This is a genomic window from Dyella sp. SYSU CM1112, assembly GCF_058216415.1.
In genome coordinates, this window is sequence record NZ_JBZEGI010000007.1 from 115,344 (window position 1) to 173,014 (window position 57,671).

General features: G+C 60.7%; 52 protein-coding genes (1 of these 52 only partly in view). 36 read left to right on the top strand and 16 right to left on the bottom strand.

The annotated features are described in order from the left end of the window. From AC4HNJ_RS11955 to AC4HNJ_RS11995, 9 genes are all read left to right on the top strand, one after another. On the top strand, positions 1-737 hold the 3' end of the coding sequence (locus tag AC4HNJ_RS11955; RefSeq protein ID WP_490479805.1) for an alpha-glucosidase family protein. The gene continues 877 nt to the left of window position 1, outside the view; the window shows 737 of its 1,614 coding nt (coding positions 878-1,614); the start codon falls outside the window, past its left edge; the stop codon is at positions 735-737. A 300-nt stretch (positions 738-1,037) separates the two neighbouring features. Continuing rightward, positions 1,038-2,540, top strand: coding sequence for a hypothetical protein (locus AC4HNJ_RS11960; RefSeq protein WP_490479806.1), 1,503 nt, complete (start codon positions 1,038-1,040; stop codon positions 2,538-2,540). 241 nt (positions 2,541-2,781) lie between these two features. Beyond that, positions 2,782-3,576, top strand: coding sequence for a TOBE domain-containing protein (locus tag AC4HNJ_RS11965; RefSeq protein ID WP_490479807.1), 795 nt, complete (start codon positions 2,782-2,784; stop codon positions 3,574-3,576). 104 nt (positions 3,577-3,680) lie between these two features. Beyond that, complete coding sequence (locus AC4HNJ_RS11970; RefSeq protein WP_490479808.1) at positions 3,681-4,208, top strand: molybdopterin-dependent oxidoreductase; 528 nt, start codon at positions 3,681-3,683, stop codon at positions 4,206-4,208. Between the two features lie 54 nt (positions 4,209-4,262). Then, positions 4,263-5,597 carry a hypothetical protein gene (locus AC4HNJ_RS11975; protein ID WP_490479809.1) on the top strand — a complete coding sequence of 445 codons (1,335 nt, stop codon included), beginning with the start codon at positions 4,263-4,265 and terminating at the stop codon, positions 5,595-5,597. A 272-nt stretch (positions 5,598-5,869) separates the two neighbouring features. Continuing rightward, positions 5,870-6,088 (top strand): hypothetical protein, encoded by a 219-nt coding sequence (locus AC4HNJ_RS11980; RefSeq protein ID WP_490479810.1) that lies wholly within the window; start codon positions 5,870-5,872, stop codon positions 6,086-6,088. 54 nt (positions 6,089-6,142) lie between these two features. Then, the gene (uvrD, locus tag AC4HNJ_RS11985; protein WP_490479811.1) at positions 6,143-8,359 is read left to right on the top strand and encodes a DNA helicase II; all 2,217 of its coding nucleotides are present in this window, start codon (positions 6,143-6,145) and stop codon (positions 8,357-8,359) included. Positions 8,360-8,457: 98 nt separating this feature from the next. After that, entirely contained in the window at positions 8,458-9,036 is a 579-nt protein-coding gene (locus tag AC4HNJ_RS11990) for an FUSC family protein (protein WP_490479812.1), read from the top strand. 121 nt (positions 9,037-9,157) lie between these two features. After that, the gene (locus AC4HNJ_RS11995) at positions 9,158-9,496 is read left to right on the top strand and encodes a hypothetical protein (RefSeq protein WP_490479813.1); all 339 of its coding nucleotides are present in this window, start codon (positions 9,158-9,160) and stop codon (positions 9,494-9,496) included. 96 nt (positions 9,497-9,592) lie between these two features. Here AC4HNJ_RS11995 and AC4HNJ_RS12000 read toward each other — a convergent pair whose 3' ends face one another. From AC4HNJ_RS12000 to AC4HNJ_RS12020, 5 genes are read right to left on the bottom strand one after another with little or no spacing between them, the layout of a single operon-like run. Next, complete coding sequence (locus AC4HNJ_RS12000) at positions 9,593-10,627, bottom strand: DUF6708 domain-containing protein (protein ID WP_490479814.1); 1,035 nt, start codon at positions 10,625-10,627, stop codon at positions 9,593-9,595. Between the two features lie 2 nt (positions 10,628-10,629). Continuing rightward, positions 10,630-10,818, bottom strand: coding sequence for a hypothetical protein (locus AC4HNJ_RS12005; RefSeq protein ID WP_490479815.1), 189 nt, complete (start codon positions 10,816-10,818; stop codon positions 10,630-10,632). A gap of 5 nt (positions 10,819-10,823) precedes the next feature. Then, positions 10,824-11,873: a DUF6708 domain-containing protein gene (locus tag AC4HNJ_RS12010; RefSeq protein ID WP_490479816.1), complete on the bottom strand. Its 1,050-nt coding sequence runs from the start codon at positions 11,871-11,873 to the stop codon at positions 10,824-10,826. Positions 11,874-11,875: 2 nt separating this feature from the next. After that, a complete protein-coding gene (locus AC4HNJ_RS12015; protein WP_490479817.1) occupies positions 11,876-14,665 on the bottom strand; it encodes a T6SS effector BTH_I2691 family protein in 2,790 nt (929 codons plus the stop codon). Then, complete coding sequence (locus AC4HNJ_RS12020; RefSeq protein WP_490479818.1) at positions 14,662-14,790, bottom strand: hypothetical protein; 129 nt, start codon at positions 14,788-14,790, stop codon at positions 14,662-14,664. Before AC4HNJ_RS12020 ends, AC4HNJ_RS12015 begins: the two co-directional genes overlap by 4 nt. A gap of 563 nt (positions 14,791-15,353) precedes the next feature. Here AC4HNJ_RS12020 and kdpF point away from each other — a divergent pair. From kdpF to AC4HNJ_RS12060, 8 genes are all read left to right on the top strand, one after another. Next, positions 15,354-15,446, top strand: a complete 93-nt coding sequence (gene kdpF, locus AC4HNJ_RS12025) for a K(+)-transporting ATPase subunit F (RefSeq protein ID WP_115479695.1) — start codon at positions 15,354-15,356, stop codon at positions 15,444-15,446. Further along, on the top strand, positions 15,443-17,245 hold the full coding sequence (kdpA, locus tag AC4HNJ_RS12030) for a potassium-transporting ATPase subunit KdpA (RefSeq protein ID WP_490479819.1): 1,803 nt from the start codon (positions 15,443-15,445) through the stop codon (positions 17,243-17,245). Before kdpF ends, kdpA begins: the two co-directional genes overlap by 4 nt. Before the next feature lie 105 nt (positions 17,246-17,350). Further along, positions 17,351-19,423, top strand: coding sequence for a potassium-transporting ATPase subunit KdpB (kdpB, locus tag AC4HNJ_RS12035; protein ID WP_490479820.1), 2,073 nt, complete (start codon positions 17,351-17,353; stop codon positions 19,421-19,423). Between the two features lie 14 nt (positions 19,424-19,437). Next, a complete protein-coding gene (locus AC4HNJ_RS12040) occupies positions 19,438-19,641 on the top strand; it encodes a hypothetical protein (protein WP_490479821.1) in 204 nt (67 codons plus the stop codon). Positions 19,642-19,718: 77 nt separating this feature from the next. Then, a complete protein-coding gene (locus AC4HNJ_RS12045; RefSeq protein ID WP_490479822.1) occupies positions 19,719-21,455 on the top strand; it encodes an outer membrane beta-barrel protein in 1,737 nt (578 codons plus the stop codon). 68 nt (positions 21,456-21,523) lie between these two features. Continuing rightward, on the top strand, positions 21,524-22,105 hold the full coding sequence (gene kdpC, locus AC4HNJ_RS12050) for a potassium-transporting ATPase subunit KdpC (protein WP_490479823.1): 582 nt from the start codon (positions 21,524-21,526) through the stop codon (positions 22,103-22,105). 157 nt (positions 22,106-22,262) lie between these two features. Further along, positions 22,263-24,920 carry an ATP-binding protein gene (locus tag AC4HNJ_RS12055; RefSeq protein ID WP_490479824.1) on the top strand — a complete coding sequence of 886 codons (2,658 nt, stop codon included), beginning with the start codon at positions 22,263-22,265 and terminating at the stop codon, positions 24,918-24,920. A 13-nt stretch (positions 24,921-24,933) separates the two neighbouring features. Next, on the top strand, positions 24,934-25,632 hold the full coding sequence (locus tag AC4HNJ_RS12060) for a response regulator (RefSeq protein WP_490479825.1): 699 nt from the start codon (positions 24,934-24,936) through the stop codon (positions 25,630-25,632). A 130-nt stretch (positions 25,633-25,762) separates the two neighbouring features. Here the strand turns inward: AC4HNJ_RS12060 and AC4HNJ_RS12065 are convergent, their stop codons facing one another. From AC4HNJ_RS12065 to AC4HNJ_RS12075, 3 genes are read right to left on the bottom strand one after another with little or no spacing between them, the layout of a single operon-like run. Further along, the gene (locus AC4HNJ_RS12065) at positions 25,763-27,022 is read right to left on the bottom strand and encodes a heme biosynthesis protein HemY (protein WP_490479826.1); all 1,260 of its coding nucleotides are present in this window, start codon (positions 27,020-27,022) and stop codon (positions 25,763-25,765) included. After that, a complete protein-coding gene (locus AC4HNJ_RS12070; RefSeq protein ID WP_490479827.1) occupies positions 27,019-28,140 on the bottom strand; it encodes a uroporphyrinogen-III C-methyltransferase in 1,122 nt (373 codons plus the stop codon). The genes AC4HNJ_RS12065 and AC4HNJ_RS12070 overlap by 4 nt, the downstream gene beginning before the upstream one ends. 34 nt (positions 28,141-28,174) lie before the next feature. Beyond that, complete coding sequence (locus AC4HNJ_RS12075; protein ID WP_490479828.1) at positions 28,175-28,969, bottom strand: uroporphyrinogen-III synthase; 795 nt, start codon at positions 28,967-28,969, stop codon at positions 28,175-28,177. A 160-nt stretch (positions 28,970-29,129) separates the two neighbouring features. Between AC4HNJ_RS12075 and AC4HNJ_RS12080 the strand changes: the two genes are divergently transcribed. From AC4HNJ_RS12080 to AC4HNJ_RS12090, 3 genes are all read left to right on the top strand, one after another. Beyond that, positions 29,130-29,612: a YiiD C-terminal domain-containing protein gene (locus AC4HNJ_RS12080; RefSeq protein ID WP_490479829.1), complete on the top strand. Its 483-nt coding sequence runs from the start codon at positions 29,130-29,132 to the stop codon at positions 29,610-29,612. A gap of 26 nt (positions 29,613-29,638) precedes the next feature. Beyond that, entirely contained in the window at positions 29,639-30,076 is a 438-nt protein-coding gene (locus AC4HNJ_RS12085) for a hypothetical protein (RefSeq protein WP_490479830.1), read from the top strand. Between the two features lie 64 nt (positions 30,077-30,140). Continuing rightward, positions 30,141-30,584 carry a rhodanese-like domain-containing protein gene (locus tag AC4HNJ_RS12090; protein ID WP_490479831.1) on the top strand — a complete coding sequence of 148 codons (444 nt, stop codon included), beginning with the start codon at positions 30,141-30,143 and terminating at the stop codon, positions 30,582-30,584. A 139-nt stretch (positions 30,585-30,723) separates the two neighbouring features. On the opposite strand, the gene AC4HNJ_RS12095 is transcribed toward AC4HNJ_RS12090, so the two are convergent. Next, positions 30,724-31,803 carry a 2Fe-2S iron-sulfur cluster-binding protein gene (locus AC4HNJ_RS12095; protein ID WP_490479832.1) on the bottom strand — a complete coding sequence of 360 codons (1,080 nt, stop codon included), beginning with the start codon at positions 31,801-31,803 and terminating at the stop codon, positions 30,724-30,726. Between the two features lie 81 nt (positions 31,804-31,884). On the opposite strand from AC4HNJ_RS12095, the gene AC4HNJ_RS12100 reads away from it, so the two are divergent. The 4 genes from AC4HNJ_RS12100 (at position 31,885) to AC4HNJ_RS12115 (ending at position 35,311) form a co-directional block, all read left to right on the top strand. Next, positions 31,885-32,331 carry a hotdog fold thioesterase gene (locus AC4HNJ_RS12100; protein ID WP_490479833.1) on the top strand — a complete coding sequence of 149 codons (447 nt, stop codon included), beginning with the start codon at positions 31,885-31,887 and terminating at the stop codon, positions 32,329-32,331. A gap of 3 nt (positions 32,332-32,334) precedes the next feature. Beyond that, a complete protein-coding gene (locus tag AC4HNJ_RS12105; protein WP_490479834.1) occupies positions 32,335-33,282 on the top strand; it encodes a serine/threonine protein kinase in 948 nt (315 codons plus the stop codon). A 348-nt stretch (positions 33,283-33,630) separates the two neighbouring features. Beyond that, a complete protein-coding gene (locus AC4HNJ_RS12110) occupies positions 33,631-34,068 on the top strand; it encodes a hypothetical protein (protein ID WP_490479835.1) in 438 nt (145 codons plus the stop codon). A 70-nt stretch (positions 34,069-34,138) separates the two neighbouring features. Then, complete coding sequence (locus tag AC4HNJ_RS12115; protein ID WP_490479836.1) at positions 34,139-35,311, top strand: class I SAM-dependent rRNA methyltransferase; 1,173 nt, start codon at positions 34,139-34,141, stop codon at positions 35,309-35,311. Here AC4HNJ_RS12115 and AC4HNJ_RS12120 read toward each other — a convergent pair. Next, positions 35,283-35,930, bottom strand: coding sequence for a Pr6Pr family membrane protein (locus AC4HNJ_RS12120; protein ID WP_490479837.1), 648 nt, complete (start codon positions 35,928-35,930; stop codon positions 35,283-35,285). The genes AC4HNJ_RS12115 and AC4HNJ_RS12120 overlap by 29 nt on opposite strands. Before the next feature lie 133 nt (positions 35,931-36,063). Between AC4HNJ_RS12120 and rmuC the strand changes: the two genes are divergently transcribed. Continuing rightward, positions 36,064-37,422 carry a DNA recombination protein RmuC gene (rmuC, locus tag AC4HNJ_RS12125; RefSeq protein WP_490479838.1) on the top strand — a complete coding sequence of 453 codons (1,359 nt, stop codon included), beginning with the start codon at positions 36,064-36,066 and terminating at the stop codon, positions 37,420-37,422. A 49-nt stretch (positions 37,423-37,471) separates the two neighbouring features. Here the strand turns inward: rmuC and AC4HNJ_RS12130 are convergent, their stop codons facing one another. Then, complete coding sequence (locus AC4HNJ_RS12130; protein WP_490479839.1) at positions 37,472-38,290, bottom strand: shikimate 5-dehydrogenase; 819 nt, start codon at positions 38,288-38,290, stop codon at positions 37,472-37,474. 122 nt (positions 38,291-38,412) lie between these two features. Between AC4HNJ_RS12130 and folE the strand changes: the two genes are divergently transcribed. From folE to AC4HNJ_RS12185, 11 genes are all read left to right on the top strand, one after another. After that, positions 38,413-39,012 (top strand): GTP cyclohydrolase I FolE, encoded by a 600-nt coding sequence (gene folE / locus AC4HNJ_RS12135; protein WP_490479840.1) that lies wholly within the window; start codon positions 38,413-38,415, stop codon positions 39,010-39,012. Then, on the top strand, positions 39,012-39,338 hold the full coding sequence (locus AC4HNJ_RS12140) for an EF-hand domain-containing protein (RefSeq protein ID WP_490479841.1): 327 nt from the start codon (positions 39,012-39,014) through the stop codon (positions 39,336-39,338). The genes folE and AC4HNJ_RS12140 overlap by 1 nt, the downstream gene beginning before the upstream one ends. Positions 39,339-39,600: 262 nt before the next feature. Continuing rightward, positions 39,601-40,950: a TCR/Tet family MFS transporter gene (locus tag AC4HNJ_RS12145; protein WP_490479842.1), complete on the top strand. Its 1,350-nt coding sequence runs from the start codon at positions 39,601-39,603 to the stop codon at positions 40,948-40,950. Next, positions 40,947-41,453 (top strand): DUF1993 domain-containing protein, encoded by a 507-nt coding sequence (locus AC4HNJ_RS12150; RefSeq protein WP_490479843.1) that lies wholly within the window; start codon positions 40,947-40,949, stop codon positions 41,451-41,453. The genes AC4HNJ_RS12145 and AC4HNJ_RS12150 overlap by 4 nt, the downstream gene beginning before the upstream one ends. Before the next feature lie 159 nt (positions 41,454-41,612). Then, positions 41,613-42,266, top strand: a complete 654-nt coding sequence (locus AC4HNJ_RS12155) for a DsbA family oxidoreductase (protein WP_490479844.1) — start codon at positions 41,613-41,615, stop codon at positions 42,264-42,266. Positions 42,267-42,343: 77 nt separating this feature from the next. Beyond that, a complete protein-coding gene (locus tag AC4HNJ_RS12160) occupies positions 42,344-44,065 on the top strand; it encodes an NAD(P)/FAD-dependent oxidoreductase (protein WP_490479845.1) in 1,722 nt (573 codons plus the stop codon). Next, a complete protein-coding gene (gene dinG / locus AC4HNJ_RS12165) occupies positions 44,055-46,157 on the top strand; it encodes an ATP-dependent DNA helicase DinG (RefSeq protein ID WP_490479846.1) in 2,103 nt (700 codons plus the stop codon). The genes AC4HNJ_RS12160 and dinG overlap by 11 nt, the downstream gene beginning before the upstream one ends. After that, positions 46,154-46,726, top strand: coding sequence for a HutD/Ves family protein (locus AC4HNJ_RS12170; protein ID WP_490479847.1), 573 nt, complete (start codon positions 46,154-46,156; stop codon positions 46,724-46,726). The genes dinG and AC4HNJ_RS12170 overlap by 4 nt, the downstream gene beginning before the upstream one ends. A 31-nt stretch (positions 46,727-46,757) precedes the next feature. Next, entirely contained in the window at positions 46,758-47,390 is a 633-nt protein-coding gene (locus AC4HNJ_RS12175; RefSeq protein ID WP_490479848.1) for an NnrU family protein, read from the top strand. A 79-nt stretch (positions 47,391-47,469) separates the two neighbouring features. After that, positions 47,470-47,667, top strand: coding sequence for a hypothetical protein (locus tag AC4HNJ_RS12180; RefSeq protein ID WP_490479849.1), 198 nt, complete (start codon positions 47,470-47,472; stop codon positions 47,665-47,667). Between the two features lie 321 nt (positions 47,668-47,988). After that, positions 47,989-48,390, top strand: a complete 402-nt coding sequence (locus AC4HNJ_RS12185) for a YchJ family protein (RefSeq protein WP_490479850.1) — start codon at positions 47,989-47,991, stop codon at positions 48,388-48,390. On the opposite strand, the gene AC4HNJ_RS12190 is transcribed toward AC4HNJ_RS12185, so the two are convergent. From AC4HNJ_RS12190 to AC4HNJ_RS12210, 5 genes are all read right to left on the bottom strand, one after another. Next, on the bottom strand, positions 48,326-49,141 hold the full coding sequence (locus tag AC4HNJ_RS12190) for an NRDE family protein (protein ID WP_490479851.1): 816 nt from the start codon (positions 49,139-49,141) through the stop codon (positions 48,326-48,328). The two genes, AC4HNJ_RS12185 and AC4HNJ_RS12190, sit on opposite strands and share 65 nt — an antisense overlap. Before the next feature lie 26 nt (positions 49,142-49,167). Beyond that, positions 49,168-50,046 carry a methylglyoxal synthase gene (locus AC4HNJ_RS12195; protein ID WP_490479852.1) on the bottom strand — a complete coding sequence of 293 codons (879 nt, stop codon included), beginning with the start codon at positions 50,044-50,046 and terminating at the stop codon, positions 49,168-49,170. A 30-nt stretch (positions 50,047-50,076) separates the two neighbouring features. Further along, positions 50,077-51,306 (bottom strand): nucleoside recognition domain-containing protein, encoded by a 1,230-nt coding sequence (locus AC4HNJ_RS12200; RefSeq protein WP_490479853.1) that lies wholly within the window; start codon positions 51,304-51,306, stop codon positions 50,077-50,079. 180 nt (positions 51,307-51,486) lie between these two features. Further along, positions 51,487-54,372 carry a TonB-dependent receptor plug domain-containing protein gene (locus AC4HNJ_RS12205; protein WP_490479854.1) on the bottom strand — a complete coding sequence of 962 codons (2,886 nt, stop codon included), beginning with the start codon at positions 54,370-54,372 and terminating at the stop codon, positions 51,487-51,489. 404 nt (positions 54,373-54,776) lie between these two features. Further along, positions 54,777-57,530, bottom strand: coding sequence for a TonB-dependent receptor plug domain-containing protein (locus AC4HNJ_RS12210; RefSeq protein ID WP_490479855.1), 2,754 nt, complete (start codon positions 57,528-57,530; stop codon positions 54,777-54,779). Positions 57,531-57,671: the final 141 nt, after the last annotated feature.

The window sequence follows — 57,671 nt, forward strand, 5'->3', positions numbered from 1 at the left end:
ACAGCTTTGAGCTACTGAGTGCCGACTTTAGCGCCGCGTACATCCGCAAGACGGTGGAACAGCTGGAAGCGCAGGTCAATGAAGGTTGGCCGTGCTGGTCGATTTCCAACCATGACGTCGAACGGGTGCTGACCCGCTGGGGTAATGGCGACGTGTCGCCGCAGCTGGCGAATCTGCTGACTGCGATGGTGTGCTCGCTGCGCGGTTCAGTGTGCGTGTATCAGGGCGAGGAACTGGGCCTGACCGAGGCCGATGTTCCCTTCGAGTCGCTGCGCGATCCTTACGGCATTACGTTTTGGCCGAACTTCAAGGGTCGCGACGGATGCCGCACGCCGATGCCATGGGACGACAGCCTGCATGCAGGCTTCAGCAGCACGACGCCATGGCTCCCGATCGATCAGGCGCACCAGGCACTTGCCGTCGCTCATCAGGAAGCGGATTCGCTGTCGGTGCTGCACGGCTTTCGTCGCTTCATGCATTGGCGCGCCTCGCAGTCCGCACTGCGTTGCGGCGACATTCGTTTTCTTGCCACGCCCGAACCGGTGCTCGCCTTCGTGCGCAGCCACGCCGGTGAACAAGTGTTGGCGGTATTCAACCTCGGCAAGCAGGCCCAATCTATGGCGCTGCCGGGTTTCGAAGCCGCACAGCCATTGGAAGGGCATGGCCTGCAGCAAGGTACGCTGCACGGGGATGCGCTGGTGCTGCCCGGCCACGGCGTACTGTTTGCGCGCTGTTGATCCGTCGAACTGCCGGATACTCCGACCCGCCACTTTCGTCGCATCCAATTACTGAACATAAGCGTGAAGCGCGACTGCTAAACCCCCGGTCAGTCGCTCCTCAGCAGAGAAGCGGCTAAAATCCGATGGTTCTGGCTGGGCGCTCGCATCATTCCGTTTGGACGGCTTTCCTGGTGGCCACGCAAATCCTGGGATCCGGCATCGACGCGCTCTCCCCGTCCATGTACTGTGCACGCCCACGCGTGCAAGGCATGGTCATGGCGGCCGGCGCGGCCCCGACATCACCGAGGATCACAGGTTTTGAAGACAGCGAACGAGACGGCAGCACGACGCAATCCTGGCGTGAGCGGCATGAGCCTGTATGTACCCCAGCCCCGTATATCCCTGCGCGACTGGTGCGAATGGACAGGCAATTCCTGGGATAAGGTTCAGGCCGTCGTCGGCCGCAGTTTCCGCCGCCCCGCCCCTTATGAAGATGCTTACACCATGGCGGCAACGGCGGTACTTCGGCTGATCCGCAACTACAACATCGATCCGCGCCGCATCGGCCAGCTTGCGCTGGGTACCGAGAGCAGCAAGGACAACTCCGCGGGCGCGGTTATCGTGCGCGGCATGGTCGATCGCGAGCTGGTACGACAAGGACTGCCGCGCCTTTCCCGCCAGCTGGAAGTACCTGAATTCAAGCACGCCTGCCTCGGTGGCGTGTATGCGTTGAAGAGTGCATTGCGCTACGTCGCTTTCGACGGCCAGGACAAACAGGCGATCGTGGTGTGCAGCGATATCGCCGAATACGAACGCGGTTCCAGCGGCGAGCAGACCCAGGGCGCCGGTGCGGTGGCCATGCTGGTGGAAGCGGAGCCCAAGCTGTTCGAAGTGGATCTGGAACATGCCGGCAGTGCGTCGGATTATCGCGGCCCGGACTTCCGCAAGCCGTTCGCGCGCCATTTCGACCAGGATTACGGCCAGCGCGCGCGACGCGCGCACGATTTCCCCGTCTTCAGCGGCAAATATTCCACCTTCGCCTATCTCGACGAAGTCGGCCAGGCGACCGATGCGATGATCGAACGGCTGGGCGTATCCGATCTCGATTTCCTAAATGGCGCGGACGGGCTGTTCTTCCATCGTCCGTATCACATGATGCCGCTGCAGGCGCTGGCCTTCATTTACGCCCGCGCGCTGGCCCGCGCGCCGCAGCCGAACGCGGCATTCGTGGCGCTGTGCGAACAAGCCGGCGTGGCGCCCGAGGGTGTGATCGAGGAATGCCGCAGTGAGCCGGACCTGTTCGGCGATTTCGTGCGCCTTGGAGGGCATGCCGACGCCGCGCAAGATGCACATCCGCTCACCAACAAGCTGTCCGGCATCGTGCGCAAGAGCCCTGCTTTCCAGGAGCTGCTGGCCACGCGTGTGAACCTCGGTACGGATTGGGCCATGGAATTGGGCAATCTTTACACCGCCGCATTGCCGGCCTGGATTGCCGCGGGTTTCGAGCAGGCGCTGGAGCAGAATGTCGATTGGACCGACGCCAAGCTGTACGCCATCGGCTATGGCAGCGGGGATGCCTCGGAGGCCATTCCCCTGCGCGTGGCGCCGGCATGGCGCGAAGCTGCCGCCAAGATCGGTTTCCGCAAGGCGCTGGCCGCATCGTCCGATCTGTCCCGCGAGCAGTACGAAGCGCTGCACGATGGCCACAAGGTGGAGCTGGACTGCCCACCGCGCGACCAGTTCATCATTTCCCGCACCGGCAGCACCTATGAAGCGGCCTTCCAGGATCTGGGCGTCGATTACTACGACTTCGTGCAGTAATGCCGAATGCTGCAGCTATCCCGAAAAAGCTGCAGCCATTCACGCGGCACTCTACCGCCCCTGGCAACACCTGGGGCGGTGATCGATAACCATCCCAGCGTCACGTCATCGATCTTCGCCGGGTAACGGTACGCATGATCGACGCGCGCATCATCCGCATGTGATGCCTGCCTCCCTTTGGCTAGGGCCTGTTTACACTAATGGCCCTAGACTCATCCCAGATCACTGCACGAGCGCCATGATGTTCAAGCTGAAAGGCATGCTTTCGTTGCAAGCCGGCGATCAGGCGCTCGGCGGAGCGGACCGTATCGCGCTCCTTGCCAAGATCGGCGAAACCGGATCCATCACTGCTGCTGCACGCGCCGTAGGAATGAGCTACAAAGGCGCCTGGGATGCCATCGACGCCATGAATAACATGGCCGACGAACCCCTGGTGATGCGCGTGACCGGCGGCAAAGGTGGCGGAGGCACGCAACTGACGGAGCGAGGAAAACGGCTGGTCGATGCGTTTGCTGCGCTGGAAGATGTGCATCGACGCTTCCTGGACCAGTTCGAAACCCTTGCCGAAGCGTCGGCCGATGATATCAAGCTGATCCGAGGGCTCATGTTTCGAACCAGTGCGCGCAATCAGCTTTCCGGACGCGTAGTGTCCATCCATAAGGGCAGCGTCAACGATACCGTCGAACTCGAACTCTCCGGCGGCGAGCACGTCGTTGCCGCGCTCACCTGCGAAAGCACCGAGAATCTGGGATTGAAGATCGGCACCGAAGCCCTCGCCCTGATCAAGGCATCGTCCGTACTGCTTGCCCTGCCCGACGAAAGCATGCGGCTCTCGGCCCGCAATCAATTCGCCGGCACCGTGGCCCGCATCACCTTGGGGCCGGTCAATGCGGATGTGCGCGTCCAGCTCAGCGGCGGCAACGTGATGTCGGCGGTCATTACGGCGGAAAGTGTTTCCAACCTGGGCCTGAAAGAGGGCACGGCGGTGCTGGCCGTCGTCAAGGCATCCAGCGTGATTCTCGGCACCAGCCGCTAATTCTCCTGCCCCTTGCCGTGAGCGCCGCGCGGCGCTGGCTTTCACGCCAAAGCGCCATATACTTATCTATATAGCGCTCTTCGGGCGCGACGTGGGCAATGTGAATGCTAGCCAGAAACAGGCACTTATCCAGCCTGGCAGTGCTTGCGCTGCTGTTTGCCGCGTGGCCGGCGCACGCCCGGACGTCCACGCCGGAACCCCAGACGCTGCGCATTGCCGTGGAAGGCCAACCACCGCTGCTGCTGAATCGCACGGCGCTCGCGGCGATGGCACGAACGAGCGTCGCCACACCGGCGATCCATCATGTGCCAGCCACCCAATGGCAAGGTGTGAGTCTGGAAGAACTGCTGCGCCGGGCCGGTGTCCGCACGGGCGAGCAGCTGCGCGGGGCGGCCATGACCACCGTCGTGCATGTCATTGCCGCCGACCACTATCAGGTCGTTTTCAGTCTCGGTGAACTCGATCCCCTGCTTGGTCATGAGCAAGTCGTGCTCGCCGACACCGAAGACGGCCACGCACTGAAGGGCGATGGCCCATTTCGGCTAGTGGTGCCCGGCGATCAACGCCCGGCCCGCTGGGTCCGCAACGTGATGGCTATCGAAGTCACTCGCCATCGTTCACCCACACCCTGACCCATTCACTGAGAACAGCGGATGCCACGCCATCCGCCACCGGGAGTACGCCGCATGAAAAAGCAATGGATGATGGCGGCCACGCTGTTGAGTCTGGCAGCTATCAGCAGCACCGCCTTCGCCGACGATGACTACGGCCTCGACAACATCTTCAGCGATGGCCATGTCGATGGCGATCTGCGCCTTTACAACTTCAACCGCTTCTACGACAGCAAGACCACGCCCAATGCCAGCGCGCTTTCGGCGGCTGCGCTGATCAACGCCCAGACGGGTACGTTCTTTGGCGGCTTCAGCATTGGCGGATCCTTTGCAACCGCCAACTCGTTCGGCACGCATTCGAACAATCCGGCCAAGATCGATACCTCGCTGGCCGGCCCGAACAATTCCATCGGCACGTTCAGCCAGGCCTATCTGCAATACAAAAACAGCTTTTTCCTGTTTCGCGGCGGCTATCAATACCTCGCCGACGATCCCTGGATGGGTAACAACGACTCGCGCGTCATCCCCTCTTCTTACAACGCGCTGCTGGTGCAGTTCACGCCAATCCAAGGCTGGAATCTGTTCGCCATTCGCGAGTACAGCTGGAAGAGCCGCACCTCCTACGGCATGTACCCGGATAACCTGTATTACCCCTCGAAATTCCAGGGTGATTCGATGTACGGCAACAACGGTTCGCTGCCGTTGAATACACCCTCCACTTCCGGCACCTGGGAGGGGGGCACCAGTTATGTGCACGGTGGCCTGAGCGCCCAAGTGCGGTACTACGATTTCATGCACTTCGCGCGCACCGGTTATGCGGTGGGCAGTTATGTGTTCAACACCGGCACCGGTTTCAATCCGGTCATCGGTGCGCAATACCTGGTGCAAAACGACGGTTCGGACAATCGCTTCACCCAGACCGACAGCAAACTGTTCGGCGTTCTCGGCGACCATGTAAAGAGCCAGGCAATCGGCGGCGATCTGGGTCTCGCGATTCCCAATGGCCGATTCGACATCTTCTACAACAAGCTCGCCCACGAAGATGGCGCAGTCGGGGGCGGCGCACTGATTTCGCCCTTCACGACAAACTACGGCACCGATCCGCTGTACACCACCTCCATGATCCGCGGCCTGGTCGAGGCAGGCCCCGGCCACGCATGGAAAGGCAAGTTCACCTACGACCTGTTCGACAAGAAACTGGAACTCACCGCCGCCTACGCGAAATACATCACCTATTACCGCGGCAACAGTCATGATCTCTATTTCGACGTGATCTATCACCTGGACGGCTATCTCAAAGGCCTGACCTTGCGCGATCGATGGGAGCTGTCCAACGGCGGCATCGGCAACCTCAATCCGAGCAACCGCACTTTCGTCTATAACCGCGTGATGATCGACTACAAGTTTTAGAACTCATTTCCGTTTGGCAACGAAAGGCATGAAACGGACGCCTTTTACCGGAAAGACCGTTGGCAAATACACACACGGTTTCAAGCAGCCCCTTGCGTTGCCGACGACATAATCATCTCCAAGGCAGGATCGATCACTTCCAGGGTTTCTTGCCAGGAAAAGCCGTAACGATGAAACCCAGTGTCAGGCACTTCACTCGCTTGACCGCCAGATGACTTCCTTCGCGCACGGCGCCCACCTATGATCACCGCTTCTTTATCGTGGAGCGGGACATGCGCGCCATTCTGATCATGGTGGGGCTTGTATTGCTGGTCGGCGGTCTGTGGGTGGTTTTCGGCCATGGCAGCTACAGCCAGACTGACACCGTCTTCCAGCTGGGCTCGGCAAAGCTCACCGCCACACACGACAAAGCCATCCCGTCGTGGGTGGGCATCGGCGGCATCGTGGTCGGCGCGCTGTTGGCCCTGGGCGGTTTGTTCTCGAAACGCTGACGCCCGAGAACGCATGAGGGGAACGTGCTTCCGCTCGGCGCTACAATGCGCCGGATGGATGTCTCTCATTTGATCGATTCGCTCAACGATGCGCAACGTGAAGCCGTTTGCGCGCCATCCGGGCATTACCTCGTACTCGCCGGCGCCGGTTCCGGCAAGACACGCGTACTCACCCATCGCATCGGCTGGCTGCATCAGGTCGATCACGTGCCGCCCTGGGCGATTCTCGCCGTCACGTTCACCAATAAAGCCGCCGGTGAAATGCGTGCGCGCCTGGACAACCTAATTCCAGGCGGCATCCAGGGCCTGACGGTCGGCACCTTTCACGGCATTGCGCATCGCCTGCTGCGCCGTCATTGGCGCGAAGCGGGATTGCCGGAAAGCTTCCAGATTCTCGATGCCGACGACCAGCAGCGGATGATCAAGCGCGTAGTGGCCGGACTGGGGCTGGATGAAGCACGCTTTCCGCCGCGTCAGGCCACCTGGCAGATCAATACATGGAAGGACGAGGGCAAGCGTCCTGAAAACATCGAGCATGGGCAACATCCCGTGACGCGCACCTTGGTACAGATCTACCAGGCTTATGAAGATGCCTGCCGGCGCGCCGGTCTGGTGGATTTCGCCGAACTGCTGTTGCGCGCGCACGAGCTTTGGCTGAAGCAGCCTGCCGTGCTGGACCACTATCAACAGCGCTGGCGCTATCTGCTGATCGACGAATTCCAGGATACCAATGCACTGCAGTATGCGTGGATCCGTGTGCTGGCCGGACAAAACGGCCAGGTCTTCGTGGTCGGCGACGACGACCAGGCCATCTATGGCTGGCGCGGTGCGAAAGTGGAAAACGTGCAGCAGTTCCTGCGCGATTTCCCCGGCGCGCGCACGATCAAGCTGGAACAGAACTACCGCTCCACCTCGACCATCCTGAAGGCCGCCAACAGCGTCATCGAGCGCAATGGAAACCGGCTGGGCAAACAGTTGTGGACGGCCGGCGAAGAAGGCGACCGCATCGCCGTGTACGCCGCGTACAACGAGCAGGACGAAGCGCGCTTCGTGATCGAACGCATCCGCGAATACATTGCCGAGCACGGTGATGCCAAAGACTGCGCGATCCTGTACCGCTCCAACGCACAATCGCGCAACTTCGAAGAACAGCTGATCCAGCACGATGTTCCCTATCGCGTGTACGGTGGCTTGCGCTTCTTCGAACGTGCGGAAATCAAGGATGCCTTGTCCTATCTGCGCCTCACCGCGAACCGCCACGACGACGCTGCTTTCGAGCGCACCGTGAATACACCGCCGCGCGGCATTGGCGACCGTACCTTGGATGTGCTGCGACGGCGTGCACGCAGCGAAAGCACGTCGATGTGGGAAGCCGCTTTGAGCGAGCTGTCGACAAGCACCGAACTGGCGGGCCGCGCGAAGAATGCGGTGAGAGGTTTCCTCACCATGATCGACGAGATGGCGCGCACATTTAATCCATCTCCCGCTCACGGTGAAGCGGGCGGCGTTACGGAAGCGCTGGCGCTTGCCGAACAGATCGACCACGCCATCACCCAATCCGGCCTGCGCGAGTTTTACGAGAAGGACAGCCGCGGCAACGCGGAATCACGCGTGGAAAACCTCGACGAACTGGTCAACGTAGCCAGCCGTTTCGAGCTCACGCCCGACGACATCGAGGCTGGCCTCAGTGAGTTGGCCGCCTTCCTTTCGCATGCAGCACTGGAAGCAGGCGAAGGCCAGGGCGAATCCTGGGACGACTGCGTGCAATTGATGACGCTGCATTCGGCCAAAGGCCTGGAATTTCCGCTGGTGTTCCTGGTGGGCGTGGAAGAGGGACTTTTTCCGAGCCAGCGCTCCATCGAAGACGAAGGACGCTTGGAAGAAGAACGAAGACTTGCCTACGTCGGCATCACGCGAGCGCGCGAACGCCTGGTCATCACGCATGCAGAATCGCGGCGCATGCACGGTAGCGAAATGCTGTCACGCCCGTCGCGCTTTCTGGGCGAAGTACCACCTTCGCTGATCGATGAAGTGCGCCCGCGCGTGCAGGTGAATCGCCCGCTGTACGCGGGGCGCTTCGCCGAACACACGCCGTCACTGCAAGAGGACTTGCCCGTGAAGCTCGGGCAACGCGTCAGCCACCCCAGCTTCGGCGAGGGCGTAGTCGTGAGCGCCGAAGGAAGCGGCGCGCACACACGGCTGCAAGTCAATTTCGAAAGCGCCGGTAGCAAATGGCTGGTAGCCGCCTACGCCAAACTCACACCGCTCTGAGCATGTTCTGATTAAATCGTCACCCCGGGCCAAAGCCGGGGCGACGGACCCGGCATGGACCAAGGAATCTACAAGAACCGGTTGAGGGTAATGCGCCGATGACAGAACACTCCATTCGCGATGGCCGACGTGAGCTTGGCTACCTCCATCGCCAACTGCAGGATATCTACCAGCGCTTACCGTGGAGCCATCGGCTCGTCAACGGTCTCTCGATGGCTGCGCAGGCACTGGCCGGCGCCAGCCTGGGATACGGCCTGGGCTTGTTGCTGCACACCCAGCAGGCCTTTTGGGGGGCGATCACCGCCATCGCCGTCACGCAGCAGAGCTACATGGATACGCGGAAATTATCGCGCGATCAGGTTATAGGCGCCGCCATCGGCGCCACCATCGCCATCATCGGTTCCTACATCGCCCAGGACAGCTACGCCGCCTACGCCACGACGATGGTCGTAGCGATCGTCCTGTGCTGGTGCTTCAACATCGGCAACGCCGGCAAGCTCAGCGCCACCACCGTCACCATCGTGATGCTGGTACCACACACCGGTCCGTTCTGGACCGTTGCCCTAACGCGCCTTGGCGAAGTCACCCTCGGCATCGGCAGCGCCCTGCTGGTGACAGGTGTGGCGCATAAGCTTGAAAAGCGCTGGCAAGGCGACACCGGCACGAACAACTCCTGATTCGGACTCACGCGGCCGAGCCGCCCACGACCTTCCAAAGCGTGAACGTAGTTTTTTACTGCGAAACCACAGCGCGGCAACGCCGGTCCATGAGATTCGGCCGTACCGCGTACCGACTGCCATGACTGAATCCGCCGAAAGCCAACAACGGCTCGACCACGACATCTGCGTTCACATCTTTACCGCTTCCGCCGCCATGGTCGGCGTCTGCCTGACAGTCATCGGCATCATCCGTGTCGTGATATCGCTGCGCCGGCCGGACATCTTCGGCGACGATCTGCTCGCCATCAACGCCATGATCTACCTTGCCGCCTGCCTCGTATCGTATTGGGCCTTGCGCACACGCAACCTGGGTCGAAATCATCGGCTGGAGCGCTGCGCCGACGTACTGTTCCTCGGCGCACTGGTACTGACAGCCATCAATGCAGCCTTTATTGCCTGGGCCGTCTCGGTCCGCTGACACCCGCGTCCACTGCCGCACAAGGCGGCGCGCTGAACCTGTTATTGCTTTCACCATCGTCAGCAATGATGTCGATGTTTATGTAATTCATTCCGTTCACCACGCATCGTTCCCAAGCGGCAGCTTGCCTTGCCGTTGCCGTTCCGCCTGCCAGCTACGCCGGGCCTTGGCCTTGGCGTGCTCCAGCAGGCCGGGCACGGTGGCGGCAAACTCGCCGCACGATTTAGGAATCGGCCACACATGGGGATCGTCCGCCGCCACCTGGCAGGTGGCTTCGATCTCAGGCGGAAACACCGGCGTGCGGCAGGTATGCAGCACCACCCAGCGCGTGAGGATGTAAAGCAGCACGAGCGGCGAGACCAGCACCTGGAAGAAGCGCGGCAGGCTACCGGCATAGTAAGTGCCCATGATGATGAGGCAGTTTTTGAAGGTCGGGGTTACGGATAAATCCACATAGCGATCCAGTGGATGCTCGGCCACTGCCTCCGGCCCTTCGTCCATATAGCGGCGGATGAATTCCCACATCTCCAGCAAGGCACGCAGGCGTTCCACCGGGATGCTATGGCCGAGCGCAAACGTATCCTTGACGATATCGCCGTCGAGAATCTGGCCGCGTATGTCCCGGTCGCCTGGCTTGGTGGTGCCGTAGCCGATATGGAAGAACACCTGGTCCCAGGGCACCGACAGCACGCCATTGCGTCCGTTGTGGCGGAACACATGCACCATGCGGGTTTTGCGATTGAAGCGGATCGGGTAATGGGTGTAGGTGAAATATTCTTTTAATAAAAGAAATCGAAATAATATAAAAGTCATTCCAAACATAAACGTCAACAAAGTAATGGCTGATGTTATATGAGATGAGTCGCTATATTCGAATGCCATAAATAGGAAGAAATACAGCGATACACCAATCAGGCCGATAATAACCACCGAAGCAAAGCACATGGGCATGCATCCCCGGTACGCAAAACGCCGGTCGATCCAGTCGATATAGGTGGAGTTGATCCGCACCAGCGACATATGCGGTTCGGGCTCGATGCCGGGCTGTCGTTCGCGCGGCAAGGCTTCATTCCGCTCCCGCTGCTTGAGTGGACGATTGATGAGGAAGGTCTGTATCCATCCGGTGTACACGATCAGCCTCCCTGTTCCAGCGCATGCAACTGCTGGGATTGCTCGATGATGTCGCGAAAGGGTTTGCGGGCGGTGCCGAAGTACAGCGATTTTTCCAGCCACGCTTGCACCGCATTGGGTTCGAGCCAGGCCACCACGCCGAGCACGATGGCCACGGCCAGGCTACCCATCACGAGAGGCACCGCGATCATGCCGTTCACCACGCATCGTTCCCAAGCGGCAGCTTGCCTTGCCGTTGCCGTTCCGCCTGCCAGCTACGCCGGGCCTTGGCCTGGGCGTGTTCCAACAGGCCGGGCACGGTGGCGGCAAACTCGCCGCACGAGCGGGGAATCGGCCACACATGGGGATCGTCCGCCGCCACCTGACAGGTGGCTTCGATCTCGGGTGGAAACACCGGCGTGCGGCAGGTGTGCAGCACCACCCAGCGTGTCAATGTGTAAAGCAGCACGAACGGCGAGACCAGCACCTGGAAGAAGCGCGGCAGGCCGCCGGCATAGTAGCTGCCCATGAACAGGAAGCAGTTCTTGAGCGTGGGCCGCACCGATAGTGCGACATACCGATCCAGCGGATGCTCGGCCACTGCCTCCGGCCCTTCGTCCATGTAGCGGCGGATGAATTCCCACATCTCCAGCAAGTCGCGTTTGCGTCCATTCGGTGCGGCGTGACCGAGTGCAAATGCATCCCTGACGATGTCACCCTCAAGCACTTCGCCGCGTATGTCCAGATCGTCCGGAACATTGGCAGATCGTTGGCGGAGATGCCCGATATGAAAGAACACCTGATCCCACGGCACCGACAGCACGCCATTGCGTCCGTTGTGGCGGAACACATGCACCATGCGGATTTTGCGGTTGAAGCGGATGGGGTAATGGGTGTAGGTGAAATATTCCTTGAGCAAAATAAACTTTAAAAATAGCGATATAAATCCAACTTCAAATATCGTGAACATAATAGTCCACCAAAAGTCCGGATCTGAACCAAGAACAAGAACGGTGCGCGGAAATAACCAATATAGATAAAACCAAGCCATGCCGAGTCCAATGACCGTTGCAAGACACATCGGCATACTTCCACGGAAGGCAAAACGCCGGTCGATCCAGTCGATATAGGTGGAGTTGATCCGGATTAGTGATAAATGTTGCCCAGGTTCGATGCCGGGCTGCCTTTCATGCGGCAGTGCCTCATCCCGCTCGTTTTGTGTGAGCGGACGGTTGATGCGAAAGGACGGTATGAATCCGGTAAACATGCTCAGCCTCCCTGTTCCAGTGCATGCAACTGCTGGGATTGCTCGATAATGTCGCGAAAGGGTTTGTGGGCGATGCCGAAGTACAGTGACTTCTCCAGCCACGTCTGTACGGCATTGGGTTCGAGCCACGCCACTACGCCGAGCACGATGGCCACGGCGATACCGGCGAGGCTCAACGCAGCGACGGCGGCATCAAGTTCAAGGATGAAGAAGATTGGTATGGCGGAGACCCCAATGCTTATAGAGCCTGCAGAAATGCTGAGATAGGCCAGTCCCTTGTGGTCATCCCGAAGCTCAAACCCCTCCCGTATCGCCATCGCGCCCGCCATGATCCCGCCCGCGGCACCGAACAACTTGCCGATGCCGGTAAACCAGTCGGACTGCTTGGTAAAATCAACGGCAAAAAAGTTGAACTGCTTGGCCAGCGGCGCCGCCCCCCACTCGGTCTGCTCCAGCACACGCCCCACCGTCGAGCCCGCACCGCCGATCACACCGGACAGGCCCGCGGCAAAATCCACGTCCTTTTCGAAGGCTTCGTCCGGCTTGGCCGTGAGCATGCCGTGATAGGCGTGGCTGAGCGTGCAGGCGGACAACAGCAGTTGCACCACGCCGAGTTTCGCGTCGAGGCTGGCCAGCGTGCCGAAGCTCTGCTGCAGGGCGTCGTCGATCTGTTCCGCCGTGAGCATGCCGCTGACGGCGGTGCGGCGTTCGGTCTTGGATAAGCCCGGCATCAACGCCTGGGCCTGGGCGGTGTCGAGCAGCACGACGCCGGTAAAGGGATACGCTTCGCCGCTATCGGGTAAGCGATCCAGCGCGGCGCGCACGCCGCTGCGGTAGCCGTTCGGGTCGCCGCCGGCGTAGTGGGCCACCAGGGCGGCCAGGGTGCGGGTGGCGTCCTGGCGGCGCCATTCACCGCGGATGGGGAGGATTTCCAGCGTCGGGTTTTCCGCTTTCGCCACCAGGCCCAGCACGCCCATGTGCAAGCGCGTGATGGGTAGCCTGGCGAAGCCGCGGTCGATGTGCTGGTTCAGGTGCTGGATCAGCGGACCGCCCAGCTGGTAGAGCACGTTCGCCAGCTTGCCGGGAAAGCGTTGCGGCAGTTCGCCATGGGCGCCGGCAACGATGAGGTCCTTGTAGGCGTCAAAGCACTGCTCGGCCAGTTCCGTCCACGAGAACGCCGACGCGGTGGCGTCGCCGTCCAGCGTGACGGCCGACCAGGCCTTGATCAGGGGATCGTGGTTGAGGGCGAGCGCACGCATCAGCCAGGCCTTGGTATCCCGCGGGTCGCGCTGGAGCTGTTCGGCCAGGTAGCGGAAGACGGCGCTGCGTCCGCTGGCCTGATGAATGAGCAGCGTGGCCAGGTCGAGGTAGGCTTCGCCGCTGAAGGCGTTCTGGGGATCGTAGTTGTGCGTGAGGTAGCGATGCAGCGCGTCGCTTTGCAGCCAGGCGAGGTAGGCCGCGTCCAGCGGCTGCAGGATCTGTTGGGCATAGTGATCGAACTGCTGCGCATAGACGCCGGGCGCGGTGCCCAGGCCCAGGTACTGCTCCCACGCGCCGGCCTGGAAGTGCGGGCGGTAGTGCTTGTCCCAGGCGTGCTCGGCAATGGCGTCCTGCCGGGCATCGATGGCGGCTTCGTCGGCACGCCGTACCTGGTTGAGCAACTGCTGGCCCTGGGGTGTCATGGACAGCACGCCCTGGCTGCTGGTGGCCAGCAGGCCCACATCCGCGTCGATCGTGTTCTGTTTTTGGGTAAGCACCGCCCCGTGGCCGATGGCTTTTTTCAGGCCGGCGATCCATTGCGCGGTTTCCATTTTCCATTTGCGCGACGCGTCATCGGTGAATTCGACACTGCGCTGGATGGCCAGTCCGTTGAGTTCCATGGCGAGGCCGGCCGGATCGGGCACGCCGGCGATGACCGGACGCCAGGGTTGGGCGGCACGGTACGCCCAGTCGGTGAATGCCTGGGTTTCTTCGCCGGTCACCCACAGGCGGTGCGGCGCGAAGGCCCAGGCGGCGGCGATCACCGGGCCGCTGTCAGCCACCGTGCCGAACGAGCCGGCCAACAGGTCCTGGATCATCGGCGAGAGCAGGCTCAGCGCTTGCTTACTGGTGGCATCGAGGCCATGGAAATCTTCCGGCTGCCAGCGCTTGTCCGGAAAGAAGCGCTTGACGAAGTCGCGCGTTTCCCGTTGCAGGGCGGCGGCGTCCGCCGCGAATTCCGCTACCTGATCCAGCGCCTCGAAGGTGGCCATGTTCGGCGGCAGGCCACCGTTGCGCCACCGCGCCAGATCGATGCGTTGCATGTGCGCCTGGCGGTAGTCGGGGGACGCATGCCGGTCGAACACGGCACGGGTCCAGCCGACGTCGCTGAAGCCCAGCCACACCGTGGTGGCGTGCGCGGCATCGCTGACGGTAAAGCAGCGTGCCAGGTAGGGATCGCTCTTGGCCCGGCAGATCGCGCCGAAGGTTTTCTTGCCCACGCGCGGGGGCACCTGGGCGTAGATGCTGAACTCGCACAGGTAGCCTTGTTCGTTGACGACGTACGCGCTCCATTCCTGGCGGTGTTCCTGGAAGACGTACAGGTAACCGGGACGCAGCAGGCGCAAGGTGTAGTGGGCGGTGTCGGGCGGCAGCGGGATGGCGGCGAGGTCGGCGCCGAAGCGGGGCGGCAAGGCGGGCGCGTGCCCGATGTCGGCACGTGCGACTGCATAGCGCACGGGCAGGATCGGCAGGCCGTGCTTGTCGCAGAAGGCGCAGGTGTCGGAGGGTGCGGAAGCGGTGGCGGTCGTCATGACTGGGTGTGCTGAGGGGCGAGTGGGTGCGCCAGTTGGCGCAGGCGTGTGTCGTCGAGATCGGCGCAGGCCGGGTGAGAAAAGCCATGCGAGGCAGCAGCAAGGATGTCCTGATGACCGGACATGTGAAGTTCCCTGTAGTGATGACGCGTGGAAGAAGGGGCGCGCGTCAGGCAAATGAGGCAGGGAACATAGGGCTTGCACGTGGGGGCGCAAAAGCCCGAACAGTCTCAAAGTAGCTTTCGCAGATGGATGAAGCCGGGTTTTGCTGCGCCAGCCTGAGGCCATCTGCCGTTTCGATGGCTTTTCTTCAATGGTCCACAACAAGCATGGCGTTCAAAAAGGCCATGGACGGCGTGGCAGTTTGAGGAACGCGGTTATTGCCCGAACTGCGCAAGCCCGCAGCGTAGTAATCCGTCGATAGACATTCGTTCGGGCTGCCGGCAAAAATTTACGCGTTTTATACGCGGACCCGCGTTTTTGCTACCCGCTTCTTATGCGCCGATACCTACAGTACGCAGCTGTAAGGCATTGAGCGACACTCATGGACGTTATCTATCTACTGTTCGGCTTTGTGTTGGCTGCGGCCACACTCGGCTTTCTGTTGCTCTGCGATCGCCTGGGGCCACGCAGTTGAGTGCGTGCAGCGATATCGCGACCACACATAGGCTCTAACGGAGCGAATCCCATGAACTTCTTCTACGGACTGGCTGCCGCCATCGCGGTGGCTTTGACGGTTTATTTGTGCGTGGCGCTATTGAAGCCGGAGTGGTTCGAATGACTGCCAACGATTTCATCCAGCTCGGTCTTTATCTGGTCGTGCTGCTGCTGATCATCAAGCCGCTCGGCCATTACATGGCGCATGTGTTTGCCGACGAGCCCAATCGCCTTACCCGTGCCGGCGCGGGAATCGAGCGGTTCTGCTATCGCATTTGCGGTATCGATCCCGAAGAAAACATGGGATGGAAGCGCTACGCGGTAGCCATGCTCATCTTCAATGTGTGCGGCATGCTGGCGGTTTATGCGTTCCAACGCCTGCAACAGTGGTTGCCGTTGAATCCGCAGCACTTTCCCGCCTTGCCGCCGGACTTGTCGATCAACACGGCGATCAGCTTCATCACCAATACGAACTGGCAGGCTTATTCCGGCGAGTCGACGATGAGCTATCTCACCCAGATGGCCGCGCTGACTGTGCAGAACTTCATGTCTGCGGCGATGGGTATTTCCGTGGCGATTGCGGTGATTCGCGGCTTTGTCCGTAAAACGGCAAGCGGCATCGGCAATTCCTGGGTCGACCTGACCCGCACCACGCTATACATCCTGCTGCCGATTTCCTTCGTGCTCGCGATGTTGCTGGTGTCGCAAGGCGTGATCCAGAATTTCAAGCCTTATGTAGACGTGCCGGTAGTGCAGACCAGCGCGTATGCCCAACCGGTGACGGATGCAGCCGGCAATCCGGTCAAGGATGCCGCGGGCAACCCTGAAACCAAGCCCGCCCCGCTCACGACGCAGACATTGCCGATGGGGCCGGCCGCTTCGCAGGTCGCGATCAAGATGCTCGGCACGAATGGCGGCGGCTTCTTCGGCGCGAACTCGGCGCACCCTTATGAAAACCCCACGCCGTTTTCCAATTTCCTGGAAATGCTAGCGATCTTTGCGATTCCTGGTGGTCTTTGCATCACCTTCGGCAAGATGGTGGGCGACCGCCGCCAAGGCTGGGCGATTCTCGCCACCATGCTGTTGATTTTTGTGCCGCTGACCATCGGCGTGACCGCCGCGGAGCAAGCCGGCAACCCGATCCTGCATGGCCTGCCGATCGACCAGCACGCATCGGTATTGCAGGCTGGCGGCAATATGGAAGGCAAGGAAACGCGGTTCGGCATTGTCTCCAGCAGTTTGTTCACGGCAATCACCACGGCGGCTTCCTGCGGCGCCGTGAACAATATGCATGACTCGCTCACCCCGCTCGGCGGCTTGGTACCGATGTGGCTGATCCAGTTGGGCGAAGTCATCTTCGGCGGCGTGGGTTCCGGTTTGTACGGCATGCTCGCCTTTGCCGTCGTCGCTGTATTTATCGCCGGGCTGATGGTCGGCCGCACGCCTGAGTACATCGGCAAGAAGATCGAAGCCTACGAGATGAAGATGGCCAGCCTGGCCGTGCTGATTCCGTGCGCGCTGGTGGTGATAGGCACGGCGATCGCCGTGATGACGCCTGCGGGCCGCGCCGCCGTCGGCAATCCCGGCGCACACGGCTTTAGCGAAATCCTGTATGCGGTGAGTTCGGCTTCCAATAACAACGGCAGCGCATTCGGCGGCCTTTCTCCCGACTCGCCGTTCTGGAATGTACTGCTGGCCGTATGCATGTTTCTTTCGCGCTACACCCTGGCTATTGCCATGCTCGCCTTGGCCGGATCGCTAGCGGCGAAAAAACACGTACCCGTTTCCGCCGGCACCTTGCCTACGCATACGCCGTTGTTCGTCACGCTGCTGGCGAGCGTGGTCATCGTTGTCGGTGCGCTTACGTTCCTGCCTACCTTGGCGCTCGGCCCCGTCGCCGAGTACCTGATGTCGGCGCATTGATGTCCATGTTCCGCGAAACGTACAACGGCCGCGGCCGCCCTCTCCCCTTCCTGTCGGGAAGAGCGGCATCCGCGGCACGGTTCCCCCATTAGGAAAACCGGATTCATGACTTCCCATACCCAAACCATCAGCACGTTCGATCGCACGCTGATCCTGAAAGCGGTTGGCGATGCATTCCGCAAATTGTCCCCGCGCCTGCAATTCCGCAATCCGGTGATGTTCGTGGTGTTCGTATGCAGCGTGCTCACCACGTTGCTATGGGTGCAGGCCATCACGGGTCACGGCGAGGCGCCTACCGCGTTTATTTTCTGGGTCAGCATCTGGTTGTGGTTCACCCTGCTGTTCGCCAACTTCGCCGAAGCGCTGGCCGAAGGCCGCGGCAAAGCGCAGGCAGCGGCGCTGCGCAGCACGCGCAAGGATGTCATCGCCAAGAAATTGGCCGAAGCCAAGCGCGACGCCACGATTACCTTTGTGCCTTCAAACGAGTTGCGCACCGGCCACTTTGTATTGGTGGAGGCGAACGAACAGATTCCTGGCGACGGCGAAGTCGTGGTCGGTGCCGCCAGCGTGGACGAAAGCGCCATCACGGGTGAATCCGCGCCGGTGATTCGCGAGTCGGGCGGCGATCGCAGTGCGGTGACCGGCGGTACGCGCGTGCTGTCGGACTGGCTGGTGATCAAGATCACGCAGAATCCGGGCGAGAGCTTCCTCGATCGCATGATCGCGATGGTGGAAGGCGCTTCGCGGCGCAAGACGCCGAACGAAATCGCACTGACTATTTTGCTCGCCAAGTTCACGCTGATCTTTTTGCTGGCTTGCGCCACCCTGCTGCCCTATTCCATCTACAGCGTGCAGGTTGCGGGCAAAGGCAGTCCGATCACCCTGACCGTGCTGATCGCGCTGCTGGTATGCCTGATCCCAACGACGATCGGCGCGCTGCTCTCCGCGATCGGCATTGCCGGCATGGACCGCATGATCCGCGCCAACGTCATCGCCACGTCCGGTCGCGCGGTAGAAGCGGCGGGCGATGTGGATGTGCTGCTGCTCGACAAGACCGGCACCATCACCCTCGGCAATCGTCAGGCGGTGGCCTTCCATCCGGCACCGGGCATTGAAGAGCGCACGCTGGCCGATACAGCACAGCTCGCTTCGCTGGCGGATGAAACACCGGAAGGGCGCAGCGTCGTCGTGTTGGCAAAAGAACGCTTCGGCTTGCGTGAGCGTGAGCTGGAAGCGCTGCATGCCGAGTTCGTGCCGTTTACCGCACAGACGCGCATGAGCGGCGTGGACATGGGGGAACGACGCATCCGCAAAGGTGCCGTCGATGCCGTGGACCGCTATCTCGACGGACTCGGCAGTCACCTGCCGCCAGCCGTCAAACGCATAGCCGAAGACATTGCACGACGCGGCGCCACGCCGTTGATCGTCACCGACGGCGACCGCGCGCTGGGCGTGATCGAACTGAAGGACATCGTGAAAGGCGGCATCAAGGAACGCTTCGCCGAACTGCGCCGCATGGGCATCAAGACCGTGATGGTGACCGGCGACAATCCGCTTACCGCTGCCGCCATCGCGGCCGAAGCAGGCGTGGACGACTTTCTCGCCGAAGCCACACCAGAAGCCAAATTGAAGCTGATCCGCAGCATGCAGGCAGAAAGCCGCCTAGTGGCAATGTGCGGCGACGGTACCAATGATGCTCCAGCCTTGGCACAAGCCGACGTAGCGGTCGCCATGAATACCGGTACGCAAGCAGCCAAGGAAGCCGGCAACATGGTGGATCTGGATTCCAATCCCACCAAGCTGATCGAAGTGGTGGAGATCGGCAAACAGATGCTGATCACGCGTGGTTCGCTGACGACGTTTTCCATCGCCAATGACGTGGCCAAGTACTTCGCCATCATTCCCGCTGCGTTCGCCACCACTTATCCCGCGCTCAATGCGCTGAACGTGATGAAACTCGCCACGCCGCAGAGCGCCATTCTGTCGGCGGTGATCTTCAACGCGCTCATCATCATTTTTCTCATTCCGCTCGCCCTGAAGGGCGTGAAGTATCGCCCGCTGGGCGCCGGCCAACTGTTGCGCCGGAATCTGCTGGTCTACGGCCTGGGCGGCATCGTGGTGCCGTTCATCGGCATCAAGCTCATTGACATGCTGCTCGTCCTGTTTGGTCTCGCCTGAGGAGGCGTAGCGCTATGCAAACCCTGACACTGTCTTTTTCGCTACCCGATGACAGCCACCCGCACATGCAATTGAGGGTTTCATCGAACGACTCCGACTGCGATGTGGTGATCGAACTGCCGGTGCATGGCCAGCCCAGGGAGCGCTCCGCGCAAGCGCCGGATACGCCGATGACGGCAGAAGACGAATACGTGCTCGGCGGCTACGCCGGCATTTGACGGTCGCGCCACGCGGTTTTCCATCAACCATTTCACTCAAAAGAAAGTCCGGCATTGCCGGAGTGCAAGGACAACTCATGCGATACAAGAACCCACTGGCCGCCGCTGTTTTGCTGGCAATGATTCCGACCGGGTATGCGATGGCAGCGACCACTGCCATGGACAGCATGGATATGGCGGCAGTGCCACCGTCGGCGCTTACCGCGCCGGCGGCGTCTTCGGCACCCGCTCACGGACCCAGCGGCGATTGTGACCCCTACAAGAATTTCGACTGCCTCAATGACTATCTGGGAACGGGTTTCTGGGGGCGCCTGACAAACTACTACAAGCTGGAGTGGGGCCAGGCAACGGCTCCCACGGACCCGAAGGCACCTGCATCGCGGCGGGCCGATTGGCCACCCGCCGCGCAGACAACGCCCCCGATGCCGTTTACCGAGTGGCCCTACGGCGGAGCCACATCACTCGGTGTGACGCGCCCGAATTCGGTCGACAGTCCGCTGATGACTGCACTTAGCAACACCACTTTCGGCGAATGGCTCACCAGGAACCATTTCCAGCTCTATGGTTGGGTCAATGGTGGCGGCAACTTAAGCACGAGTACGACGAAGCCTGGTGGCAATGCGCCGGCGGCGTATCTGTATACGCCCAATACATTGGAATTTGACCAGGCTGTGCTGTATCTGGACCGTTTCCCGGACACGGTGCAGACCGACCACATCGATTGGGGCATGCGCATTTCGGTGTTGTATGGCGAAAACTACCGTTACACCACGGCGTATGGGTTGGCCAGCTACCAATTGCTGAACGAAAACAAGGTCAATGGCTACGACTTCCCGATGGTGTATGGCGAAATCTACATTCCCTGGGTCGCCGACGGTCTGATACTGCGTTTGGGACGCTTCATTTCCATACCAGATATCGAAGCGCAGCTCGCGCCAAACAACTACATGTACACGCATTCGATGAGTTATTCATTCGATAACTACACCAACACGGGCCTGGAAGGTACCGTGGCTCTCAACAAGAACTGGACCGTGTTACTCGGCGTGACGGACGGTACCGAAGCATTTCCGACGCACTTGAATGAGACGTGGGACAACCCGTATCCCAACGTCCCGGGTACCGGCCCCGGCCAGGTTGGATACAACCCGCTCTATCCGAACAGGACCTTCAAGAAGGATCCGGGTGCCATGCCGTCGGTGTCGGCATGCATTCGCTATCTCACCGACGATGGCAAGACCGACTTCATGCCATGCGCGGATGCTATCAACTCGGGAACGTACGGTTATAACAACCTGCAGTGGTACGGCTTCACGTTCTACCATACGTTCAATGCGCATTGGCATGTTTCTTACGAGGCCTATGACCTTTACGAGAACCGCGTTCCCAACGCACTCAACAGCGATGTGCAAACCATCTATGCCAACGGAGGAGCGCCGTTCTCGTCACGCTTCATTCCGTACAACGCCCCCGACCTGGCCATCTGCCGCAATGCCACAGAGTTGACGTGCCGGGCCAGCACGCTGGCTACCGTTGCCTATCTCAACTTCAGCCCGGACCCGATGGACAACTTTTCGTTCCGGCCCGAGTACTACTGGGATAAGAATGGCCAGCGTACGGGCGTGGCAACTCGTTACGTGAACTTCGCGATTGGTTGGCAACACTGGTTCTCGCCGCAACTGGAGGTGCGGCCGGAAATCGCTACGTACCATTCTCTGGACGGCAAAGCATTCAACGGAAACTCCAACGCTGGCATTCCTCCGAACAAGTCCCACGAGACGATTCTGTCTGGCGACGTCATCTTTCATTTTTGAGCAGGGTTCCGTTTGAAAGACGGTGTTGATGGTTCGTTAGCTTTTTTGATTTCCCAACTGGTGATGTCATGAGCAGGTTGATTCGCAATGCAGTAACCATGTTGCTGGTGATGACGGCCATCACCGGCTTGGTTTATCCACTCGCCGTGACGGGCGTGGCACAGGTGCTGTTCCCGCATCAGGCCAACGGCAGTCTGATCGAACGCGACGGCAAGCCGATCGGCTCGGAGCTGATCGGCCAGTCCTTCGACGACCCCAGGTATTTCTGGGGTCGTCCTTCGGCCACCACGCCGCAGCCGTATAACGGCACGGCGTCGAACGGTTCCAATTTGGGCCCTTCCAACCCGGCGTTGCGCGATGCCGTGCAACAGCGCATCGATGCGCTGCGCAAAGCCGATCCGGGTAATGCCGCAACGGTGCCGGTGGATCTGGTGACGGCATCCGGCAGCGGGCTCGATCCGGACATCACTCCGGCAGCGGCGCAATACCAAGTGGCGCGTGTTGCACGCGCACGCCATCTGGACGTGGCGCAAGTGCAGCAACTGGTGGCGCACTATACGCAAGGCCGCCAGCTAGGTTTGCTGGGCGAGCCGCGGGTAAATGTGCTGGCCTTGAATCTGGCACTGGATAGGGTGCAGGCAAAGCTATGATCTTCTGCCTGCGAACCCTTCACGCCTCCTCTGTATTCGGGGGAGAGTTGGGGTAGGGTTGCGCGAGCTTGCCGCACAACCTGCACTTGCCGCAGGGTTGAAGATTTTATCCCACCCTCCCCTACTGCAAGCAGGAGAGGGCGCATAAGATGCCCTAATGACTGATACCTCCCGCGACGCCCGTGCCGACGCCTTGCTTGAAGTCGTGCAGGTAGACCTGCATCGGCGGCTGAAGATTTTCCTTGGCGCGGCGCCGGGCGTAGGCAAGACCTACGCCATGCTTTCCGCCGCGCGGGAGCTCAAGCGCCAAGGCGTCGACGTCGTCGTCGGCCTGGTGGAAACGCATGGCCGCGCCGAAACGAATGCCCTGCTCGAAGGCCTGGAAGTCGTGCCACGACGCGTGCTGAGCTATCAGGGACGCGAATTCACGGAATTCGACGTGGATGCAGCGATTGCACGGCAACCGGATATTCTGCTGGTCGACGAGCTGGCGCACCGCAACGTGCCGGGCAGCCGGCACGAACGGCGCTGGCAGGACATTGTTGAAGTGCTGGACGCGGGCATCGAGGTTTACACCACGCTCAACGTGCAGCATTTGGAAAGCCTCAACGATCAGGTCCGCCGCATCACTGGCGTCACGGTGCGCGAGACAGTGCCGGACGCTTTCCTCGATCGCGCGCGCGACATCGTGCTGGTCGACCTTCCACCCCGCGAGCTGATCGACCGCCTGCGCCAAGGCAAGGTGTATGTGCCGGAGACGGCGGCGGCTGCGCTCGACGCCTTTTTTTCGCCGACCAATCTCGCCGCCCTGCGCGAATTGGCGGTGGATACGGTCGCCGGACACGTCGATAGCGATCTGCGCGGACACATGCTGGCGCTCGGCGGCAAGATGCCGGTGCGCCGGCGCGTGATGGCCGCCATCGACGGTCATGCACAGAGCGAATACCTGGTACGTGTGGCGCGACGTATTGCGGAACGACGCGGTGCGCCGTGGAGCGTGGTCTTTGTCGATACCGGCACGCCACTGGACAATAGCCGGCGCGAACGCATCGATACGGCCATGCGTCTGGCACGGCGCCTCGGCGGCGATGCGATGGTATTGCGCGGCCATGCCATCGCCGACGAATTGCTGGTACATGCCGATCGCGAAGGCGTCGGCCAGATCATTCTGGGGCGCACGCGCGAGCGTTTCTTCGCCCGCATCGTTGGACGTTCGCTTACCCAGCAGTTGTTGCGCCGCGGCGCACATCTCGAGCTGACCATCATCGCGACACCGAGCGAACGCGTGCGCGCACGGCGTCGACTGCGCCTGACGCCCATGCACGGACGCCGGGATGAATACATCTATGCCACGGTCGTGACGGCATTGGCGATCGGCCTTGCGTTCGTCGCCGATCTCTATTTATCGGTAGCCAACCTCGCCCTGATTTTTCTGACTGCCGTGATGGTTGTGGCGGTACGTACACGCATGACCGTAGCCGTGTATACGGCACTGCTGTGTTTTATCGGCTACAACTTCTTCTTCACACCGCCACGCTACACGCTTGCCATATCCAACCCGGACGACGTGCTGGCAGTCACGCTGTTTCTGCTCGTCGCACTGATCTGCAGCCGACTCGCGACACGGCTTGCGAGCCAGGTTGAATCGCTGCGCGCCGCACACGAATATTCGCATGCATTGTTGACACTTGGACAGCGGCTATCTACCAGTACCGATGCGGGCGGCATTCGCGAAGTGGGTGCCGCTGCCTTGGCGCACGGGCTGCGCTGCGACGTCGCCATGCTTGCGCGTGACGTGGAACATCATCTGCAAATCGCCGCCAACAGTTCGCGCACGTTGACCCTGACCACCCAGGATTTTGCCGCCGCTGAATGGTGCGAGCAGCACGCGGAGCCGGCCGGCCGTTTTACCGACACGCTCAACGCTGCACGCTGCTGGGTGTTGCCGCTCGGCATGGAGGATCGCCGCCTCGGCGTCGCTGCACTGCGTTTCGAAAATGGCGGTGCGCCGGATATCGAACGGCGCAGCCTCGCTTTGGCCATGGTGCAGGATATCGGCCAGGCCCTGGAACGCGCGCGTCTTGCGTCAGAATTGGAAGGCGCGCGCGTGCAAGGCGAAACGGAGCGCCTGCGCAATGCCCTGCTTTCGTCGGTGTCGCATGATCTGCGTTCGCCATTGGCCTCCATGATCGGATCGGCCGGTACGCTTTCTACCTATTGGGAGCAATTGCCGGTAGCGGAGCGTAATGAGTTGCTGAGTGCGATTCTTGGCGAAGGTCAGCGGCTGGATCGATACATCCAGAACCTGCTTGACATGACGCGCCTCGGCCATGGCACGTTGAAGCTCAACCGCGACTGGACGGATGCCGCTGAAATCGTGGCCTCGGCCATCACGCGACTGCGCAAGCTGTTTCCGGAATTGCGCGTCGACACACAACTTCCCGACGAAACCATCCTGCTGTTCGTGCATCCGGCCCTGATCGAGCAGGCCTTGTTCAACATTCTCGAAAATGCCGCGCGGTTCTCTCCGCCCGGCGAACCCGTGCGGGTCATCGTTCGGGTAGCGGGCGACCGCCTGTTCATCGACGTGGTCGATCGCGGGCCCGGTATTCCCGAAGAAGAACGTGCGCGCATTTTCGACATGTTCTATTCCGTTGCGCGCGGCGATCGTGCGCCACAGGGCACCGGTCTGGGCCTGGCGATCTGCCGTGGCATGATTGGCGCCCATGGCGGCAGCGTGGAAGCCTTGCCCGGCGAAGGCGTTGGCACCACCATCCGCATCAGCCTACCGCTGCCCGAGCCGAATGGACCTTGAAACAGGCTAAGCCATGACCGCTGCCAACCTGTGCGTTCTGGTCATCGACGACGAGACACAGATCCGCAAATTTCTCGACATCGGCTTGCGCGCCGAGGGCTATGACGTTTTGCTTGCCGCCAATGCCGAGGAAGGACTGGCCCTGGCCGCCACGCGTAACCCCGACATCGTCGTTCTGGATATCGGCCTGCCCGATCGCGAGGGGCACGAAGTGCTCGCCGAATTGCGCCAATGGACGCAAGTGCCGGTGCTGATGCTATCCGTGCGCGATGCCGAAAAAGAAAAGGTCAAAGCGCTCGACGCCGGCGCGAATGACTACATGACCAAGCCCTTCGGCATCCAGGAACTGATGGCACGGCTGCGTGCATTGCTGCGCAACCGCGCGACCCATGCCGAGGCATCGCCGCGCTATCAGGATGAGCGCCTGCACATCGACCTGGGATTGCGTGAAGTCACTCTCGATGGCGTGCCGCTTGCGCTTACCCGCAAGGAATACGCCGTGCTCGCCATGCTGGTTCGGCATGCGGGCCGCGTGGTCAGTCAGCAACAGCTGCTACGCGAAATATGGGGCGGTACGCACGTGCACGATACGCATTATCTGCGCATCGTGCTCGGCAAGTTACGACAGAAGCTTGGCGATGATCCGGCGGCGCCACGCTGGCTGAAAACCGAACCCGGTGTGGGTTATCGGTTTCTCGCAGGAGGCGAGTAAGACGCACATTCCGCGAATGGAAGTTATCCGTGCAGTGCCATCGAGCATCATTCCCGCGGGAGCAGGAACGACGATGCGCAACGCAGATGCCCGAAGAACGGTGGTCGAAGCACCGGAAGGTATCCGGCACTCAATCCTTCAGCCGCGGCACGCCATGCACATCGCGTTCTTCGATGGCGATGGGCCGCGTGTCGAGGCGTCCGCCAACGATATTGCTCTCCGGCAACGGTACGATGCTGTCGCCGCGTCCCAGGGCGATCGCATTGCGATAACAGCGCTGAGCCAGCGCCGCATCGCCCAGGCCGGTATGTACGTCACCCAGTGCTTCCCAAGCATCGACGCTCGGAACGAGCGCAAGCGAACGCTCCAGGTAGGCGCGTGCCTTGGCCCATGCTTTCGCACGCACGCACATGCGGCCCAGCGTCAACAGCAGGCTTGGATCATTCGGATGTGCATCAAGCCAGCCCTCCGCGCGACGCAAGCGCGCATCGAGATCGTCGCCGGCAAGCATGCCGTAGGTTTCCACCAGCTGCGGCGACCATTCGCGGCGCAAAGCAGATTCCACTTCGTCCATCGCCGGCATCCATAGGCCGTAGCTGGCCGCCTTGCGTGCATAAGCATCAATGACTGCCGGTGCGCGACGCTGTGCCTTGGGTAGTTGCGACCAGAGCGTATTCAGCACCGCCCCATCGCTGGCAGCCTGGAGGCTTGCCACCAAGATCTGCGTTTCCAGCGCAGCATAAGCACGCGTGCTCAGCACTCCGCTTTTCTGCAGCGGCTCCAATGCATGGCGCGCCCGGCGCGTATCACCGCTCGCCAATGCAGCGCGCGCGTATTCCCGCCAGCCGCCCGGATTCAAACTGCCGTTGTCAGCTTCGGGGGCGAGCAGGGCCAGCGCTTCCGCGGGCCGGCCATCGCGGCGCAAGACGCGTGCGCGCAGTATCCGAGCTGCCTGCGGTGCTATCTGCGCCACTTCATCCAGGGTGCCCAAGGCACGACTGTGTTCACCACGACGGGACGCCGCTTCGGCAGCCGCCAACAAGGCCGGGCCGCGCAATGCTTTCAGACGAGAGGCGCGATGCAAGTCGCGTTCGGCATCGCCGTGGCGCCCCTCCATCAGGGCCATCAGCCCGTCGGCGAAACGTTGCCGGCTGACCCGGCGATGTCGGCGCGAAAACGCGCCGAACGGCCAGCGTGCAGCACGCCAGATCACACTGATGAGCGCGCATGCCAGCAGCAGCAATACTACGGCCGCCAGCAAGCTGGTTTGCAAGGTGTAGCCGCGGAAGCGCACCAGCACATAACCCGGATCTTCGGCGACCCAATGCCAACCGAACGCAGCCAGCGCGGCGAGTATCACCAACGCCAGAATCCAGCGCCAAAGCTTCATGGCTTGGCTCCACCCGATGGCGCAGCCTGATCGGTATCCGGCTTGAGCGCATGCACTGCGCGCAGATTGCGGAGTTCGCTGAGTGCGGCGCCCAGTTTGACCGGTGCTGCCGGCCTGAGCTGGCCGACCAGCATATCGATACGCTGGCGCGCCTGTTGTACCGCCGGCGACTGCAGGTCGAATTGCGCCGCCAGACCCGCATCAGCGCGCTTGAGCGCGGTCGCACAAGCGTTGTTGTCCCAGGCGAGCAAGGCGGCTTGCGCCTGCGCCAAATCCAGAGCCACCAATTCGCGCGCGATGCGCGCATCGGCCATATCGAGCGGCGCGCCGTGGTCGCGGCGGATCTGGATCACACTGAATAATGCTCGACGGATGCGCGCCCAAAAACCAGGCGCTTCTTGCGCATTCGATGTCTCATCCAGCGGTTTCAGCGGCAAAGCTGGAAGATCGTTGCGCAGCTGCATCACCGTGTCGAGCTGCTGTTGCGGGTCTGCCGCCTGGCTTTTCATCAAAGCCTCGTGCTCGGCGTCGATGCTTTCCCGCACACCGCTGAACGCATGGTCGGTCACGCCCGCCAGCGTCTGGCTCGCCAAGGCAAAGGCCTGAGCCGCGCCTTGCGCATCATGGAACAAGGTGTAGCGCTCGACACCCATGCGCAACAGCGATTCCGTTTCATCCAGGCGCATGGCGTCCTGGCCTGAAAGGGTTTTCTCCGAAAGCCGGCCTACCGCCTCTTCCAGATCCCGCACACGCTGGTCTTGCGAAAGCAATTCCTCACGCAAGGAACGGTTCACCTGATCGGCATCGTTCAAGCGCTGCACCAGCGCGCCACCCTGGCTGGTTGCCGTGGAGAGTGTCCGGTCCATGGCATTGACGCGCTCTTCCAGAGTGGCTGCAGTGCGCAGCGCCTCTGCGTTGAGATGCACCAGCTTCCACTGACGCCATGCGACGTAGCCCACGCCAACCAGGGCGATCAATGCCAGCAGTAAAGCCAGCGCAAGCGATCCGCCGGCAGGTCGTGACGGCGGCGCTGGCCGATGGGCGCGCGCCGGATCGGAAGGCGCACCCATGCCTGGCGCGGTGCGTTCGGTAACGGGAATGGGATCGTCCTGGCTCATGCGCGCATGCTATCAGTCCAGAGGTTTTCGATCTTCATTCAATGCGGTGCTGACGTGAACAAACCTCGCATGCAGCTACCAACAGATCGGCCTGAGCTGCCGAGGCAGCTCTATACCAATGCGAAAAACCGGCCGATCGAGCGGCTTGTTCGATCCGTTCGCTGCTGACGATAGCCGTCATCCTGCACAAATGCTGCCATGCTTCGCCAGACAAGCACTTCGCCAGGTTCTGCAAAGCCTCACCGCTGGAAATCAACACACAGGCCGTAGCCGGCAGTTGCGCGACGGCATCGTTATGCCGCCGGTCCAAGCGCGGGGCGGTTCGTCGATACACATAAACTTCACGCACGATGGCGCCGCGGGCCACGAGTTGCTCTTGCAGCAGGCCACGCCCGCCAGGCGCAGTGATCAGCGCTATGCGCCGGGCTGCAGGTTCGCGCAGCGGAGCCAGCTCCAGCACCCCCTCGCTATCTTGTCGTGACGCTGGCACCAGTGCCTGAATGCCGTGCCGATGCAGCGCGGCCGCCGTGCCTTTACCGACGCCGATCACATGGGGCTGCGCATGCATCCACGGCGAAAGGGCCAAGGCATATCGCACCGCCGCGGGGCTGGTGAAAATCAGCACATCATCTTGCTGTGCCTCGATCCACTGCACGCGTGCCTGCTGCGGATCGTCAGCACCGCGCAACGAAAGCCCCGGCAGCAATACGGGCATACCTCCCAACATCCGCACCTGTCGCGCCAGCGCCGTACCTGTACCGGCGGGGCGCGTAATGACGACCGCGCAACCGGACAGGGCATTTTCAGGCGGGAAAGAGAGCGCATTCATGCGGTGCCTAGGCGTCCGAGTTCCATCGAAAGGAGCCCACGCAGTGTACGCGGGCAAGGGCGTCGCGCACGAATGGCGGTCAAGTATGAGACTTGGCGCGCTACACCTTCCTCGTCATCGGCCTCTACACTTGTCGGACTCCCCACCAACCCCACGCAACATGGACATACTCGATCCACCGGCGGCCGCCCAGGCCCTCGTGGCCTTCATGCACGAAGGCATTCCGCTGACGCAGGCCATGGCACTGGAACTCGGCAGCTATGACGGCGAACGGCTCGTGCTGACGTGCCCGCTCGCGCCGAACGTCAACGACAAGGGCTGTGCCTTTGGCGGCAGCCTGACCAGCCTGATGACCCTCGCTGGCTGGGGCCTGGTCGAGTTGGCATTGCGCCAGCGCGGGGAAGACTGCGACGTCTATGTCGGCGAATCCACTGTCCGCTATCTCAGCCCGGTGTGGAACGATTTCTGCGCGGAAGCCAGGCTGACGGAAAGCGCGACGTGGGAAGCATTCTTCACGACTTTGTCCACGCGCGGCCGTGCGCGCATCGAGGTCGCTTGCGACGTGCCCGGCGAAAACGGCAAGCCGGCCGCCACGCTGTCGGCGCAGTTCGTGGCGAAGCGACGCGCGGCTGCGGCAGAATAAGCGGAATGCCTGGGGGGAGCTTTGCCATGCGTCGTATTGCCGGACCGATCCTGTTGTCGAGCATGCTGCTGTTAGCCGGCTGTGCTACCGACAAACGCAGCGACACGCTCAATCGCACCATGATCGAGTACGCCAATGCCGTGCGCTGGAACGGCTTCGAGGCCGCCGAGCAGTTCGTCGACCCGAAAGTCCGTGCGGCACACCCGCTTACCGCACTGGATCACGAGCGCTTCAAGCAGATCCAGGTGAGTGGCTACGACGACGGCGACGGCCCGGTGGCGGCCGGTCCGAATGAGGTCCGGCAGGTCGTGCAGATCAGCTTGACCAACGTGCACACCCAGAACGTACGTACCGTCGTGGATCACCAGCTATGGCGGTATGACGCGGAAAAGAACCGCTGGTGGCTGGAAAGCGGGCTGCCGGATATCACGCAGAGCGTCGAGGGCTTGAGCAGGGAGCAATAGACCGGACGTCGCCCGCAGCCTCCCTATATAATTGTCGTTTGCCTGCCATCAGCCCGGCCTTTTCATGAACGACTTCCTGCACAAGCTGCCCCAGTTCGTGGGCAACCATCTCGCCCTGTCGCTGCTGTTCGTGGTGTTGGTGATCGCGCTGATCGTCACCCAGGTGATGGTGCTGCTGCGCAAATACACCGAACTCACCCCAGCGGGTCTGACCCAGCTGATCAACCGCGACAGCCCCCTGCTGATCGATCTGTCGGCCATTGCGGATTTCGAGAAAATGCACGTGCCCGGTGCGCGCCATGTCGTCATGAGCCAGTTCGATCCCGAGAACAAAGATCTGGCCAAGGCGCGCGAGTTGCCGGTCGTGGTGATGGACAAGGATGGACGTAACACCGACAAGGCAGCGCAGCGATTGATCAAGGCTGGTTTTACGCGCGTCTATACCCTTGGCGGCGGCGTACTCGCCTGGCAGCAGGCGCAATTGCCGGTGGCGAAGGGCAAGGGCTGACCTGCCTGGTACCGATCCTGGGTCCCGATCGCTGAAAGACGCCTCTCCCCTCCATGCAGGAGGGAAGATCCATACCCATACGTGACAACCCTCCGTGAAAAGTTGGCGTGCGCCGCGTGATCGCCGTCGTTCCTGTGATCTAGTCCTCGACCGCCATCCATCCCTCTTCGGCGATGCCTGCGCGGCCGGCCAGAATCTGCGCCAGCACGTCCGGGGCGTAGTCGAACGAATCGTAATAAAGCCGCTCTTCGGGCAAACCGGCTTCGACGAACAATTTGCGTGCCGCGTCGATCATCGCGGGGGGGCCGCTCATGTAGACATCATGACCGGAAAGATCCGCGTGATCTTCCAACAGCACCTCATGCACCAGCCCCGCGCGCAAACCGGCAAGTCGTGCCTGCCCGGCATCGGAAAGCACCGCGTGGAAACGCAGCTTCGGCCTGTCCGCTGCCCAGCTTTCTGCGAGCGTGCGCAGATAAAGATCTTCGACGTGACGGGCGCCCCAATACACATCCATGGTGCGGCGGGTACCGAGCGCCAGGAAATGTTCGACGATCGCCTTGACCGGCGCGAACCCCGTGCCGCCTGCCATGAAGATCATCGGCCGTTCCGAATCTTCGCGCGGTACGAATGTGCCCAGCGGACCCTCGATGCGCAACGCGTCACCCTCTTTCAGTACCTCGCTCACCCATGAGGTGAAACCGCCGCCGGCCACGTGGCGCACATGCAGCTCAATCGTGCCATCCGCCTGCGGCCCGTTCGCAATGGAAAAGGGGCGATGACGTCCATCCTGCAACAAGACATCCAGATATTGCCCGGACAGCCAGTTCAAATTCGCTTCACCTGGCACCGGCTGCAAATGCAGACCGATCACATCGGGAGCAAGCTGCCATTTGCGGCTCACCTGCACCGCAAGCTGACGGCGCGCAATATCTTCGACCGACGTCACCTCGCGCGCTTGCACCCGCAAGTCGCTGGCCGGCACGGCCTGACACAGCAGTACGGCATGTTCCACGCGATCATGTGCATCCAGCGCGGCCGGTGGATTGCGCGGGTATTCACAACGGCCATGGATCAGCGTGGCCTTGCAACTGCCGCATACGCCGGCTCGACAGGAATAAGGCAAGGCAATGCCTGCGCGCTGCGCAGCTTCCAGCACGGTTTCACCGGGCAGGACGTCAAAACGGTGGCCGGAAGGGGTAAGAGTGACGATAAACACGTAAAGAGCCTGGATGAAGCCGCATTGTCGCCGCTGGGGCGGTCGGCGGACAATGCGGCCTCTTCCCACGAGTCTCAATGCATGCCCACGCGTATCTGGAAACAGGACACCGATCTCGACCGTCTCAATGACTGGAGTCGCCATACCCTGATGGAAGTGCTTGGCATACGCCTGACTGCCGTGGGCGATGACTGGCTGCAAGGCACCATGCCGGTGGATCACCGTACCCATCAACCTTACGGACTGCTGCATGGCGGTGCTTCGGTAGCGCTGGCCGAAACGCTAGGTAGTAGCGCTGCCATGTTGACACTGGACCCGGAAAAAGAGCGCGCCGTGGGGCTGGATATCAACGCCAACCATGTCCGCGGTGTGCTTGGTGGCACCGTTACAGGCACGGCACGTCCGCTGCACCTCGGACGTTCCACGCAAGTATGGGAAATCCGCATCGAGGATGAGTCGGGCAAACTGGTCTGCATATCGCGCCTGACCATGGCCGTCGTGCCGGCCACCGCCGTGGGTTCACGCTAGCGCATGGCGGACGAAACACCTTATGCCCGGCTCACCCCTGATCTGGTGCTGGACGCCGTCACCGCCTGCGGCTTATGGCCGGATGGGCGTCTGCTGGCGCTGAACAGCTACGAAAACCGCGTGTGGCAAGTAGGTCTCGAAGAAAGCTCGCCGGTCATCGCCAAGTTTTATCGCCCCGCCCGCTGGAGCGATGCGGCGATCCTCGAAGAACATGCGTTTGCGCAGGAACTGGCCGAGGCGGAGTTGCCGGTCGTCGCACCGCTTCGACTCGCCGGACGCACGCTGCTGCAGCACCAGGGATTTCGCTATGCATTGTCGCCGAGACACGGCGGGCGCGCGCCATCCCTGGAATCGGCCGATCAGCTGGCATGGCTGGGCCGTCTTATTGCGCGCATGCACAGTGTGGGCGCGCGGGCTGCATTTGCGCATCGCGGCAGCATCGATCGCGACACGCTGATCACGCAGCCCCTGCGCGCGGTGCTTGCGTCGGCGCTTCTGCCCGCGAATTTGCATGAGCACTATCGGCATGCCGTCGAACGAATGGACGAACGCATAGCCGCGCGCTTCGAAGCCGTTGGCCGCGTGCGGATGATCCGCTTGCATGGCGATTGCCATCCGGGCAACGTGCTATGGACCGATGCGGGCCCGCATTTCGTCGATCTCGATGATGCGCGCATGGGCCCTGCCGTGCAGGATCTCTGGATGCTGGCGCATGACGAGCGTGCGATGGAAGCGCTGCTGGAAGGTTACGCTTCGATGCGCGACTTTGATGATGCGGAGCTTGCCTTGGTGCCCGCCCTGCGTGCCATGCGCCAAGTTCATTACGCCGGATGGATCGCCGCGCGTTGGCATGATCCGGCTTTTCCGGCAGCCTTCCCGTTTGCCGCCGAGCCGCGCTGGTGGGAACAGCACATTGCCGATCTGCAAGAGCAAGCCGGAGAACTCGAATAAAGCCTTTTACCGGCATGGGAATCAGCCTCTCGGCACACCGGCGGCAAGGTCGGTAGAAAATTTTCAACCGGCGCTACGAGGGATGAAAACCAGAGCCCAGCGGCTTTCACCGAGATAACGGCAAATTTTTCGGTGGCGCGCAAACACCGCGTGCCGCGCCGATCAGGTAAAATTTCAGTCTGTTTCCGCCATGCCACCCGCGGTTCGCCTTTCCTGCGTGCGGCCAAGGAGATGGCGGCAAGGTGTGACGGAGTTCATCGAACGTGCGGCAAGCTCGCCCCCTACTCCAGCTCCCCTGCCTGCAGCGAGGGAAGCGCATCGTTTCTTTTTCTTTCTCAGGATGTTTGCATGCGTCAGATTCTGTTTCGCCTGATCGGCATTCTTGAAGTGGCGGGCGGTTTTTACGGCATGGTGGGCGTCCTTCCGCGCCTGCTTGCTTTCGGCCCACTGCGCACGGCGGCGATCGGCCTGATCGCTTTTGCGGTGTATGCCTTCGTCCTGGTAGCCGGCGTACTCCTGCTGGAAAACAGCGAGCGCGGCATCCGCTTCTCCGGTGTGGCGCAACTGCTACAGCTGCCGCTTGTCGCCACGCCAATCTTCAGCTATGCACTGCATTGCGGGGCCTTCATCAACCTGTTCGTGACACTGCGCATGCCGCTGCATCCGGAACTGGCATGGCGTCTCGGCAGCCAGGGGTTTGTGCTGGCCTTCGCCGGTCCGTCAGCCTCGCATCTGGGTATCAATCTGCTGGCGTTGCTGTGCTGGCTGGTCCTGAAATTGCGTTGATCTTCCCTCCTTGGAAGGGATCACGGCGTTCCCGGCAGAGCCGGAGAACGCCTGCCATTATCATGTGCCGATGAATGCCACTGCCGCACTGCCTGTTATCCGCCTGAAATCCGACCGCACGCCTGGCCACCCATGGGTGTGGTCGGCGCAGGTGCATAAGCCTGAAACGCGCCTGCCGCCCGGCAGCGTGGTCGAGGTCGTGGATGCGAAAGATCGCTTCGTGGGCCGCGGCTTCTGGAATGGTCATGCACGCATTGCGTTGCGCCTGCTCACCCGTAGTGTTGACGAATCCATCGATGCGGAATGGATTGCCGCGCGCATTGCGCGGGCCGTGCGCCTGCGCCGTGAATGGTTGCATCTGGATGCCGTCACGGATGCATGGCGTGTGGTGCATAGCGAAGGTGACGGGCTGTCCGGGCTGATCGTGGATCGCTACGCCGACATCCTGGTCGTCGAATATTTCGCGGCAGGCATGTGGAAATTCCGCGATGCCATTCACGCCGCGCTGCTGCGCGAGTTTCCCGATGCGCGCCTGTATTGGTTCGCTGAGAGCCATGTGCAGAAGCAGGAGTCCTTCGATTGCCGCGCCATGGAAGCACCCGCGCCGGTCGAGGTACATGAGCATGGCCTGCGCTTTCACGCTGCGCCCGGGTACGGGCACAAGACCGGATTCTTCGCCGATCAACGCGAAAACCGTCACCGCTTCGCAGAGCTTGCCCGCGGCAAACGTGTGCTGGATTTGTGCTGCAATGCCGGCGGCTTTGCAGTGCATGCCATGGCGGGCGGCGCGCGTGAAGCGGTTGGTGTGGACATGGATGCCGGCATCCTGGATATCGCGCGCAGCAATGCGATGGCCAACGATCTCGCCATCCGCTTTGAACAAGCCGATATATTCGACTGGTTGCGCCAGGCCAACGGACGCGGCGAACGGTACGATGCAGTGATTCTCGACCCCGCCAAATTAACGCGCGACCGCACCAAGGTGATCGACGCCTTGAAGAAATACTTCGCCATGAACCGGCTGGCCCTGGACATCATCCCGCCCGGCGGTTTGCTGCTGACCTGCTCCTGCACCGGTCTCGTAAGCGAAGAAGATTTCCTGGGAATGCTGCGACGCGTGGCATGGAACGCCGGACGTGAAATCCAGATCCTGGAAGTGCGTGGCGCTGGCGCAGACCACCCGGTGCGTGCCGATGTACCAGAAAGTCGCTACCTCAAGGCGGTGTTCTGCCGGGTGGAGTAAGGCGCCGGGGATCAACGCGCCATATCAGCATCAGCGCATAGGCCAGCAGCAGAAAAGCGATAAGCAGAAAAACGGCGTTGCGCAGGGTGATGGCGTAGCCCAGTTGCGACACATCGATAAACCCGTAGGGATAGCGCCCCATGAGCGTGCCTCGGACCAGCACGTAAACGAAATACACCATGGGATAAAGACTCCATCCGAGTGGCGCCGTCCATGACAGCCTCGCATGCCGCAAAGCCATCACGCTGTAGATCAACATCAGTGACGGTACGACGTAATGCATGAGGACGTCAGCCACAAGCTGCCACCCTTGCGGATTCCATATGTGTCGCAGCAACGCGAAGTATGCGGCGCCCACAAAGGCGATACTCACCGTAACGCCACCCATTGCAAACGGACGTGCAAAGAACCGGCCCCATGCAGATGATGGCAGCGCCAGTGGCCAAGTAACGGCTATGCCGACCAGGATGTTGGTCAATACCGTGAAGTAGCCCAAATAAATCGCCAATCCTTGCAGCGTCGTCATGCCCATTGCGCGGGTCAAGCGGAACGAAAGCCAGAGCTGCAACGCGACGCCAAGCCACGCTACCAAGGCAATAAGCGCCGCCAACAGTTTCATGCGGATCTCTAATGCATTCGTCAAAGCCTGTACTCCCACCGCTTCGTATTAGGGCCTGCTTTACGAACTGCGCTGATCTCAGAAGCTGATACGACTGCGCGTAGACTGTACCTAATCTTGCCGGAATGCTCCCATGCCCCTGTCCGATCTTCTTTTGATTCTGCTCGTCGTGCTGCTTGCCCTGCAGGTGATGACACTGTTGCGGGGACGCGGCGACGCGGGAATGCAGGCCAAACTGGATGCGTTGAAGGACGATCTGCGCCATCTACGCGAAGCCCTGGCCCAGGAGCAGCGAGCGGGACGGAGCGAGCAGAGTCAGTCACTGACACAGTTCGGGCAGCGCCTGGATACGCTCACCGAGCGCACCGACACAGGCCTGCAAGCGCTTTCGCAACGCCTGATCGAAGAATCACGCCGAGGACGTGAAGAACTCGCGGCCACGCTCAATCAGCTCGGCGAACAGCAGAAGCATCAATTGGCGACGCTGGCCACGGATAACGAAAAGCGCCTCGGCGAAGTACGCACAACGCTCGAAACCAAGCTCGGTGCCATCCAGCAGGACAACGCCAGCAAGCTGGAGCAGATGCGCGCCACGGTGGATGAAAAGCTGCAATCCACGCTGGAAACGCGACTGGGGCAATCGTTCAAGCTCGTCTCGGAGCGGCTGGAGGCGGTACAGCGCGGACTGGGCGAAATGCAATCGCTCGCCAGTGGCGTGGGCGACCTCAAGCGCGTGCTGAGCAATGTGAAAACCCGCGGCATTCTCGGCGAAATGCAGCTGGGTGCGCTGCTGGACCAGATGCTCGTACCCGAACAATACGCTGCCAACGTCGCCACGGTTCCCGGTTCTGACGAACGGGTGGAATTTGCGATTCGCCTGCCCGGCGGCGATCGTGACCATCCCGTGTGGCTGCCGATCGATGCGAAATTCCCGCGCGAAGACTACGAGCGCTTGCTCGATGCGCAGCAGCAGGCCGACGCGGACGCTATGGAGCGCGCAGCCGCAGCCCTGGAGCGTCGCGTGCGCGACGAGGCCAAGACCATTCGCGCGAAATACATCGCACCACCCGCAACGACCGATTTCGCGATTCTGTTCCTGCCCACGGAGGGACTTTACGCAGAAGTCATCCGCCGTCCTGGACTATTCGACAGCCTGCAGCGCGAACAGCGCGTCACCGTGGCCGGGCCGACGACCTTGTCCGCCTTGCTCAACAGCTTGCAGATGGGCTTTCGCACGCTGGCGATCCAGCAGCGCAGCAGCGAAGTCTGGCAGTTGCTCGGCGCGGTAAAGAACGAATTCGGCAAATTCGGCGACGTACTGAAAATGGTGCGCAAAAAGCTGGATGAAGCCAGCAAGCACATCGACAACACCACCGTACGCACGCGGGCGATCGAACGCAAACTGCGCGACGTGGAATCGCTACCCGGCGAACAGGCGCAACAGTTGCTGGGAGATCCGCTGGCCAGCGATGAAGAAGTGACCGAAGACTGACAGCATCGAGAGAGATATCCCTCTCCCTTCCAGGGAGAGGGAGCAAAAATTACCTCAACGCATGTTCCGCGGCGCGCGCAATCAAGGCATCGTCTGGCCGCACGCCCGTGTAAAGCACGAACTGCTCCACCGCCTGCAGCACGATCACCTCAGCGCCGGTCATCACCGGCTTGCCCAGCGATCGAGCCAGACGAATCAGCGGCGTCTCCGGCGGATCGGCCACGACATCGAAGACCGCGCGCGCGCGCTCCACGACGGTCTTGTCGAAGGCAAGCTCGTCTTTTTCCGCGCCGCCTTCCATGCCGATGGGCGTGACATTGACCAATACATCCGCCTGCAGAGCGGACATATCGGCCGCCCATGCCCATCCGCTGACCTCGGCCAGCTTTTGGCCGGTGGCTGCATTACGCGCCACGATGTAACCGTGCCGGAAACCTGCATCGCGAAACGCACAGGCCACCGCTTTTGCCATGCCGCCGCTGCCGCGCAAGGCCAGCCGCATGTCGGGCGTGAGGCCGTGCTGCTCGATCAAGGCGCGCACCGCGATGTAATCGGTGTTGTACGCATGCAGATGGCCATCGTCGTTGACGATGGTATTGATCGACGCGATGGCGGTAGCCGATGCATCGATCGAATCGACGAGTGGGAGGCAAGCCTCCTTGAACGGCATCGAGATCGCGCAGCCCCGAATGCCCAAGGCTCGCATGCCGCCGATCGCCGCTGGCAGATCGCGCGTGGTAAAGGCCTTGTAGACGTAATTCAGGTCGAGTGCCTCGTACAGGAAATTTTGAAAACGCGTGCCGAAATTGCCGGGACGGGCCGACAGTGACATGCAAAGCCTGGTATCGCGATTAATGTAGCGGGTCATAAAAAAGGACTCGGACAACGATGGGGAACAGGGCTGGCCGCCTGGGGTTCGGCCGGCCCCTGACCCTACCATCTTGACGCGGGCGTTACACTTGCAGGACTGGAGAGCACCAAGGAAGCCGCATGAGCGAGCACGAGCCCACCGACGTCACCCGCGAACAAGCCGAAGAGGCGGTGCGCACGCTGTTGCGCTGGGCGGGCGAAGACCCGCAGCGCGAAGGCTTGATCGACACGCCGCGTCGCGTGGTGAAAGCCTATCGCGACTGGTTCAGCGGCTATCAGATCGATCCGGGCGAATACCTGCGTCGTACCTTCGAGGAAGTAGCCGGGTACGATGAAATGGTGGTCCTGCGCGATATCGAATTCGAGAGCCATTGCGAGCATCACATGGCGCCGATCATCGGTCGCGCGCACGTCGGTTATCTGCCCACCAATCGCGTGGTCGGCATCAGCAAGCTGGCGCGTGTGGTGGATGCGTATGCACGCCGCTTCCAGGTACAGGAAAAGATGACCGCGGAAATCGCGCGCTGCATCCAGGATAACCTGCATCCGATCGGTGTGGCCGTAGTGGTCGACGCCAGCCACGAATGCATGACCACCCGCGGTGTCCACAAGCGTGGCGTGTCGATGATCACCAGCCAGATGCTCGGCAGCTTCCGCGACGATGCGCGCACGCGCGCGGAATTCCTCGACTTCATCGGTATCCACGGCGCCCGGCGCTGATGCGCTGCGTCGTAGCTATCCTGCTGCTGTCGCTGCCCCTGACCACACTTGCGCAAGGTACGGCGAAAGCGCTGTTCCAGGCGATGGATGCCAATGGCGACGGCAGGATCAATGAAGCCGAGTACGTCGCTTACATGAGCGAGGGCTTTTTTCGGCTGGACCGCAACCATGACGGCGTCCTGGAGCTCGACGAGCTACCGGGCGGCCACGGCAAGCCGGTCACGCTGAAGAATTGGCAAGACGATTTGAGGCGGGAGTTTCAACGGCTCGATCGCAACCATGACGGTTACCTCAGTCCGCGGGAATTGATGCAGCCGCCACGGTGATGCGGCCTTCAAGCCACGCTTAATCTTCGAGAAGATCGGGTGAGAAGTGAGCTGACGCCTTGCAACGATTGCCATGTCGCTGACACGCTTTGGTTTCATGCTGCTACGCGGCGTATTCGCAAGATCTTCCCGCTTCTGCGGCAGGAAAGCGCAAAAATAAGCCGGTCCGCGACATTTCCTGCACGCTTTGACCCATGCCAACCATGGCCGCATCGGCTATCGTTGGTACTTTCGTTCTTTCGCTGCCTGTAGCGCCTCTCGCATGGATTCTGCCTCACTCCCCCCTACCTCCCGCCAATCTGCCGCATTTGCTTTCATCTTCGTCACGGTGATGCTGGATATGCTGGCCTTCGGCATCATCATTCCGGTGTTACCGCACCTGATCGTGGAACTCAGCGGTGGCAGCATTGCCCGGGCGGCCGTGTGGGCCAGCGCATTCGGCACGATTTACATGCTGATGCAGTTCCTGTTCTCACCGGTGCAAGGCACGTTGTCGGACCGTTTCGGCCGCCGCACAGTCATCCTGATTTCAAGCTTTGGGTTGGGCGTCGATTTCATCGTCATGGCGCTGGCGCCGGTGGTGTGGCTGCTGTTTATCGGTCGCGTCATCTCCGGCATCTGCGCCGCCAGCTTTTCCACCGCGAATGCCTATATCGCTGACATCGTGCCGAAGGAAAAGCGCGCTGCCGCGTTCGGCATGCTCGGCGCCGCCTTTGCGATCGGCTTCATCATCGGGCCAGCCCTGGGTGGCTTCCTGGGACATGTAAGCATTCGCCTGCCATTCTGGGTGGCAGCGAGCCTTTCCCTGATCAACTTTTGCTACGGCTTCTTCGTGCTGCCGGAATCGTTGCCGCCGGAGCGCCGCACCAAGCGCTTCGACTGGCGTCATGCCAATCCGTTCGGTGCGTTGGTGTTGCTGCGTCGCTATCCGCAGGTGTTCTCACTGGCGACGGTGTACTTCCTGATCAACCTGGCGCAGTTTTCGCTCAACTCCACTTACGTGCTCTACACCGACTATCGCTATGGCTGGGGCCCGCAGGCAGTGGGCTATACCCTCGGCCTCGTCGGCCTTTGCAGCGGCATCGTGCAAGCAGGATTGGTACGGCGCCTCATGCCAAAACTTGGCGAAAGCCGGCTGATCATGATCGGCTTGCCGCTGTGCATGATCGGTTATCTGTTTTTCGGCCTGGCGGCCGTGCCGTGGGTCTTTCTCATAGGCATTCCGTTCCTCTGCATGGGCGGTCTCGCCGGACCGCCTGCGCAGGCGCTCATGACCCAGCAAGTGGATCCTGATGAACAGGGCCGCCTGCAAGGCGCGCTGAGCAGCCTGGCCAGTCTGGCCGGCATTTTCGGACCTGCGCTGTTTGCGAACTTGTTTGCGCTGTTCATCAGCCATCATGCCCCGCTGCATCTGCCGGGCATTTCCTTCGTGCTGGCCGCCATGTTGCTCAGCGCGGCGATCGTCGTTGCTCATTACGCGATACGACATCTGCGTGTCGCACATGCTTCTGACACTCTTTCCGGCGCTTCGCTGGCAGGCGAGCTTTCGCCCGTAGCGGATGTCGTCGTTCCCGAACCACTCCCCAACGATCACCCGGAGTCATCCCGATGAGCCTCTCGATGTACCAAGCTTCCGTGCCCGTCTTCGTACGCGCACTGACCAATCTCCATCATGTACTCAAGCTCGGCGAAAAACACGCGGGGGAAAAAAGCGTGGAAGGGTCGGTGATGCTGCAAAGCCGCCTGATTCCGGACATGCTTCCGCTGGTCAAGCAGGTGCAGATCGCCACGGATATGGCCAAGAACGGCACCGCGCGCCTGGCCGGCGTGGATCCGCTGAAGTTCGAGGACAACGAAACCTCGTTCGAAGAGCTGTATTCGCGTATCGAACGCGCCATCGATTACATCAAGAGCTTCAAACCTGAGCAGATCGACGGTAGCGAAACGCGCGCCATCCAATTGAAGACGCGCAACGGCGAGGTGAATTTCGAAGGCCAGGCTTATCTCCTGCACTTTGTTATTCCGAACCTGTTCTTCCATTGCACCACGGCCTACAACCTCATCCGCAAGGCCGGCGCGAACATCGGCAAGCAGGATTTCACCGGCAAGCCGTAATCATGCCGTGCTGATGCAAGAGGCTGCGTATCGCGATACGCAGCCTTTTTCTTTTCCGGGTCGATCGTACAGGTGCGAGCCTTGCCGCCTGCGCATTGATTACGCGCCGTGTCATCCCCAATTGGCTGAAATCAGCGAGAACCGGCACAGGAGTCCAGCGTGGCCAATCCAACCTCACTCACGATCGACTTCGTTTCCGACGTCGTCTGCCCCTGGTGCGCCGTCGGCTTGAAATCCCTGGAGCAAGCACTGCAGCGATTGGATGGTGAGCTTGTGGCGGATCTGCACTTCCACCCGTTCGAGCTGAATCCTCAGATGGCACCGGAAGGCGAAGATGTAGCGGAGCACCTGGCACATAAGTACGGCAGCACACCCGAACAGATGGCCAAGAACCAAGAAGGGATCCGGCAACGCGGAGCGAGTGTGGGTTTCACTTTCAACATGGACCGCCGCAGCCGCATTTACAACACTTTCGATGCGCATCGCCTGCTGCACTGGGCCGAAGGGCAAGGCAAGCAATACGCGCTGAAGCTCGCGTTGCTGGAAGCCTATTTCACCCAGGGCCACGACGTCAGTTCACATGAAGTGTTGACGCAGGTTGCTGGTGAAGTCGGTTTGGACCCGGCCGAGGCACGCGAGGTGCTGGACAGTGGACGATACACAGAAGAGGTGCGTGAGCAGGAACGCTTTTACCAGCAGCAAGGCATTCATGCGGTACCGTCGGTGATCGTCAACGGCCGTTATCTGATCCAGGGCGGTCAGCCGCCCGAGGTATTCGAGCAGACCTTGCGGCGGATCGCTGCTGAGGCCTGAGAAGGCGCACCGGCACGGGCCGCAGCGGTGGCAGGCAACGTGAGACAATAGCGTTTCCCATTTCGTCTTGCCCCGCAATGCTGCGACTGACCGATATCAAGTTGCCGCTGGACCACGCCGACGAGGCGCTGGCGGCGGCTATCTGCGCCAAACTGCACATCAGCGTCCAGGCCATTCGTGGCTACAGTGTGTTTCGGCGTGGCTATGACGCACGCAAACGCGGTGCGATCGAACTGGTCTATACGTTGGATGTGGACGTCGCGGACGAAACAAGCTTGTTGCAGCGCTTTGCAGGCGATCCGCACGTACGCCCGACGCCCGATATGGAATACCGCTTCGTCGCGAAGGCACCGGCCTTGTTTTCACACGACACGCCGGTCGCGAAGAGCGAAAGTCAAAATTCGGCCGGACATGGCCGAACGCTGCAAGGCCATGTGCATCGTCCGGTGGTGATCGGCATGGGGCCGTGCGGCCTGTTCGCCGGCCTGATTCTGGCGCAGATGGGGTTCCGTCCCATCATCCTGGAACGCGGCAAGGCGGTGCGTGAGCGCACCAAGGACACCTGGGATCTCTGGCGCAAGCGCCATCTTCACCCGGAATCGAACGTGCAATTCGGCGAAGGCGGTGCTGGAACGTTTTCCGACGGCAAGCTTTACAGCCAGATTTCCGATCCGAAGCATTACGGCCGCAAGGTATTGGTCGAATTCGTCAAGGCTGGCGCACCGGAAGAGATCATCTATGTGAGCAAGCCGCACATCGGCACCTTCCGTCTGGTGACGATGGTCGAGACCATGCGTCGCACGATTGAATCGCTGGGAGGCGACATCCGCTTCCAACATCGTGTCGACGATCTTGAGATCGAGCAGGCCGCGGATGGCGCACGCCAGATCCGTGGCGTGGTGTTGGCAAACGGTGAAGAGATTCGCACCGACCACGTGGTCATGGCGCTGGGACACAGCGCGCGTGATACCTATGAAATGCTGCATCGGTGTGGCGTATATCTCGAAGCCAAACCGTTCTCGGTCGGCTTTCGTGTCGAACATCCACAGTCACTGATCGATCGCGCCCGCTTCGGTCCGCAGGCCGGCCACCCCTTGCTCGGCGCCGCCGACTACAAGCTGGTGCACCACTGTCGCAATGGCCGGTCGGTCTACAGTTTTTGCATGTGCCCGGGCGGCACGGTGGTGGCCGCTACCAGCGAGCCGGGCCGGGTCGTCACCAATGGCATGAGCCAATATTCGCGCAACGAGCGCAATGCGAATGCCGCCATCGTGGTAGGCGTCGATCCCAGCGATTTCACGCCCTATGACGACAGCGGCAGCCCCCTCGCCGGCATTGCTCTGCAACGCCATCTGGAAAGTCGCGCCTTTGCGTTGGGCGGCGGCACGTATGAAGCGCCGGGCCAGCTCATCGGCGACTTCTTGAGGGGCCACGCATCGACCGCACTCGGTGACGTGCTGCCGTCCTATAAGCCGGGTGTACATCTCACTGATCTGTCGCATGCGTTGCCGGACTATGCCATCGAAGCCATTCGCGAAGCGATGCCTGCGTTCGACCGCAAAATAAAAGGCTTTGCACGGCCGGACGCCGTGTTCACGGGCGTAGAAACACGCACGTCGTCACCGGTGCGGATACGCCGTCGCGATGAGGACTGCCAGAGCCTGAACACGCGTGGCCTGTTTCCTGCGGGAGAGGGCGCCGGTTATGCCGGCGGCATTCTCTCGGCTGGCGTCGATGGCATTCGTGTCGCGGAAGCGGTCGCCTTGAGCATGGTTGATCAGGCGACGCATGCTTACTGACACGCTGAAGGATGCCATTCGCGACGCCTATGGCCGCGTCAAAGAAGGGCTACCCGGCTTTCGCGCACGCCCCGCGCAGCTACGCATGATTGCTGAAGTGGCGCGCACGCTGGCGCAAAGCGGTGGCGCCGCGGTGATCGAAGCGCCGACTGGCACCGGTAAGTCCATGGCTTACCTGGTTGCTGGTGTAGAAGTCGCCCGCGCACTGAAAAAGAAGCTGCTCATCGCAACCGCCACGGTGGCGCTGCAAGAGCAATTGGTTGAACGTGATATTCCTCTTTACCTGAAGCTTCATGGCAGCACCGCGAAAGTTGCGCTCGCCAAGGGCCGGGGCCGCTACCTGTGTCCCCGCAACTTGCGTATGGCTGCAGTGAGTCTTGGCGATAGTGGCCAGATGGGCTTGGGCTTCGATGCCGATCTCGCGTTATGGAGCAAACCACCGGGAGAACGCGACAAGCTGGTCTTGCGCAAACTCGTCGACACGTTCGATCGTAACGAATGGAACGGCGATATGGATACGGCGCCCGAAACACCGGGTGACATGTTGCGCGCGATGGTCACTACCAGCGCAGGCGGCTGCACGGGCCGGCGTTGCGCACACTTCATGGCATGCCCGTTCTTTGCAGCACGTCGTGCGGTAGCGGATGCGGAGATCGTCGTCGCCAACCAGGACCTGGTGCTGTCCGATCTCACCATGCCGGGCGATGACGATAACTGGGGCGGCGTGATTTTGCCGAAACCGGACGATACCGTGTATGTGTTCGACGAAGCGCATCACATGCCCGGTAAAACCATCGACCGTGGCGCTTCGGATGTACCGCTTGGAACGGCCGTGCGCCAGATCAGTCGCCTCGGCCGGCAGGTCCACGCGGCCTACTCACTGACCGATAAAGAAGTAATCGGCAAGCTGACGCTCGATGCCGGCGATGAAAAGCTGCAAGAGTTGAGCGATGCCCTGGAAGGCCTGGAAAAGGAAATTCGCCAATCCTGGATGCCGGATCCCGCGGAGACCGAACCGATGTATCGGGGTTCGCTCGGACAGTTGCCAGAGCATTGGGTGCATCACGCGAGCCTGCTTTACATCGCCAGCGCCGAAGTGCAGCGCTGGCTGACCGCAGTGCGCCGCACCGTCACCGAGATGAGCGAAGGCGGACCTACGCAGGAAGCGCTTTCGCGCGAGCTGGGTATCGCGCTGGAACGCATCGATCGCCAGGTTCGCACGTGGCGCGCGTGGTCCATCGACGATCCCGAGCACGCGCCGCCGCTGGCACGTTGGGTAACCCTTTCGCACGATCAGCAGTTGGTGTGCCATGCCTCGGCTGTCTCGGCAGGGGCCTTGCTGCGAACGATCCTGTGGGATAACGCCAGCGCGGTCGTGATGACGTCAGCCACGCTTAGCGCGGGTGGCAATTTCCGCGGATTCGCCGATGCGGTGGGATTGCCAGACGACGCCACGACCGTAAGCCTGCCGTCTCCTTTTGACCTCAGCGCACAGGCACGCCTGGAAGTGCCGGCCCTGTCGGCCTTGCCCGACGCACGTGAGCAGCACGCACAGGAGATCACCGACTGGCTGGCCGAGCATCTGGACTGGGACGCCGGCAACCTGGTGTTATTCACATCGCGCGCAAAACTGGAACGTGTCTTGCAGCGCCTGCCCATCGACAAAGTGCGTAAAGTCCGCGCGCAGGGCTCGCTCGGCAAAGCACAACTTATCGCCGAACACACGGCGGCGATCGAAGCTGGCAAAGGCAGCACGCTGTTCGGTCTTGCGTCTTTCGGCGAAGGCTTGGATCTCCCTGGAAAGCTTTGCGAGACCGTGGTGATCACGCAGCTTCCGTTCGCCGTGCCCACCGACCCAGTGGGTGCCACCTATGCCGAATGGCTGGAATCGCGTGGACGCAATCCTTTTCTCGAAGTTGCCATACCTGAAGCGACACGGCTGCTCATCCAATACTGCGGCCGCCTGATCCGCAACGAAACGGACCGCGGACGCATCGTGTTGCTGGACCGCCGTGTCGTCACCCGGCAATACGGAAGTCAGATGCTAAAGGCATTGCCACCCTTTCAACGCGTTATCGAGCGCCACGCATGAGTATCGTCCGCCTGCGCGATTGTCCTGCCATGCCCTGGAAGAACGGCATGGGGCACACCCGTGAATTGGCCGTCCATCCCGCAAGCGCAAGCATGGAAGATTTCGTCTGGCGTGTGAGCGTGGCCGAGGTCGACAGTGCCGCGCCGTTTTCTTCTTTCGCAGGCATCGATCGTTATATCGCGCTGCTCGAAGGGGATGGCTTCACCATGCAGCTGGACAACGGGCGTGTACATGCGCTTACCACGCCATTCGAGCCCTTCGCGTTTTCCGGCGACGCAAACGTCACCATCACGCTGCACGGCGGCGCCACCCGCGACTTCAACCTCATGCTGCGCCGTTCAAAAGTGCATGGTGAACTGGTGACGTGGGAGGATCCAGGCAGGCAAGTGGTAGATGATGGCGTGGCACTGATCTATTGCGCACGTGGGCATGTCGATACGTCCGAGGGACGGCTGCGACCTGGCGATGCATGGCTTCCGACGCATCCGGCCGCCCGTGTCACGCTTGATATCGGCGCATTGGCACTGGTGGTACGGATCGATTCGTGCGGAAATGATGAAGAGCTGTAGGCGTACGCGCTGATCACACGATCGACGATGCGTGCTCGCCATCCCAGTCGTATCATCTACCGCCATCACGCTTGAGGTTGCTGCCATGCTCGTGCTGATCCTCGGTTTGATCCTGTTCCTGGGTTTGCATTCCATCCGCATCGTGGCCGACAGCTGGCGCACGCATCAGGTCGAACGCATGGGCCTGAATCGCTGGAAGAGTCTTTACTCCGTTCTCGCGCTCATCGGTTTCGTGCTGATTGTCTGGGGCTTCATCTTGACTAGGCAGCATCCCGTACTGCTGTATGCGCCGCCCGCCTGGTTGCGGCATCTCAATGCGCTCTTCATGCTGATCGCATTCATCCTGCTCGCTGCAGCGCGCATACCCAAGAACCACATCAAGGCGAAGCTGGGTCATCCGCAGGTACTGGCCGTGAAGACCTGGGCGTTCGGCCATCTGCTGGCTATCGGTATGCTGCGCGACGTGGTGCTGTTTGGGGCTTTTCTCCTGTGGGCAATCGTTCTCTACCAGGCGTCACGCCGGCGCGACCGGCGCGATGGCACCGTCTATCCACCGGGAACGGTGAAGGGCGACGTCTTATCGGTTGTCATCGGCATCGCCGCGTGGGCCGTGTTCGCGTTCTGGCTGCATACGGTGCTGATCGGCGTGAATCCGTTCGCATAAGGAGGCAGGTCAAAGGTCACATGCATGGCCCCGCCCGTCGCGCTACATTCAAGTCTCTGGTTGACGCGGGGTGACACTCATGGTCGGCTTTCTGCTCTGGTTGCTGCTGTTGGTGTTCTGCTGGCCGCTCGCGCTGCTGGCGCTGGTGCTCTATCCCATCGTGTGGTTGCTCTTGCTGCCACTGCGCTTGGTTGGTATCACGGTGACCGCGGTATTTGCCTTCCTGGGTGCTTTGCTGATGTTGCCGGCACGTGTGCTGCGCGGACGTCCGGCGTAAAGGCAACGCGCCGTTTACCGCTGGATCGTTTTTCAAGCTGAGTGACAGTGACTGAGGCGTTTACGCCTTTGAGGACCTAGCGATGTCCCCACGCCAGGTCGAAGCGGACCACGAAAACCCGGCTCCGAGGCAAACGTTTCTTAGCGGATGCGACGAGCGATATAAAAATCACTTGCGCCTAAAACACCGTTGATTTGCCGGCCTCACGAGCAAAACGCCGAGGCCTGCAAGGTATGATCCCTGCCACCCATCGCCCACCCTCTTTGCATTTGCGTGAGGCAAGCGCAGGATGGACAGGTGATGTTACGCAGGACACTACCCTTGCAAGTCGTCGACACGCTCACGCCCTGCCCTTGCGGCAACATAGCTGGCTACGCGCACTGCTGCGGCCCGTTACATGCCGGCGACACGGCTCGCACGGCCGAGGCACTGATGCGATCCCGTTACAGCGCCTATGTGTTGAAGCGCGAGGATTATCTGCTCGCCACCTGGCACGCCAGCACGCGACCAGCAAGTTTGAAACTTGCGACGCAAGAACCCTCCCCCACCTGGCTGGGGCTCGACGTAAAACATCATGAGCAGAAGGGTGAAGAAGCGACGGTCGAGTTTGTCGCGCGTCTGCGCTACGGCGGCGGCAAGGCGCAGCGCATGCATGAGGTCAGTCGCTTCGTCCGGGAAGCGGATCGCTGGTATTACGTGGATGGTCGTTTTCCGGAAGGCTGAAGGACAGCTCTGTTTCACCCTCATAGCGACCACCTGGGCCAAAGCGGCGCTCCATGATCAGGCCCGTGCCGTCGTAGCCCATGGCCACGATGGTGCTCGCGCGCGTGCCGTACTCCTCGCCACGAATGAAGGCGGAGGACAGCCAGCGCTCGCGCTCCAGCCCTACGCCGGTATCGGGCAGCCATTCATCGGGCGCCTGGTGTTCGTCCGCCAGCGCGCGGAACAAGGGGTCGAAGTCGACCTCATGACCGGCGCTCATCCACGCTTCCATCCTTTCCATCAATGCGCGCGTCTTGGGCCAAGGCGTATTGAAGTCGGCGTTGGACAAACCGTGTATGCCGGGCTCGATCAACTGCACGCGCACCGAAGGCCGATTGCCCACGTAGAAACCGCGCTCAGTGTCGAAAGTGAGCAAATTGAAGGGACGGTAGCTCGCCGCGGTGTCAAGCAATGCCTCGGCATGTTGGGTGGCGTCAGGCACACCCGCCAGATAATCGGTGGCCAGCAAACCTCGTGACACGCCATGTTGCGGATCGCGAGGATCACGCACATTGGTGACCACACAGCATCGACCTGACACTGTTACGCCCAACCAGGTACCGCCCGCCTCAAGGTCTCTACCACCGATGACGGGCAAATCCGCCCAGCGCGACAAGGCGGCACTGGGTCGGGCGTGATACTCATCGCGATTGCCGGCCAACACAAGGCGCCAGCGAGGATGAACTTGCCAAGCACATGCGATCAGGCACATAGGTACGCGCACTCTCTCCGGTATCGCTAGCGACGTTGCGCCATGCGTCGCCGTACGGCATTGGCCCAACGCGCCGCCACGCGAGGGGACGTCATGCAGACAGCTTCGTCGGTGACCGTGGTCACAGCGCGCTCCAGCAATTGGATGTCCGCTTCATGCTGGCGCGCCACATGCGGATCTTCAAAAAAAATCGCACGCTGGCACCGCCGCTCCAATACCAGATCAGCAATCTGCGCATCGCCTCCCATCGGACCGCTCTGATAACGCTCCACCCACGGTTCGTCCTGCGGCCAGCCGCGGCTCCAGGCAAGTTCGTTCAGCTGCTGTCCTGTCGTACCTGTGCCGACACGCCAGGCGAAGCGCGAAAGCACATCGAAATGATCGGCTGCGTACGCCATCATCTGCGGCTTCATCGCGTCGTGCGCAATCAGGGCGATGGTGTGGCTCTCCAAGGCATGCAAATCGTCAGCGCCAGGATCGGCCGCCATGCCTGCGTGCATCCGCTCCACCTCGATCCAGTCGCGTGCGGATGCCACCGTCGAGATAAACGGTTTCTGATGAATCACGCATTGACGCTTCAAGGCCACTGCTTCCGGAAACGTTGAAGAAGGATCGACTGGGTTGATCAAGTAAATGGCACCATCCAGGGTACGCCGCGATTCGGACATGCCCACCACTTCGGCCACCAATTTCATGAGGCCGCCTTCATGCCCGTATGGATAGCGGACCAACCCAGGATAGTCAGGCAGTCGTCCTTCACGCGTGATGGCTGCATACGTACGCCCTACTGCATGCAGGCCGAGATTCAATTCGCGAATGCCTTGCTCGCATGCGCTCAGCCATCGGAATAAGGCTGCGTCGTCGTGGTCGTGATGAAGCGCGTTGGCAGCCAGGCCCATACGCATGCCATGTTTCTCCTGTCGTTTAGAAGTTTCTCAGCCAAAGAACCAATAACACACGGCTATCGATGCCAGCACGCCCGTCAGGTCCGCCAGCAATGCGCAACCTACGGTATGTCGCACACGACGAATGCCGACCGCGCCAAAGTACACCGCCACCACATAGAAGGTCGTTTCGGTGCTGCCTTGTACGGTAGCCGCTACCAAGGCCGGGAAGCTGTCCACGCCGGAATGATGCATGGTTTCGATCAGCATTGCGCGCGCCGCACTTCCAGAAAACGGCTTGACCAGGGCAGTCGGCAAGGCATCCACGAAGCGCGTATCCAGGCCGGCATGCTGGGCCAGCCAGCGCACACCGTCCAGCGCAAAATCGAGCGCACCGGAAGCACGCAGCACGCCTACCATGCAAAGCATGGCGACGAGGTACGGCAGCAAATCCTTCGACACCTCGAAGCCTTGCCTGGCGCCGTCGATAAAGCTCTCGAACAGCGGCACACGCTTGTAGGCCCCTGCGCAGAGAAACACGATGATGATGCCGAATAATGCGAGATTACCCAGCAAGGAAGATAACGATGCAAGCGCAGCAGCTGTCAGTGAGGCGAGAAATGCCAGCAAGCCTCCCAGCACCAAACCGCCGCCCAGAAACCAGCCCATGACGACGGGATCCCACAGCCGTAGACGCTGCATATAGGCAACTGAGAGCAGCCCCACGAGGTTGGACGCAAAGTGCGCCAGCAGGACGGGAAGAAAGATCAGCGTCGGATCGTGCGCGCCGGCCTGCGCGCGGTACATAAATACCGTGACCGGCAGCAGCGTCAGCGATGACGCATTGAGGACCAGGAACAGGATTTGCGGATTGCTCGCCGTGGTATCCGACGGGTTGAGCGTCTGCAGTTCGCGCATCGCACGCAATCCGATCGGTGTAGCGGCGTTATCCAGACCTAGCGCATTGGCAGCGAAGTTAAGCGTGATCAAGCCAATCGCCGGGTGTCCGCGTGGTACCTCCGGCATCAACCTGGCAAACAAAGGGCCCAACCAGCGCGCCAATCCATTCACCAAGCCTGCTTGTTCGGCAATGCTGAGAAAACCCAGCCACAACGTCAACGTGCCAAACAGAAGCAGCATGACCTTGACTGAGAGATCCGCCATCTCGAATAGCGCAGCAACGATGGCCGCGAAGACGGTTTCATCGCCGCCCACTAACCAGCGCACCAGCGCCGCTACCGTGGCGGCCAGGAAGAAGCCGAACCAGAGGCGGCTTAGCATGGGCATCCCAGGTCATAGAACCTCAGACAACCTACCGCAATCAGCGTCCAGGTCAATCGACTGATGGCGGATTCAACGTTCGCCTAGGCCCAAGATGTTGTTGTCTCGACGGGTCTTCAAAAAAAGCCTGGCACAGCGCTGACTACTGCGCCAAGCTTGATTTGGATGCGATAGACGGCACTAGAACTTCACCTTTACACCAACATTCCAGAAGCGCCCCACGATGCCGCTATAGGCATAGGTAGGGTTGTAATTGATAGCCGCGTAATCGGCCGGATCGAACGGAGGCGTACGATCAAAAACATTCATCACGGATGCCGTAATAGTGATGTGCTTGTTGATCGCATAGCTTCCCGTGAGGTCAAAGTCCGTGAAGGAGTTAACACGGCAACTAGTGGGGAAGAAATTCCCGTTCGCGTCAAAGGATAGACATGAACCTGGCCCCACACCGACATCTTCGGCAATTTCCTGGAATGCACTGGTGTAATACACCGTGCCCGTCACCGTCAGTGGACCGTATTCGATGGTGTTGGCCCATGATCCGCGCGTACGCGGCGTGCCCGCGCCGGAGGACAGGTTATACGGACCTTGCGTGCCGACATATGACTGCACGGTGCCGTTCGCAAGCGTCAGTCTCCACTCAAAGATCTGCGTGCCCTGCAATTCGCTGATGAAGTGGATGCCGTTGCTGAAATCCCAGTGTCCCTGAAAATCAATGTCTACACCCTGGGTTCTAAGCGAATTGGCGTTTGTATATTCGCCGATGAACTCTACCGGTCGTGCGAGCGCCGCGGGCGCCGCGGGATCTGGCAAGTCCTTCACTGCGGTGACGCCGGGTATCGTTACTACGCCGTTATTAGCAAAATACTGGTTGATGGCATCGCCATAGTCCGGACCAGTAATGACGTTGTTTTTCCTGATGTTGTAGTAGTCAACCGATGCATTGAACCAGTTAACGGGTTGCACCACCACGCCAAAGGTGAAGCTCTGCGCTTTTTCAGGCCTGATCTTTGGATTAGCAACGGTGTACTCGGACAATGCATAGGGGACAGTCGAGTAAGGGCTGCCACTATGTAGCGTGGCAAAACTCGGCGGCGGCGTGAACGTTACGAAACCCTGCGCCGAACTGGAACCATTTTCGGCAAAACTCGGCGCCCGGAAGCCTTTGGAATACGTGCCGCGAATGGCGATCCAGTCCATCGGTTTCCACTTGAAGCCCACCTTCGGTGAGAAGTTATTACCGACGTCGCTGTAATGGTCGAACCGACCTGATGCATCGAGTTCCAGCGAATCGAGGACCGGCAAATCGAATTCGCTGTAAAGACCGGCCACCGTGCGGGTACCCACTGTCTGGGCGATGCCTAGCCCTTGATACTGACCATTGGGATTCAAGGCCGGATCGTTTTGCGCTTCATGCCTTACCTGTGCACCAATGGCAAAACCCATCGGGCCACCGGGCAAATCCCATAATTCGCGGTTGGCACTCAGATCGAGCACATCCATGTCCGACGTCGATGTCTTCGTGACCGGAGGTGCCAGCGTCGCGATGGTGGACGCGCTATTGGCAGCGGGATTGATAAAATTGTACGACCCGCTGGTGATCGCACTGATCAGAGCCGGATAGCTGATAAACCCGAACTGATCGACGTGCAACCAGTCGTGATTCAATGCTACGGATGCGTCGTAATTCCAGTCGCTCAAGGTACCGGAAAGATCGCCCACCACGCGCAAGTTGTGGTTGTCGTAGTTGATGCCCGCCGGTATATCGCCAAAGGCATAGTTGATCAGGGCGTACTCGCCGGCGGCGGCATACGGATCGTTGGGGTTGAGCTGCCCTGCATTGGGTCCTGTTGTCAGTACCGGCGGCAGTGCAATGTTATTGGTGTTGTTCGGCGTGCCGGTCTGGATCTGTGCCGGGAAAAGGATCTGCTGGGTCTTGAACTCCATGTAGCTGCCGGACAGATATGCTCTCGTGTTGTCATTGATCTTTACGGTGATGCGTCCATACAAGCCACCTTGGGTCATCTTGTTCTGGACCTGGTTGTACTGTTTGACGAAATCCTGCTCGCAATAAGTACCCGTGGAATTGGTAATCTGGGTACTGTTGCTGCCGCAAGGCCGTAGCGGCTGGAAAAGTGATCCGGGAACTTGCGTGACACCGGAAACAAACCCACCTGTGCTGGTTGGGTCCAAGGTGCCGGGTGCAACAGATCCGTAAATGGATCCAGGATTGCCACTGGTACCTGTGCCCATGCCAGCATTAGCGTTGAAGCCCCCAATGGAACTCAAGTCGCCCGTATTGAACGGAAAGCTGCGCTGGCGATTCCAGATCGGGTTGTCCATTTCGAACTGCGCACTGAAATACGCGTTGTAGTGATCCGTATCCAGATCACCACCACCGGCCAGGAACGTGGCTTTCTTGGTGAAGCCGCCGCCATGCTGGGAATTACCGATGTCAACGGATCCTTCGACTCCGTGGTAGCCCGGCTTGAGGATGATGTTGACGACGCCGGCAATGGCATCGGCACCGTAGATCGACGATGCACCATCCTTCAAGACTTCGATACGCTCGACAGCGTTAAGCGGAATGGTGTTCAAATCGACGAAGGAGCGTTGCCCATCGTCTGAAAGCGGATAGCTGGCGGCGCGCTTGCCGTCGATCAACACGACAGTTGAATTGACGGTCAGACCGCGCAATGCCACACCCGATGAGCCGGCTGCGAAGCCCAAACCGAACGCGTTCGGAATGGAGCCGCTGTTGTCAGCCGAGATAGATCGCACGACGTCGGCCACCGTGGTAAAGCCGCTGCGCGCAATTTGCTGTGCCGTAATGACGGTCACTGGCGATGGAGTTTCTGTATCAACGCGTGGCAATGCAGACCCCGTTACCGTAATGGTCTGCAATTGTTTGGCGTTGCCCGGAGCTGGCTGCTGCAGTGGCGCTGATTGCGTAGTTGCCTGTTGACCCTGCGCATCGGTAGTCGGTGCGCTTTGTGCAAGAACAATTCCGGAAGCAGGGGCTAGCAGCAAACCTGCGAGTGAGAGCGCAAGCTTATTACGTTTCATTTGGAACCCCTCCAAGGCTTAACCGTTAATGGTGTAATCGCTTGTGAGTTGTCCAATCGATCCGCTGGATGTTAAAGAACGGGGAATCCCTCCAGACCCCGGCTGCGGTCTACCACAGCAAGCCGCCATAGACAAGCCCTTAACATCATTCAGTTTTGCGATGGATTATCTTGGATTATTTACTAGTAAATTCAATTACTTGAGAGAAAAGAAAACCAAGGCAAATGAATCGTAAAAACATAGCTGATTAACTTCGGTGTTCTTGTGACTCATGAAATAACGAGTATGAATTTGCGACCTTTCAGACTGCCCCAAAAGAATGCGGCGCATCGGTTTCCCGATGCGCCGCATTTTTACAACTCATTCTAACGTTCGACGTTCATGAAGGACGCCGAGTACCTTCGTTAGAACTTCACCTTCACACCGACGTTCCAGAAGCGACCAACGGCACCGTCCTGCGCATAGGTCGGGTTGTAGTTGTTGGCAGCGTAATCGGCCGGATCAAACGGCGCCTTACGGTCGAACACGTTCATCAACGAAGCAGTAATTGCGATGTGCTTGTTGATGTCATAGCTGCCAGTAAGATCGAAGTCATAGAACGAGCCGACATGGCAGCTACCCGGCAAGAACCCGGTTTGGTTCGCGTTGTAGAACAAGCAGGAACCAGGGCCCACGCCCACGTCTTCAGCAATTTCCTGATAACCGCTGGTGTAATACAAGGTGCCAGTGACAGTCAGCGGGCCATACATGATCGTGTTGGACCACGAACCCTTGGTGCGAGGCGTACCCGCACCGGACGACAGATTGTACGGACCCTGCGTGCCGACATAGCTCTGCACCACGCCACCCGGCAGAATCATCTTCCACTGGAAGATCTGTGTACCCTGCAGTTCGCTGATGTACTTAATGCTACCGAAGTCCCAATGTCCCTGGATATCCAGGTCCACGCCAGTGGTCTTGAGCGAGTTGGCATTGATGTACTCACCCGTCAACACTGCCGGACGCGCCAGAGCATCAGGGTGCTGCGGGTCGACCACGTCCGGCGTGATCGTCACGCCCGGAACGGTACCGCCGTTGGCCCAGTAGGCAGCAAGCGCATCGCCGTAATCCGGCCCAGTAATGACATCGCTCTTGCGGATGTTGTAGTAATCCACCGAGGCATTCAGCCAGCTCGTCGGCTGCACCACCACGCCAAAGGTGAAACTGTTCGACTTCTCGGGCTTGATGTGGGGGTTCGCCAGCGTGTATTCGGAGAGCGCGTACGGCTGCGAATACCCATCACCACCGTGTGCGGTGCTGAAGCCGTTCGGCGGTGTAACGGTGACGAAGCCCTGCGCAGAGCTGGAGCCGTTTTCTGCGAAGCTCGGCGCGCGGAAACCCTTGGACCAAGTGCCACGAATCGCCACCCAATCCAGCGGCTTCCACTTCAGACCGATCTTCGGCGAGAAGTTGTTGCCCACGTCAGAGTAGTGGTCGAAACGACCCGAGACGTCCGCTTCCAGCGACTCCAGCAGCGGCAAGTCGAGTTCGCCGTACGCACCGGCTACATCGCGACTACCCTTGGTGGTTGCATTGCCCAGACCCTGGAATTCGAAGTCAGGATTGAGCGTGGGGTCATTCTGCGCCTCGTGACGAACCTGAGCGCCCACGGCCAAACCCATCGGGCCACCGGGCAGATCCCACAGCTCGCGGTTGGCATTGAAGTCCAGCGAATCCAGGTCGGATGTGGAGGTCTTCTCGTAGCCGGGCGCCAGCGAGGCACGTACGGCGGCCGAATTCGACGCCGGATGGGCGAAGTTGTAGGTGCCGTTGTCGATCGCGGCGATCAGCGCGTTGTAGTTGATGAAGCCAAACTGCTGTGTGTCAAGCGAGGTATGGTTGATGACCCCGGTGGTGGTGTAGTTCCAGTTGTCGCCGATCGTGCCCTGAACCCCGCCAACCAAACGCAGATTGTGGTTGGTGTAGTTGTTGCCTTCCGGAATATCACCGAAGGCATAGTTGATCGGCACCGGCACGTTGTACGGGTTGGAGGGATTGCCAACCGGCAACGTGATGTTGTTGGTGTTGACCGGCGTGCTGTTCTGGATCTGCGCCGGGGCGAACACCGCCTCTGTCTTCGACTGCATATAGCTGGCCGACAGGTAGGCCTTGGTGGTGTCGTTGATCTTCACCGTGAAGCGGCCATAGATACCACCCTGCTCTATCGACGGCTGGATCTCGGTGTACTGGTTTTGCAAATCCTGATAGCAGTAACTGCCAGCGCTGCCGGTGACTAACTGGGTATTGGGCGTGCAGCCACGCAGCGGCTGCAACAGACCATTCGGACCGGTGATCGAGCCGACGGTAGAGCCGATGCCGTTACCCGGTACGCCAGGATTCGGGCCGCCGATCGAACTGAGGTTGTTCGTGTTGTACGGGAATCCACGATCACGGGAATAGATCGGGTTGTCCTTCTCATACTGCACGCTGAAGTAGGCGTTGTAGCGATCCTTGTCCAGGTCGCCGGTACCGGCCAAGAAGGTGGCCTTCTTGGTAAAACCGCCACCATGCTGCGAGTTGCCGATGTCGGCCGTGCCCTCGACGCCCTGGAAGCTAGGACGCAGGATGATGTTGACCACGCCCGCGATAGCATCGGCGCCGTACAGCGAAGAAGCACCATCTTTCAGCACTTCAATGCGCTCAACTGCGGCAAGCGGAATGGTGTTGAGATCCACGAAGGAGCGCTGGCCGTCGTCGGATACCGCGTAGTCGGCAGCACGCTGACCATCGATCAGCACCAGGGTGGAGTTCACGGTCAGACCGCGCAACGCGACACCGGATGAACCGGCAGCAAAGCCATTGGTGAATGCGTTCGGGATCGAACCAGAATTGTCCGCCGAGATCGAACGCACCACATCGGAAATCGTGGTGAAACCGCTGCGGGCAATCTGTTGCGCCGTAATGACGGTCACAGGGGACGGGGTTTCCGTATCAACGCGAGGCAGCGCCGAACCGGTCACCGTGATGGTCTGCAGCTGCTTGGTGTTGCCCTGGCTCGGAGCCGGCTGGCTCTGAGACTGGTCCGCGGCGGTTGCCGGAGCAGTCTGGGCGAAGGCCGTTCCGGCAATCGGAGCGAGCAACAGGCCCGCCAACGAAAGCGCAAGCTTATTACGAGTCATTTATATACCCTCCAAGGTACAACTGATTGTGATTCGCCCAACTAGGGGTTTAGTGCGGGAAGGGAGTGTTGGGCGTGTGGGGACACCCTTGAAGTCTTCCATAGACGGAAGCCATCAGACAAGTCCTTAACATCACGCAAT

Excerpts from the sequence above, each read along its gene's own strand:
- AC4HNJ_RS12070 (WP_490479827.1), bottom strand. The coding sequence starts at position 28,140 with ATGAGCCAGGACGATCCCATTCCCGTTACCGAACGCACCGCGCCAGGC.
- AC4HNJ_RS11980 (WP_490479810.1), top strand. The coding sequence starts at position 5,870 with ATGCGCGCCATTCTGATCATGGTGGGGCTTGTATTGCTGGTCGGCGGT.
- AC4HNJ_RS11975 (WP_490479809.1), top strand. The coding sequence starts at position 4,263 with ATGAAAAAGCAATGGATGATGGCGGCCACGCTGTTGAGTCTGGCAGCT.
- dinG (WP_490479846.1), top strand. The coding sequence starts at position 44,055 with ATGCTTACTGACACGCTGAAGGATGCCATTCGCGACGCCTATGGCCGC.
- AC4HNJ_RS12210 (WP_490479855.1), bottom strand. The coding sequence starts at position 57,530 with ATGACTCGTAATAAGCTTGCGCTTTCGTTGGCGGGCCTGTTGCTCGCT.
- AC4HNJ_RS12060 (WP_490479825.1), top strand. The coding sequence starts at position 24,934 with ATGACCGCTGCCAACCTGTGCGTTCTGGTCATCGACGACGAGACACAG.
- AC4HNJ_RS12100 (WP_490479833.1), top strand. The coding sequence starts at position 31,885 with ATGCCCACGCGTATCTGGAAACAGGACACCGATCTCGACCGTCTCAAT.
- AC4HNJ_RS12005 (WP_490479815.1), bottom strand. The coding sequence starts at position 10,818 with ATGATCGCGGTGCCTCTCGTGATGGGTAGCCTGGCCGTGGCCATCGTG.
- AC4HNJ_RS12160 (WP_490479845.1), top strand. The coding sequence starts at position 42,344 with ATGCTGCGACTGACCGATATCAAGTTGCCGCTGGACCACGCCGACGAG.
- AC4HNJ_RS12140 (WP_490479841.1), top strand. The coding sequence starts at position 39,012 with ATGCGCTGCGTCGTAGCTATCCTGCTGCTGTCGCTGCCCCTGACCACA.
- kdpF (WP_115479695.1), top strand. The coding sequence starts at position 15,354 with ATGAACTTCTTCTACGGACTGGCTGCCGCCATCGCGGTGGCTTTGACG.
- AC4HNJ_RS11995 (WP_490479813.1), top strand. The coding sequence starts at position 9,158 with ATGACTGAATCCGCCGAAAGCCAACAACGGCTCGACCACGACATCTGC.
- AC4HNJ_RS12180 (WP_490479849.1), top strand. The coding sequence starts at position 47,470 with ATGGTCGGCTTTCTGCTCTGGTTGCTGCTGTTGGTGTTCTGCTGGCCG.
- kdpC (WP_490479823.1), top strand. The coding sequence starts at position 21,524 with ATGAGCAGGTTGATTCGCAATGCAGTAACCATGTTGCTGGTGATGACG.
- AC4HNJ_RS12115 (WP_490479836.1), top strand. The coding sequence starts at position 34,139 with ATGAATGCCACTGCCGCACTGCCTGTTATCCGCCTGAAATCCGACCGC.
- AC4HNJ_RS11970 (WP_490479808.1), top strand. The coding sequence starts at position 3,681 with ATGCTAGCCAGAAACAGGCACTTATCCAGCCTGGCAGTGCTTGCGCTG.
- AC4HNJ_RS12200 (WP_490479853.1), bottom strand. The coding sequence starts at position 51,306 with ATGCTAAGCCGCCTCTGGTTCGGCTTCTTCCTGGCCGCCACGGTAGCG.
- folE (WP_490479840.1), top strand. The coding sequence starts at position 38,413 with ATGAGCGAGCACGAGCCCACCGACGTCACCCGCGAACAAGCCGAAGAG.
- AC4HNJ_RS12205 (WP_490479854.1), bottom strand. The coding sequence starts at position 54,372 with ATGAAACGTAATAAGCTTGCGCTCTCACTCGCAGGTTTGCTGCTAGCC.
- AC4HNJ_RS12015 (WP_490479817.1), bottom strand. The coding sequence starts at position 14,665 with ATGACGACCGCCACCGCTTCCGCACCCTCCGACACCTGCGCCTTCTGC.
- kdpA (WP_490479819.1), top strand. The coding sequence starts at position 15,443 with ATGACTGCCAACGATTTCATCCAGCTCGGTCTTTATCTGGTCGTGCTG.
- AC4HNJ_RS12150 (WP_490479843.1), top strand. The coding sequence starts at position 40,947 with ATGAGCCTCTCGATGTACCAAGCTTCCGTGCCCGTCTTCGTACGCGCA.
- AC4HNJ_RS12020 (WP_490479818.1), bottom strand. The coding sequence starts at position 14,790 with ATGTCCGGTCATCAGGACATCCTTGCTGCTGCCTCGCATGGCTTTTCT.
- AC4HNJ_RS12065 (WP_490479826.1), bottom strand. The coding sequence starts at position 27,022 with ATGAAGCTTTGGCGCTGGATTCTGGCGTTGGTGATACTCGCCGCGCTG.
- AC4HNJ_RS12010 (WP_490479816.1), bottom strand. The coding sequence starts at position 11,873 with ATGTTTACCGGATTCATACCGTCCTTTCGCATCAACCGTCCGCTCACA.
- AC4HNJ_RS12040 (WP_490479821.1), top strand. The coding sequence starts at position 19,438 with ATGCAAACCCTGACACTGTCTTTTTCGCTACCCGATGACAGCCACCCG.
- AC4HNJ_RS12195 (WP_490479852.1), bottom strand. The coding sequence starts at position 50,046 with ATGCGTATGGGCCTGGCTGCCAACGCGCTTCATCACGACCACGACGAC.
- AC4HNJ_RS11990 (WP_490479812.1), top strand. The coding sequence starts at position 8,458 with ATGACAGAACACTCCATTCGCGATGGCCGACGTGAGCTTGGCTACCTC.
- AC4HNJ_RS12110 (WP_490479835.1), top strand. The coding sequence starts at position 33,631 with ATGCGTCAGATTCTGTTTCGCCTGATCGGCATTCTTGAAGTGGCGGGC.
- kdpB (WP_490479820.1), top strand. The coding sequence starts at position 17,351 with ATGACTTCCCATACCCAAACCATCAGCACGTTCGATCGCACGCTGATC.
- AC4HNJ_RS12130 (WP_490479839.1), bottom strand. The coding sequence starts at position 38,290 with ATGACCCGCTACATTAATCGCGATACCAGGCTTTGCATGTCACTGTCG.
- AC4HNJ_RS12145 (WP_490479842.1), top strand. The coding sequence starts at position 39,601 with ATGGATTCTGCCTCACTCCCCCCTACCTCCCGCCAATCTGCCGCATTT.
- AC4HNJ_RS12085 (WP_490479830.1), top strand. The coding sequence starts at position 29,639 with ATGCGTCGTATTGCCGGACCGATCCTGTTGTCGAGCATGCTGCTGTTA.
- AC4HNJ_RS12045 (WP_490479822.1), top strand. The coding sequence starts at position 19,719 with ATGCGATACAAGAACCCACTGGCCGCCGCTGTTTTGCTGGCAATGATT.
- AC4HNJ_RS12170 (WP_490479847.1), top strand. The coding sequence starts at position 46,154 with ATGAGTATCGTCCGCCTGCGCGATTGTCCTGCCATGCCCTGGAAGAAC.
- uvrD (WP_490479811.1), top strand. The coding sequence starts at position 6,143 with ATGGATGTCTCTCATTTGATCGATTCGCTCAACGATGCGCAACGTGAA.
- AC4HNJ_RS12105 (WP_490479834.1), top strand. The coding sequence starts at position 32,335 with ATGGCGGACGAAACACCTTATGCCCGGCTCACCCCTGATCTGGTGCTG.
- AC4HNJ_RS12090 (WP_490479831.1), top strand. The coding sequence starts at position 30,141 with ATGAACGACTTCCTGCACAAGCTGCCCCAGTTCGTGGGCAACCATCTC.
- AC4HNJ_RS12080 (WP_490479829.1), top strand. The coding sequence starts at position 29,130 with ATGGACATACTCGATCCACCGGCGGCCGCCCAGGCCCTCGTGGCCTTC.
- AC4HNJ_RS12055 (WP_490479824.1), top strand. The coding sequence starts at position 22,263 with ATGACTGATACCTCCCGCGACGCCCGTGCCGACGCCTTGCTTGAAGTC.
- rmuC (WP_490479838.1), top strand. The coding sequence starts at position 36,064 with ATGCCCCTGTCCGATCTTCTTTTGATTCTGCTCGTCGTGCTGCTTGCC.
- AC4HNJ_RS12075 (WP_490479828.1), bottom strand. The coding sequence starts at position 28,969 with ATGAATGCGCTCTCTTTCCCGCCTGAAAATGCCCTGTCCGGTTGCGCG.
- AC4HNJ_RS12120 (WP_490479837.1), bottom strand. The coding sequence starts at position 35,930 with ATGAAACTGTTGGCGGCGCTTATTGCCTTGGTAGCGTGGCTTGGCGTC.
- AC4HNJ_RS11965 (WP_490479807.1), top strand. The coding sequence starts at position 2,782 with ATGTTCAAGCTGAAAGGCATGCTTTCGTTGCAAGCCGGCGATCAGGCG.
- AC4HNJ_RS12190 (WP_490479851.1), bottom strand. The coding sequence starts at position 49,141 with ATGTGCCTGATCGCATGTGCTTGGCAAGTTCATCCTCGCTGGCGCCTT.